The 57,671-nt window shown below is 38.6% G+C and carries 51 protein-coding genes and 1 pseudogene (2 of these 52 cut by a window edge); 34 read left to right on the plus strand and 18 right to left on the minus strand.

Features of this window, described 5'->3' with window-relative positions; all coding sequences use genetic code 11:
* The 16 genes and pseudogenes from frr to tilS form a co-directional block, all read left to right on the plus strand.
* A protein-coding gene (frr, locus tag ABXG98_RS13735; protein ID WP_353539259.1) for a ribosome recycling factor crosses the window boundary here: on the plus strand, window positions 1-254 show its 3' portion. 304 nt of this gene lie to the left of the window's left edge; 254 of the gene's 558 nt are visible here — the last part of the coding sequence; the start codon falls outside the window, past its left edge; its stop codon occupies window positions 252-254.
* A gap of 85 nt (window positions 255-339) precedes the next feature.
* On the plus strand, window positions 340-1,086 hold the full coding sequence (gene uppS / locus ABXG98_RS13740) for a polyprenyl diphosphate synthase (RefSeq protein WP_353539260.1): 747 nt from the start codon (window positions 340-342) through the stop codon (window positions 1,084-1,086).
* An 80-nt stretch (window positions 1,087-1,166) separates the two neighbouring features.
* The gene (locus tag ABXG98_RS13745) at window positions 1,167-2,033 is read left to right on the plus strand and encodes a phosphatidate cytidylyltransferase (RefSeq protein WP_353539261.1); all 867 of its coding nucleotides are present in this window, start codon (window positions 1,167-1,169) and stop codon (window positions 2,031-2,033) included.
* 5 nt (window positions 2,034-2,038) lie between these two features.
* Window positions 2,039-3,259 carry a 1-deoxy-D-xylulose-5-phosphate reductoisomerase gene (gene ispC / locus ABXG98_RS13750; RefSeq protein ID WP_353539262.1) on the plus strand — a complete coding sequence of 407 codons (1,221 nt, stop codon included), beginning with the start codon at window positions 2,039-2,041 and terminating at the stop codon, window positions 3,257-3,259.
* 39 nt (window positions 3,260-3,298) lie between these two features.
* Window positions 3,299-4,660 carry a sigma E protease regulator RseP gene (gene rseP / locus ABXG98_RS13755; RefSeq protein WP_353539263.1) on the plus strand — a complete coding sequence of 454 codons (1,362 nt, stop codon included), beginning with the start codon at window positions 3,299-3,301 and terminating at the stop codon, window positions 4,658-4,660.
* Window positions 4,661-4,707: 47 nt separating this feature from the next.
* Window positions 4,708-4,872 (plus strand): annotated as a pseudogene (locus tag ABXG98_RS13760) (zinc metallopeptidase RseP); the annotation flags it as partial.
* Window positions 4,873-5,016: 144 nt separating this feature from the next.
* Window positions 5,017-7,491 (plus strand): outer membrane protein assembly factor BamA, encoded by a 2,475-nt coding sequence (bamA, locus tag ABXG98_RS13765; protein WP_353539264.1) that lies wholly within the window; start codon window positions 5,017-5,019, stop codon window positions 7,489-7,491.
* 117 nt (window positions 7,492-7,608) lie between these two features.
* Entirely contained in the window at window positions 7,609-8,127 is a 519-nt protein-coding gene (locus tag ABXG98_RS13770) for an OmpH/Skp family outer membrane protein (protein ID WP_353539265.1), read from the plus strand.
* A 2-nt stretch (window positions 8,128-8,129) separates the two neighbouring features.
* A complete protein-coding gene (gene lpxD / locus ABXG98_RS13775) occupies window positions 8,130-9,173 on the plus strand; it encodes a UDP-3-O-(3-hydroxymyristoyl)glucosamine N-acyltransferase (RefSeq protein ID WP_353539266.1) in 1,044 nt (347 codons plus the stop codon).
* A gap of 162 nt (window positions 9,174-9,335) precedes the next feature.
* Entirely contained in the window at window positions 9,336-9,767 is a 432-nt protein-coding gene (fabZ, locus tag ABXG98_RS13780; RefSeq protein ID WP_353539399.1) for a 3-hydroxyacyl-ACP dehydratase FabZ, read from the plus strand.
* Window positions 9,768-9,883: 116 nt separating this feature from the next.
* Window positions 9,884-10,654 carry an acyl-ACP--UDP-N-acetylglucosamine O-acyltransferase gene (lpxA, locus tag ABXG98_RS13785; protein ID WP_353539267.1) on the plus strand — a complete coding sequence of 257 codons (771 nt, stop codon included), beginning with the start codon at window positions 9,884-9,886 and terminating at the stop codon, window positions 10,652-10,654.
* Between the two features lie 19 nt (window positions 10,655-10,673).
* Entirely contained in the window at window positions 10,674-11,864 is a 1,191-nt protein-coding gene (gene lpxB / locus ABXG98_RS13790; protein WP_353539268.1) for a lipid-A-disaccharide synthase, read from the plus strand.
* A gap of 25 nt (window positions 11,865-11,889) precedes the next feature.
* Window positions 11,890-12,534, plus strand: a complete 645-nt coding sequence (gene rnhB / locus ABXG98_RS13795) for a ribonuclease HII (protein WP_502901563.1) — start codon at window positions 11,890-11,892, stop codon at window positions 12,532-12,534.
* A 4-nt stretch (window positions 12,535-12,538) separates the two neighbouring features.
* On the plus strand, window positions 12,539-16,111 hold the full coding sequence (dnaE, locus tag ABXG98_RS13800; RefSeq protein WP_353539401.1) for a DNA polymerase III subunit alpha: 3,573 nt from the start codon (window positions 12,539-12,541) through the stop codon (window positions 16,109-16,111).
* Between the two features lie 148 nt (window positions 16,112-16,259).
* Entirely contained in the window at window positions 16,260-17,216 is a 957-nt protein-coding gene (gene accA / locus ABXG98_RS13805) for an acetyl-CoA carboxylase carboxyl transferase subunit alpha (RefSeq protein WP_353539269.1), read from the plus strand.
* 24 nt (window positions 17,217-17,240) lie between these two features.
* Entirely contained in the window at window positions 17,241-18,632 is a 1,392-nt protein-coding gene (gene tilS, locus ABXG98_RS13810; RefSeq protein WP_353539270.1) for a tRNA lysidine(34) synthetase TilS, read from the plus strand.
* A gap of 31 nt (window positions 18,633-18,663) precedes the next feature.
* Here tilS and sstT read toward each other — a convergent pair whose 3' ends face one another.
* Entirely contained in the window at window positions 18,664-19,893 is a 1,230-nt protein-coding gene (sstT, locus tag ABXG98_RS13815; RefSeq protein ID WP_353539272.1) for a serine/threonine transporter SstT, read from the minus strand.
* 520 nt (window positions 19,894-20,413) lie between these two features.
* On the opposite strand from sstT, the gene ABXG98_RS13820 reads away from it, so the two are divergent.
* The 3 genes from ABXG98_RS13820 (at window position 20,414) to ABXG98_RS13830 (ending at window position 24,376) form a co-directional block, all read left to right on the plus strand.
* Entirely contained in the window at window positions 20,414-20,833 is a 420-nt protein-coding gene (locus ABXG98_RS13820; RefSeq protein WP_353539273.1) for a PaaI family thioesterase, read from the plus strand.
* Between the two features lie 676 nt (window positions 20,834-21,509).
* Window positions 21,510-22,394: a type 2 periplasmic-binding domain-containing protein gene (locus tag ABXG98_RS13825; protein WP_353539274.1), complete on the plus strand. Its 885-nt coding sequence runs from the start codon at window positions 21,510-21,512 to the stop codon at window positions 22,392-22,394.
* Window positions 22,391-24,376 carry a putative bifunctional diguanylate cyclase/phosphodiesterase gene (locus ABXG98_RS13830; RefSeq protein WP_353539275.1) on the plus strand — a complete coding sequence of 662 codons (1,986 nt, stop codon included), beginning with the start codon at window positions 22,391-22,393 and terminating at the stop codon, window positions 24,374-24,376. Before ABXG98_RS13825 ends, ABXG98_RS13830 begins: the two co-directional genes overlap by 4 nt.
* A 287-nt stretch (window positions 24,377-24,663) precedes the next feature.
* On the opposite strand, the gene kynU is transcribed toward ABXG98_RS13830, so the two are convergent.
* Both kynU and ABXG98_RS13840 read right to left on the minus strand, forming a co-directional pair.
* Complete coding sequence (gene kynU, locus ABXG98_RS13835) at window positions 24,664-25,899, minus strand: kynureninase (protein ID WP_353539276.1); 1,236 nt, start codon at window positions 25,897-25,899, stop codon at window positions 24,664-24,666.
* Complete coding sequence (locus ABXG98_RS13840; protein ID WP_353539277.1) at window positions 25,896-26,738, minus strand: alpha/beta hydrolase; 843 nt, start codon at window positions 26,736-26,738, stop codon at window positions 25,896-25,898. The genes kynU and ABXG98_RS13840 overlap by 4 nt, the downstream gene beginning before the upstream one ends.
* A 283-nt stretch (window positions 26,739-27,021) precedes the next feature.
* Between ABXG98_RS13840 and ABXG98_RS13845 the strand changes: the two genes are divergently transcribed.
* The gene (locus ABXG98_RS13845) at window positions 27,022-27,102 is read left to right on the plus strand and encodes a DUF3465 domain-containing protein (protein WP_353539402.1); all 81 of its coding nucleotides are present in this window, start codon (window positions 27,022-27,024) and stop codon (window positions 27,100-27,102) included.
* A 16-nt stretch (window positions 27,103-27,118) separates the two neighbouring features.
* On the opposite strand, the gene ABXG98_RS13850 is transcribed toward ABXG98_RS13845, so the two are convergent.
* Window positions 27,119-28,015: a sensor domain-containing diguanylate cyclase gene (locus tag ABXG98_RS13850; protein WP_353539278.1), complete on the minus strand. Its 897-nt coding sequence runs from the start codon at window positions 28,013-28,015 to the stop codon at window positions 27,119-27,121.
* A 204-nt stretch (window positions 28,016-28,219) separates the two neighbouring features.
* Between ABXG98_RS13850 and ABXG98_RS13855 the strand changes: the two genes are divergently transcribed.
* Window positions 28,220-28,789, plus strand: a complete 570-nt coding sequence (locus tag ABXG98_RS13855) for a PhnA domain-containing protein (RefSeq protein ID WP_353539279.1) — start codon at window positions 28,220-28,222, stop codon at window positions 28,787-28,789.
* 40 nt (window positions 28,790-28,829) lie between these two features.
* Here the strand turns inward: ABXG98_RS13855 and ABXG98_RS13860 are convergent, their stop codons facing one another.
* From ABXG98_RS13860 to ABXG98_RS13885, 6 genes are all read right to left on the minus strand, one after another.
* Complete coding sequence (locus tag ABXG98_RS13860; protein ID WP_353539280.1) at window positions 28,830-29,288, minus strand: methyltransferase family protein; 459 nt, start codon at window positions 29,286-29,288, stop codon at window positions 28,830-28,832.
* A 64-nt stretch (window positions 29,289-29,352) separates the two neighbouring features.
* On the minus strand, window positions 29,353-29,796 hold the full coding sequence (fur, locus tag ABXG98_RS13865; RefSeq protein ID WP_353539281.1) for a ferric iron uptake transcriptional regulator: 444 nt from the start codon (window positions 29,794-29,796) through the stop codon (window positions 29,353-29,355).
* Window positions 29,797-29,969: 173 nt separating this feature from the next.
* Window positions 29,970-30,494 carry a flavodoxin FldA gene (fldA, locus tag ABXG98_RS13870; protein WP_353539282.1) on the minus strand — a complete coding sequence of 175 codons (525 nt, stop codon included), beginning with the start codon at window positions 30,492-30,494 and terminating at the stop codon, window positions 29,970-29,972.
* Between the two features lie 35 nt (window positions 30,495-30,529).
* Window positions 30,530-30,811 (minus strand): LexA regulated protein, encoded by a 282-nt coding sequence (gene ybfE / locus ABXG98_RS13875; protein ID WP_353539283.1) that lies wholly within the window; start codon window positions 30,809-30,811, stop codon window positions 30,530-30,532.
* On the minus strand, window positions 30,811-31,032 hold the full coding sequence (locus tag ABXG98_RS13880) for a DUF2788 domain-containing protein (RefSeq protein ID WP_353539284.1): 222 nt from the start codon (window positions 31,030-31,032) through the stop codon (window positions 30,811-30,813). Before ABXG98_RS13880 ends, ybfE begins: the two co-directional genes overlap by 1 nt.
* Before the next feature lie 147 nt (window positions 31,033-31,179).
* Window positions 31,180-31,983, minus strand: coding sequence for an alpha/beta fold hydrolase (locus ABXG98_RS13885; RefSeq protein ID WP_353539285.1), 804 nt, complete (start codon window positions 31,981-31,983; stop codon window positions 31,180-31,182).
* A gap of 171 nt (window positions 31,984-32,154) precedes the next feature.
* On the opposite strand from ABXG98_RS13885, the gene seqA reads away from it, so the two are divergent.
* From seqA to ABXG98_RS13935, 10 genes are all read left to right on the plus strand, one after another.
* On the plus strand, window positions 32,155-32,742 hold the full coding sequence (gene seqA, locus ABXG98_RS13890; protein WP_353539286.1) for a replication initiation negative regulator SeqA: 588 nt from the start codon (window positions 32,155-32,157) through the stop codon (window positions 32,740-32,742).
* 125 nt (window positions 32,743-32,867) lie between these two features.
* The gene (astE, locus tag ABXG98_RS13895) at window positions 32,868-33,956 is read left to right on the plus strand and encodes a succinylglutamate desuccinylase (protein WP_353539287.1); all 1,089 of its coding nucleotides are present in this window, start codon (window positions 32,868-32,870) and stop codon (window positions 33,954-33,956) included.
* Between the two features lie 209 nt (window positions 33,957-34,165).
* Entirely contained in the window at window positions 34,166-35,218 is a 1,053-nt protein-coding gene (locus ABXG98_RS13900) for an aldo/keto reductase (protein WP_353539288.1), read from the plus strand.
* 42 nt (window positions 35,219-35,260) lie between these two features.
* On the plus strand, window positions 35,261-36,280 hold the full coding sequence (gene ltaE, locus ABXG98_RS13905) for a low-specificity L-threonine aldolase (RefSeq protein WP_353539289.1): 1,020 nt from the start codon (window positions 35,261-35,263) through the stop codon (window positions 36,278-36,280).
* A 441-nt stretch (window positions 36,281-36,721) separates the two neighbouring features.
* Window positions 36,722-37,903: a thiamine pyrophosphate-dependent dehydrogenase E1 component subunit alpha gene (locus tag ABXG98_RS13910; protein WP_353539290.1), complete on the plus strand. Its 1,182-nt coding sequence runs from the start codon at window positions 36,722-36,724 to the stop codon at window positions 37,901-37,903.
* Window positions 37,904-37,905: 2 nt separating this feature from the next.
* Window positions 37,906-38,883, plus strand: coding sequence for an alpha-ketoacid dehydrogenase subunit beta (locus ABXG98_RS13915; RefSeq protein WP_353539291.1), 978 nt, complete (start codon window positions 37,906-37,908; stop codon window positions 38,881-38,883).
* 22 nt (window positions 38,884-38,905) lie between these two features.
* Entirely contained in the window at window positions 38,906-40,519 is a 1,614-nt protein-coding gene (locus ABXG98_RS13920) for a dihydrolipoyllysine-residue acetyltransferase (RefSeq protein ID WP_353539292.1), read from the plus strand.
* 186 nt (window positions 40,520-40,705) lie between these two features.
* A complete protein-coding gene (locus ABXG98_RS13925; protein ID WP_353539293.1) occupies window positions 40,706-42,121 on the plus strand; it encodes a M20/M25/M40 family metallo-hydrolase in 1,416 nt (471 codons plus the stop codon).
* Window positions 42,122-42,280: 159 nt separating this feature from the next.
* Entirely contained in the window at window positions 42,281-44,158 is a 1,878-nt protein-coding gene (locus ABXG98_RS13930) for a protein kinase domain-containing protein (RefSeq protein WP_353539294.1), read from the plus strand.
* A gap of 180 nt (window positions 44,159-44,338) precedes the next feature.
* The gene (locus ABXG98_RS13935) at window positions 44,339-44,776 is read left to right on the plus strand and encodes a VOC family protein (protein ID WP_353539295.1); all 438 of its coding nucleotides are present in this window, start codon (window positions 44,339-44,341) and stop codon (window positions 44,774-44,776) included.
* A 94-nt stretch (window positions 44,777-44,870) separates the two neighbouring features.
* Here ABXG98_RS13935 and ABXG98_RS13940 read toward each other — a convergent pair whose 3' ends face one another.
* On the minus strand, window positions 44,871-46,925 hold the full coding sequence (locus tag ABXG98_RS13940; protein WP_353539296.1) for a TonB-dependent receptor: 2,055 nt from the start codon (window positions 46,923-46,925) through the stop codon (window positions 44,871-44,873).
* A gap of 448 nt (window positions 46,926-47,373) precedes the next feature.
* On the opposite strand from ABXG98_RS13940, the gene ABXG98_RS13945 reads away from it, so the two are divergent.
* Entirely contained in the window at window positions 47,374-47,673 is a 300-nt protein-coding gene (locus ABXG98_RS13945; RefSeq protein WP_353539297.1) for a hypothetical protein, read from the plus strand.
* Window positions 47,670-49,289 (plus strand): PepSY-associated TM helix domain-containing protein, encoded by a 1,620-nt coding sequence (locus ABXG98_RS13950; RefSeq protein WP_353539298.1) that lies wholly within the window; start codon window positions 47,670-47,672, stop codon window positions 49,287-49,289. The genes ABXG98_RS13945 and ABXG98_RS13950 overlap by 4 nt, the downstream gene beginning before the upstream one ends.
* A 65-nt stretch (window positions 49,290-49,354) precedes the next feature.
* Here the strand turns inward: ABXG98_RS13950 and ABXG98_RS13955 are convergent, their stop codons facing one another.
* The 7 genes from ABXG98_RS13955 to ABXG98_RS13985 all read right to left on the minus strand — a co-directional run bounded on the left by ABXG98_RS13955 (window position 49,355) and on the right by ABXG98_RS13985 (window position 57,411).
* Window positions 49,355-49,660 carry a DUF3325 domain-containing protein gene (locus ABXG98_RS13955; RefSeq protein ID WP_353539299.1) on the minus strand — a complete coding sequence of 102 codons (306 nt, stop codon included), beginning with the start codon at window positions 49,658-49,660 and terminating at the stop codon, window positions 49,355-49,357.
* On the minus strand, window positions 49,660-51,201 hold the full coding sequence (locus ABXG98_RS13960) for a PepSY-associated TM helix domain-containing protein (protein WP_353539300.1): 1,542 nt from the start codon (window positions 51,199-51,201) through the stop codon (window positions 49,660-49,662). The genes ABXG98_RS13955 and ABXG98_RS13960 overlap by 1 nt, the downstream gene beginning before the upstream one ends.
* Window positions 51,198-51,494: a hypothetical protein gene (locus ABXG98_RS13965; RefSeq protein WP_353539301.1), complete on the minus strand. Its 297-nt coding sequence runs from the start codon at window positions 51,492-51,494 to the stop codon at window positions 51,198-51,200. The genes ABXG98_RS13960 and ABXG98_RS13965 overlap by 4 nt, the downstream gene beginning before the upstream one ends.
* An 81-nt stretch (window positions 51,495-51,575) precedes the next feature.
* Window positions 51,576-53,735, minus strand: coding sequence for a TonB-dependent receptor (locus tag ABXG98_RS13970; RefSeq protein ID WP_353539302.1), 2,160 nt, complete (start codon window positions 53,733-53,735; stop codon window positions 51,576-51,578).
* A 76-nt stretch (window positions 53,736-53,811) separates the two neighbouring features.
* A complete protein-coding gene (locus ABXG98_RS13975; protein WP_353539303.1) occupies window positions 53,812-55,155 on the minus strand; it encodes a histidine kinase sensor domain-containing protein in 1,344 nt (447 codons plus the stop codon).
* Window positions 55,152-55,838, minus strand: coding sequence for a response regulator transcription factor (locus tag ABXG98_RS13980; RefSeq protein WP_353539304.1), 687 nt, complete (start codon window positions 55,836-55,838; stop codon window positions 55,152-55,154). Before ABXG98_RS13980 ends, ABXG98_RS13975 begins: the two co-directional genes overlap by 4 nt.
* 229 nt (window positions 55,839-56,067) lie before the next feature.
* The gene (locus ABXG98_RS13985) at window positions 56,068-57,411 is read right to left on the minus strand and encodes an anti-phage deoxyguanosine triphosphatase (protein ID WP_353539305.1); all 1,344 of its coding nucleotides are present in this window, start codon (window positions 57,409-57,411) and stop codon (window positions 56,068-56,070) included.
* Between the two features lie 96 nt (window positions 57,412-57,507).
* Between ABXG98_RS13985 and ABXG98_RS13990 the strand changes: the two genes are divergently transcribed.
* Window positions 57,508-57,671 carry the 5' portion of a substrate-binding periplasmic protein gene (locus ABXG98_RS13990; protein ID WP_353539306.1) on the plus strand. 607 nt of this gene lie beyond the right edge of the window, so the window shows 164 of its 771 coding nt (coding positions 1-164); its start codon is at window positions 57,508-57,510; its stop codon lies beyond the right edge, outside the window.

The raw sequence follows: 57,671 nt of genomic DNA on the forward strand, positions 1-57,671 counted from the left end.
TACCGCCATTAACAGAAGAGCGCCGTAAAGATTTAGTGAAAGTTGTACGTGGTGAAGCTGAAGGTGGAAAAATTGCCATCCGCAATATTCGCCGCGATGCAAACTCTGATTTTAAAAGTTTATTAAAAGACAAAGAAATTAGTGAAGATGAACACCATCAAGCAGAAGATGAAATTCAAAAAGTAACAGATACCTATGTGAAAAAAGTTGATGAGTTACTGGCAAAAAAAGAAGCCGAGTTAATGGAAATTTAATTCTCAAGCTTGCAGATAAGCACTTAAATGCAGAAAATCATTAGGTGCTTTTGCCCATTTAAAACCTTTCACATAAGGAATGTCAGTGCCTACTAACATAGCATCAGTAGATGACAAGTTAAAAATTCCTGAACACATTGCTATTATTATGGACGGTAATGGTCGTTGGGCACAAGCTCAAGGCAAAGGCCGAGTTGCTGGTCATAAAGCAGGTGTTAATTCGGTGCGTGCGGTTGTTAAGGGTGCCCGTAAAGCAGGCGTGAAAGCATTAACCTTATTTGCTTTTAGTAGCGAAAACTGGCAACGACCCGAACAAGAAGTTAGTGTGCTGATGGACTTGTTTATGTATGTGTTAACGAAAGAAGTTAAACGCTTACATAAAAATAATATTTGCTTTAAAGTGATTGGTGATTTAAGTCGTTTTTCAGATAAACTGCAAAAAAGCATAAGAAAATCAGAGCAATTAACGGCAGATAATACCGAGTTGGTTTTATCTGTTGCGGCAAATTATGGTGGCCGTTGGGATATTACTAATGCAGCAAAGCAGTTAGCTACTCAAGTGCAGGATAATGAAATATCGTTAGACGATATTACTGAAAACTCACTTAATGAGCACACTTGCTTAGCTAAACTACCCCCACTGGATTTATTAATTCGAACTGGGGGTGATTATCGTATTAGTAACTTTTTATTGTGGCAAGCCGCGTATGCAGAGTTTTATTTTACTGAAGTTTTATGGCCTGATTTTGATGAAAAAGCGTTTGAAAAAGCGATAGAAGTGTTCGATCAAAGAGAACGTCGTTTTGGAAAAACCGGCGAACAAGTTAAATAAAATAATAAAGAATAAGTAATTAAGTCAAAAAAAAATAATAACTAATGACATAGTAATTACAGATATAAAAAGGAAATAACTTGCTTATAACACGAATTATTACCGCGTTAATTTTAGCCCCTGCTGCAATAGCAGCAATTTTTTACTTACCCTTGATCTATTTTGCTGTTTTATTGCTAGCAGTTATTGGTATCGGTGCGTGGGAATGGGGACCATTAATGGGGTTTGATACTAAAGCCCGACGTAGTGGCTTTGTTGTTACTACCTTAATATTAATTGCCTGTATTTGGGGGCTAGTGTCGCCTAATGAGTTATGGGTTAATACCACTGTGCTTAACGAATATGCACTCATGCTGTTATGGCTAGCAATAGCTTGGTGGATATTGTCAGCTTTCTTAATGTTTTCTTATCCTAGCGCCAGTGCCTTTTGGGCCAAACATCGCTCCATTCGCGGTGTTTTTGGTTGGTTAACGCTTGTACCAACGTGGCTTGCTTTTATGGTGATACGCACACATGCTTATCCTGAAGATAGTTATCAGGGGGCACAATTATTGATGTTGTTATTTTTGATGGTGTGGAGTGCTGATATCGGTGCCTACTTTGTTGGTAAAGCCTTTGGTAAGCATAAATTAATGCCAAATGTAAGCCCAGGCAAAACATTTGAAGGGTTTCTGGGGGGCATGGCATTTGCGTGTATGTTGATGTCAATTGTGGCTTATCAACTTAGTTGGAACAGTGATCAAGTCACTACTGTGTTATTAGTAACGGTATTAATTACTACTGTGTCTGTGTTGGGCGATCTTAATGAAAGTATGTTCAAACGCCAAGCTGGGGTTAAAGACAGTGGTACAATTTTACCGGGCCATGGTGGTGTTTTAGATCGAATTGACAGTTTAACGGCCACCGCACCAGTATTTGCTCTTTGTTATGTCATGTTCGGTTGGTAAAGGCAGTGATAAAAACTAAAGTAGATACGCCTGCAAAGAATATTTGCGTTCTAGGGTCAACAGGATCTATTGGTGAAAGTACCTTAGATGTAGTTCGATTACACCCTGATAAATTTAATATTGTTAGTTTATCAGCCTATGCTAGTGTCGATAAGCTCGTTGAACAATGCATTGAATTTAATCCTAAAACCGTGGTGATGGTATCGACAAAGCATGCCCAGCAGCTAGCGGTGCGTTTAGCTGAGCAACACCTTAGTGCAATTCAGATAAAATCAGGCACAGATGCGCTGATAGAACTTGCCAAAGCTGATGATTCCGATACAGTCATGGCGGCTATTGTCGGAGCAGCAGGCTTAATGCCAACATTAGCAGCGGTAGAAGCAGGCAAGCGAGTGTTGCTTGCAAATAAAGAGGCATTAGTTACCTCGGGTGCTATTTTTATTGAGGCTGTGAAACAATCAGGGGCCCAGCTGCTTCCTATTGACAGCGAACATAATGCGATATTTCAAAGCTTGCCTTGGCAAGAACAGGGCAGAGTAGGGCATTGTCAGTTAGCTCAAAGTGGCATTAGTAAAGTTTTGTTAACAGGCTCAGGAGGTCCGTTTAGAACCTTGGCTTATGATGAGCTTGAGCATGTGACACCTGCTCAAGCTTGTGCTCACCCAAATTGGGAGATGGGGCGAAAAATATCGGTCGACTCAGCTACCATGATGAACAAAGGCTTAGAGTTTATCGAAGCTAAATGGTTATTTAATGTACGTGCAGATGATATTACCGTGGTGTTGCATCCACAAAGTACTATTCATTCAATGGTACAATATCAAGATGGCTCTGTGATAGCGCAAATGGGTAATCCAGATATGCGCACACCCATTGCCCATGCGTTATCTTACCCTGAAAGAATTACTTCAGGTGTTGCCCCGTTAGATTTTTTTAGTACCCCTGCTTTTGAATTCCAAGCGGTTGACTTTAAAAGATATCCAAATTTAAAGTTGGCGATAGATGCCTGTGAAAAGGGACAGGCGGCCTGTACCGCACTTAATGCCGCTAATGAAATTGCTGTTGCTGCATTTTTAACCGAAAAAATAAAATTCACTGATATTTACAAAATAAATGAAACTTCTGTGAAAAAATTTGTCTCAGAACAGGTAAGTAATATTAATGAGGTGATTTCCTTAGATACACGCGCTCGAGAATTTGCTCAACAATTGTTAGCGAATTATTAGTCAGTTTTTTGTTGGTTTATTTAAGGGTTAGAAATAAGCATGTTTGAATTTTTGTGGAATACCGCCTCTTTTGTTATCGCACTCGGTATTCTTGTTACTGTACATGAATATGGTCATTTTTGGGTCGCGCGTAAAAATGGGGTTAAAGTCGAGCGCTTTTCCGTTGGTTTTGGTAAGGCTCTTTGGCGTAAAACAGCAGCTGATGGTACTGAATATGTGGTTGCTATGATCCCGCTTGGCGGCTATGTTAAAATGCTTGATGAACGTGTTGATGATGTGCCAGCACAGGACAAAGATAAAACCTTTAATGCTAAGTCTGTTTATCAACGTATTGCTATTATTGCCGCAGGGCCTTTTGCTAATTTTGCTTTTGCAATTTTTGCTTTTTATTTGATGTTTTTAATTGGTGTGCCAAGCATCAAGCCCATTATTGGTGATATTGAACCGGGCTCTATTGCTGGTTTAGCTCAATTACCTAGCCATGCTGAAATTGTTGAAGTGGCAGGTAAACAAACACAGAACTGGCAAGATGTTAATCTAGCCCTAGTTGGAGAGATTGGCTCAACATCAATCACACTAAAAGCTAAAGATAATGGCAGCCAATATGCTAAGAGTTACACCTTAGCGACTAAAGATTGGCAATTTTCGCCCGAAAAGCAATCCTCGTTGACAAGCTTGGGGATTACGCCTTATCGCCCTAAGGTTTATAATGAATTGGCTCAAATAGGTAAAGAAAGCCCCGCAGAGAAGGCTGGCTTGCAAGTGGGTGATACAATTATTGCGCTCAATGCTGAACCATTAGATGACGGATGGCTAGATTTTTCTCAAAAAATAAGGCAATACCCAAACCAAACTGTCGATATTACAATTGAACGAGCAGGACGTTCACAAGTTGTTGCAGTAACGCCTAAAAGTGTTGAACAGCAAGGTAAAACAATAGGTTATTTAGGTGTTTCACCCAAGTCTGACCAATGGCCAGCAGCATATCAAATTGAAATTAGCTATGGCTTCTTCGCAGCCATAGGGGAAAGCATTCACCGTACGTGGAACTTAGTCACCTTAAGCTTTGATATGATCGGTAAATTGATTACGGGTGATGTATCAGTTAAAAATTTGAGTGGTCCTATTGCTATTGCCCAAGGTGCAGGTGATAGTGCAGGGTATGGTTTTGTTTATTTTTTGGGCTTTTTAGCATTAATTAGCATAAATTTAGGGATAATTAACCTTTTACCCTTACCAATACTTGATGGCGGACACTTACTCTATTATCTTATAGAGCTTTTGACAGGAAAACCTGTACCTGAACACATTCAAGAAGCAGGGTTTAAGTTTGGTGCTTTAGCGTTATTGCTATTAATGGGCATCGCACTGTTTAATGATTTTAGTCGGGTATTAGGGTAACTGTGTTAGCAAAGTAAAAAATAACCTTTTACGCTTTATCTAAGTGACCAATACTTGATGACGGACACTTACTCTATTATCTTATAGAGCTTTTGACAGGAAAACCTGTACCTGAACACATTCAAGAAGCAGGGTTTAAGGTTGGTGCTTTGGCGTTAATGCTATTAATGGGCATCGCACTGTTTAATGATTTTAGCCGGGTACTGGGGTAATAAAGAATAGTCGTTTTGAATACGGGCTTTGTTAAATGAAGCTATTTGAATTTAAAATTAAAAATTGTGGGTTAATTGTAGGCTTTAGGTTTTAAATCTAGCTCCTAAGTTTAGAAACTAAAAGAAGTAATAGAATAAACATTTATGATAATTAAAAAATTAGCCTTTGCCGTGTTATTAGGCGCTTTAGGTACAACAGCACAAGCAGCTGAAGAATTTCAGGTTGAAGATATTGAAGTCAAAGGCTTGCAACGCGTTGCTTTGGGCGCGGCATTAACTCATATTCCGTTTAATGTTGGTGATAATCTAAATAAGTTTAGAATTTCCCAATCAATAAAACTCTTGTATAAGTCTGGGCACTTCAATGATATTCGGGTCTATCGTGACGGTAATCGTGTTATTTATCGGGTAAAAGAGCGTGAAACGATCAGTGGTATTACCTTTGATGGTAATAGCGATCTAAAAGATGAGCAATTAACTGAAAGCCTTGATGGTAGCAATATTCGTGTCGGTGAAACTTTAGATCGTACAGTTATTTCAGGCATTGAAATCGGTTTGGAAGATTTTTATCACAGTGTGGGTAAATACAATGCAGATGTAACGGCTACTATTACTCATTTACCCAGAAACCGCGTTAACCTTGAGTTCAAATTTACTGAGGGTGATGCAGCCGCAATTAAGCAAATTAACTTGATTGGTAATGAAGTTTTTACTGATGCGCAAGTACTGGATAAAACAGAGCTTACTTTTGATTCGCCATGGTGGAATTTTATGGCGCAAGATAGATATCAAAAGCAGACTTTACAAGGTGACATGGAAACCATTAATAGCTATTACCTTGACCGTGGCTACCTTCGCTTTAATGTTGATTCTACCCAAGTATCTATGACACCAGATAAAGAATCTGTTTATATTGCGTTAAATGTTACTGAAGGTGAAACTTATACAATCAGTGATGTAGAATTTATTGGTGATATGGCAGGATTTGAACAAACTATTCGTGCCATTAACCCACTACAAGTCGATAAACTTTATAATGGCGCAGAAATTACTTATACCGAAGAAGTTATTAGTAAGTTTCTTGGCCGTTTTGGCTACGCTTATCCTAAAGTAACTACTATTCCTGATATTAATGATGAAGACCATACCGTTAAGTTGTCAATTTCAATTGACCCAGGTAAGCGTGTTTATGTAAACCGTATTAATTTTTCCGGTAATCACGTTACTGCTGATAACGTGTTGAGACGTGAAATGAGACAAATGGAAGGCGCTTGGTTATCAAACAGTGTGGTTGAGTCTTCTAAGGCATGGTTACAACGCTTGCCGTATATGGAAACCGTTGAAGTTGACACCAAACAGATACCCGGTGAAGATGATTTAGTCGATGTTAATTTTACCGTAAAAGAGCAACCATCGGGTTCATTTACCGCAGGTATTGGTTTTGGTGATAGAACGGGCCTTAGCTTAAATGCAGGTATACAGCAAAATAACTTTTTAGGTACGGGTAATCGTGTTGGCTTCAGTATTAACACCAATAAGTACTCAAAAAGTGCCAGTATCTCTTATACTGATCCCTACTTTACTACCGACGCGGTGTCATTAGGTGGTCAAATCTTTTATCAAGCATTCGATGCAGGTAGTGCTAATTTAGAAGATTATAATAATAAAACCTATGGTATTGGCCTTAACTGGGGTTTTCCTATTAATGAATATGTGCGAGTTGGCTTTGGTCTAGGCTTTAAAAGTAACAGTATTTCATCGTTAAACTCTTATGAGCAGATACAGCAATTCTATGATCTGCATGCTGATCCAAACAACCCTGATTCATTAGAAGAATTTAACAATTTTGATGTTAATGCTAATATATCCCGAACAACGTTAAACCGTGGTACTTTCCCCTCAGCCGGGTCATCGCAACAGCTATCGTTAAAAATGACAACGCCGAATAGCTCTGATGTGCAGTACTTCAAAGTGAATTTTGATAGTAAGTTTTATTTTCCTCTGACCCGTAATCAGCGTTGGACGGTATTAACCCGTTTGCAATTAGGTTATGGTAATGGCTATGGTAAGATTTATGGTAATGATCAATTGTTACCATTTTGGGAAAATTTTAGAGCCGGTGGCTCTGACACACTGCGCGGTTTTGAAAACAATACTGTTGGGCCGAGAGCAATTTATCGTGGGCCAACGTCAATCGGTGGTACACCTGATCCAACAGGTGGTACGGCCTGTTGTTTAGGGCCAGATCATGACACTATTAATGTGTCATCTCGCAGTGTTGGTGGTAACGCTATTGCCGTTGGTGGTATAGAGTTAATAGTACCTACGCCATTTTTAGATGAAAGTTATGCTAATAGCGTCCGAACCAGCTTTTTTGTTGATATCGGTAACGTTTGGGATACTGAGTTTAATATTGCAGATTATCAAGAATTAGCGCCAGTGGAGTTTGACAAACTGGCAGATTTTTCTAGAGAAGATCGTTATCGTGCTTCTGGTGGTTTATCGATTCAGTGGCTATCACCTATGGGGCCGATGATATTTAACTTTGCGAAAACAATCAAAGAAGAGAAAGATGATGATACTGCATTCTTTAGCTTCAATATTGGCAAAACGTTTTAATGCTCATTAGGTATTTTATCTAGCCAAAAGTCGCTAGTAATTTTATCTAGTAAATATTACCGCTTAGCTAATCAATTAAAGCAAGCAATAAATAAAATAAACAAAGAGGAATTTACATTGAAAAAATTTATTAAATCTATGGCTATTACCGCAACGGCTTCTACCCTTTTATTAGCTGGCAGTGCCATGGCATTAGAGCAAAAAATTGCTGTAGTTAATGTGCAGGAAGCGATTAGCCAAATCCCTCAAGCCGCAACATTGATGCAAACGTTAGAAGCCGAATTTAAAGATGAAAAAGCCGTTATTGAGCAGCTGCAAAAAGATTTAACCTTTGAAGATGAAAACTTGAAACGTAATGGTTCTTTAATGAGCGAAAAAGAAAAGACGGAACTACAAACTAAAATGGCTGGTTTATATCAACAGTATCAAGTTAAAGTGAAAGAGTTTCAGCAAAAGGTTTCTATGCGTAAAAATGAAGAAACCAATAAATTATTAGCACTTGTTACTCAAGCAGTAGATAATATCGCAGCTAAAAATGGTTATGACTTAGTGATTTCAAAGCAAGCAGTTGTTTTCTCAAAGCCAAAAACTAACATTACTAGTAAAGTTGTTGAACAAGTAAGTAAGCTTAAGTAATTATGATGTATACACTTGCTGAAATAGCAACACATATTGATGCTAAACTGGTACTTGCTGATGAACAACAATGTTCACCCGATATCAACATACATAGTTTGGCAACACTTGCAAATGCACAATCTGGGCAAGTTGCGTTTTTAGCAAACAAGAAATACCTATCACAACTTAGTACAACTCAGGCAAGCGCTGTTATTGTGTCTCCAGATATGTTGGCACAGTGTACTGTCAATGCGTTGGTTATGGATAACCCTTATATGGGTTATGCTTTATTAGCTAATTTACTTGATACAACACCTAAGGTTTCCGAAGGTGTTCATGCCAGTGCGGTTATTGATGCTAGTGCGCAATTGGGTAACAATGTTAGTATTGGCGCAAATACTGTTGTTGAGTCAGGTGTTATACTTGCTGATAATGTCAGTATAGGTGCCGGTTGCTTTATAGGTAAAAATGCCGTAATAGGTCAAAGCAGCAAGCTGTGGTCTAACATTAGTATTTATCACAATGTTATTATTGGTGAACATTGTTTGATTCAAGCCAACACGGTTATTGGCTCTGATGGTTTTGGTTACGCCCCTGTATCTGGACAGTATAAGTGGCATAAAATCCCTCAACTTGGCAGTGTGGTAATTGGTAATCGTGTTGAAATCGGTGCTAGCACTACTATTGATAGAGGCGCGCTTGAAGATACAATAATTGAAGACGGTGTAATTCTCGATAATCAAATTCAAATTGCGCATAATGTAGTTGTCGGTGAAAATAGCGCGATGGCTGCCTGTAGTGTGATTGCCGGTAGTACTAAGTTAGGAAAAAACTGTACTATAGCCGGCCTAGTTGGCATTAATGGTCATATTAATATAACCGATAATTGTGTGTTTACTGGCATGGCAATGGTAACTAAAGATATTACTGCTTCTGGTGTATACTCGTCTGGTATGCCTGCTGCGCCAAATAAAGAATGGAATAAAACCAATGCCCGGGTTAAACGTTTGGATAGTTTGACCAAACGCATAAAAACATTAGAACAACAGAACGAAAACAAATAGAATTCAGTCAAAATTGATTTCTTCAAAACAATAATAAGCTGTAAAAAGCAGCATTACATAACGCAACCCCTTGTGTTGACTTCTTTGACATACTTATCAACACAACCTAATGAAAGGATAAATCATTTGGACACTGTTAATTTAGAGAAAAAACTAAAACCAATCTCACTTAATGAAATCAAAGCGTTAATTCCTCACAGATACCCTATGCTGCTGGTTGATAAAGTGGTTGATTATGAACCATTAAAAAGTTTACATGCCATAAAAAATGTGACTATCAATGAACCTATTTTTACCGGTCATTTTCCTGATGCGGCCATTTTTCCTGGGGTATTAATTTTAGAAGCGTTAGCACAAGCAACCGGCATATTAGGTTTTAAAAGTAGCGAAGGTCGTGAAGATAATGAAATGTATCTTTTTGCCTCTATAGATAAAGCACGCTTTAAACAGCCCGTGTTACCCGGCGATACTATGCATCTTCACGTTGAATTTATTAAAGAGCGTCGTGGTATGTGGAAGTTTTATGGTGAAGCGCGAGTGGATGGTAAAGTAGTTTGTTCAGCTGACCTTATGTGTGCTCGAAGAAAACTTTAACATTCGTTTTGTTGTTGTATTGCGGTAATTTGAGCGTCAAAAGTACTCATTGACTAAGGTCAACTCCGTGCTTTTTTTCTTCAAATTCAACTGAAATTTTACCTAAGGTATTTGTGATGATCCATCCACAAGCGATTATTGAACCGGGAGCTATCATTGGCCAGAACGTTACGATTGGCCCATGGACTTATATAGCAAGTAATGTTGTTATTGGCGATGACTGCCATATTAGCTCACATGTAGTCATTAATGGTCCAACGAGGGTAGGCAAAGGCAATCGAATTTTTCAATTTGCCAGCATTGGTGAAGATTGCCAAGATTTGAAATATGCCGGTGAACCAACAGAGTTAATTATTGGCGACAATAATATCTTTAGAGAGTGCTGCACTATTCATCGCGGTACGATTCAAGATAACAGCTTAACGCAAATAGGCAGTAATAATTTATTTATGGCCTACACTCATGTAGCCCATGATTGCATGGTAGGTAATCATTGTATCATGGCAAACAATGCGTCTATTGCTGGCCATGTTCATGTGGGCGATCACGTTATTATTGGCGGAATGTCAGGCGTACATCAGTTTTGTCATATTGGTGATCATAGCTTTGTTGCTGCTAATGCACTGGTACTAAAAGATATTCCAGCCTATGTCATGGCTTCAGGTCATCCAGCTAAACCTTTCGGCTTAAATAGTGAAGGTCTTAAGCGTCGTGGGTTTTCAAGCGATATCATCATGTCTATTAAACGTGCTTATAAAGAAGTCTACAGAAAAAAACAGTCAGTTGAAGAGGCCTTATCAGTCATTGCAGCATCAGATGATTCATCGCCAGCACTTGACCTATTTACCAACTCGATAAGCCAATCTACCCGTGGCATAATACGTTAACACCTTAGGATCTCGCACAGTGACATTTTCTACGGTAGCTGACAATAACCAAACAGACTCTAATCCGAAAGCCCCAGTGTTTGCCATAGTAGTGGGTGAACATTCGGGTGACACCTTGGGTGCTGGTTTAATACAAGCTATACAAAAGCAATACCCCAATGCACAGTTTGTTGGCATTGGCGGTGTTAAAATGGAGAAACTAGGCTTTAATAGCTTATTTGCAATGGAAGAGCTAGCTGTGATGGGTATTGTTGAAGTACTTGGCCGCATCCGACGTTTACTTTTTGTTAGAAAGTCTTTAGTTGAGTATTTTACTACCCATAAACCTGATGTTTTCATCGGAATTGATGCGCCAGACTTTAATATTGGCTTAGAACTACGTTTAAAAAAGCAAAAGATCAAAACAGTTCACTATGTTAGTCCTTCGGTGTGGGCATGGCGAGAAAAACGAATTTTTACCATTGCCAAAGCCACCAATATGGTACTTTCGTTGCTTCCCTTTGAAAAAAGCTTCTATGACAAGCACCAAGTACCTTGTACCTTTGTTGGCCACCCGCTAGCAGACGATATTCCTATGTTCAGTGATAAAAAACAGGCTAGAATTGCTCTGAATTTACCTGTTGAAAACAAAATTTTAGCGTTAATGCCAGGCAGTCGAGGGGGAGAATTGTCACGTTTGCTTGAACCTTTTTTTGATAGTGCGCTGCAATTGCAAGCACAAGATCCAAATTTGCATTTGGTAGCACCTATGGTGAGTGAAAAACGTGCAACACAATTCAATGAGCTAAAAAGCACTTACGCGCCAACGTTAAAGGTTGATGTAATTATTGATGAAACTCAAGCGGTAATGGCAGCCAGCGATTGTTTATTAACTGCCTCTGGCACGGTCACCCTAGAAGCGGCATTGATAAAACGCCCGATGGTGATTTGTTATAAGTTTAATACCTTCACATACCTATTGGCTAAATGGTTAGTCAAATTGAAATGGTTTTCACTGCCTAATTTATTAGCCAATGAAGCGTTAGTTCCTGAGTTATTGCAAGATGAGGTTTGTCCTGAGCAAATTATTCCTTTGATAAAAGCGCGATTATATCAAGATCAAAGCCAGCTAAATGCTAGTTTTGAACGTATCCACCAACAGTTACAATGTAATGCTAGTGAAAAAGCAGCTAAGGCTGTTATTGCATTGTATCATTCTCAACCTTGCTAATTAGCGTAAACTAACTCGAGTTCTTATGGCTAAAACCACCTCTAAAAAGCACGTTTTTCCCGATTTTGAATACCCCATTGCTTATTGTATTGCTGGTGTAGATGAAGTAGGGCGAGGCCCGTTGGTAGGAGATGTAGTCACTGCAGCCGTGATCTTAGACCCCGACAATCCTATTGAAGGCTTAATGGACTCCAAAAAGTTATCGGAAAAAAAACGCGCACTATTAAGTGACGAAATTAAAGATAAAGCCATTGCGTGGTCAATAGGACGCGCTAGCCCAGAAGAAATTGATACCTTAAATATTCTTCATGCTACTATGCTTGCCATGCAACGAGCTGTTCAAGATTTACCCGTGATGCCAGATTATGTGTTAGTTGATGGTAATCGCACGCCAAGTTTTGCGACAGAGCAAGGTAATATTAATAGCCAAGCCGTAGTCAAAGGGGATGATCGTGTTGCTGAAATAAGTGCTGCGTCAATCTTGGCAAAAGTTGCCCGCGACAATGAAATGATCGCTTTAGATAAGTTATATCCACACTATGGCTTTGCCCAACATAAGGGCTATCCAACCAAAGCTCACCTAGAAAAAATTATTGAACATGGCGTGTTAGATTGTTATCGTCAAAGCTTTAAACCTGTTGCCAGAGTGTTAGGTTTAACCCATGAGTGAACAGATGAACCACGAACCGTTTCCTGAATTAACGCCCGCTACTGAGTTAGCCGATACTGCTTTAGAGCCGCGCTTTGTTCATCTGCGCGTGCATAGTGATTACTCAATGTGCGACGGTTTAAAAAAGGTTAAGCCAATTGTTGCTAAAGCGCTTGAGCTTAATATGCCAGCAATCGCCCTTACGGATCAAACTAACCTCTGCGGGCTAGTTAAGTATTATCATGCCGCTCACGGAGCGGGTATCAAACCCATTATCGGTTGTGATTTATGGGTGCAAAGTGAAGAGCTTGGCACTGAATTTTCAAGGCTGGTAGTGCTGGCTACCAATAATGTTGGTTATAAAAACCTCACGGAATTAATTTCTAAAGCATATATGCGAGGTCACCTACAAAATAAAGCGGTGATAGATAAAGACTGGTTAGTAGAGTTTAAAGCTGGGCTAATACTACTCTCGGGTGGGCGCGAAGGTGATATAGGCAAAGCACTCATCAAAGGCAACCAGGCGTTAGTCAGTTCCATGGTTAATTTTTATCAAACCCATTTTCCTGATTGTTTTTATCTTGAATTAATTCGTACCGGCCGCGAAGATGAAGAGAATTATCTGCACTTAGCGGTAGATTTAGCCAGCCGAGTTCAACTTCCTGTTGTCGCTACCAATGAAGTAATGTTCTTATCGCCAGATGATTTTGACGCGCATGAAATTCGCGTTGCTATTCATGATGGCTTTACTTTAGATGATAAACGTCGCCCCAAGCGCTATAGTTCTGAGCAATATTTACGCTCAGAGCAAGAAATGTGCGAGCTATTTAGTGATATACCCGAGGCATTACTAAACTCAGTAGAAATAGCAAAACGATGCAATGTTACCGTGACCCTAGGTGAATATGTATTGCCAGATTTCCCAACTGATGGATTAGAAATTAATGATTACTTTATTAAAGTATCAGAAAAAGGCTTAGAAAAGCGTTTAGATAAACTGTTTGATCGCGATGCTGACAACTTTGCTGAAATAAGAAAACCCTACGATGAACGTTTGGCCATTGAACTTGAAGTGGTCAATAATATGGGGTTTCCGGGTTACTTCCTGATTGTTATGGAATTTATCCAATGGAGTAAAGATAATAACATTCCTGTTGGTCCAGGGCGTGGCTCTGGTGCGGGTTCATTAATTGCCTATGCGTTAGATATTACCGATCTTGATCCCCTTGAGTACGACTTACTGTTTGAACGCTTCTTAAACCCAGAACGTGTTTCTATGCCTGATTTTGATATCGATTTTTGCATGGACAGACGTGATGAAGTTATTGATCATGTTGCCGAGCTCTATGGCCGTGACGCCGTTTCACAAATCATTACCTTTGGTACCATGGCAGCAAAAGCCGTTATTCGTGATGTAGGTCGAGTATTGGGTCATCCTTATGGTTTTGTTGATCGTATTTCAAAGCTTATACCGCCTACCCCAGGCATGACTTTAGCGAAAGCGTTTGAAGAAGAGCCTAAATTGCCCGAGGTGTACGCACAAGACAGTGAAGTTAAAGATCTGATTGATATGTGTCGTATTCTTGAAGGTACCACACGAAATGCCGGTAAACATGCCGGTGGTGTTGTTATTTCACCGACCACCATTACTGATTTTGCCCCGCTTTATTGTGACGATGAAGGCAAAAATCCGGTGACTCAATTTGATAAAAATGACGTTGAAGATGCCGGGCTTGTTAAATTTGATTTCTTAGGACTGCGCACCCTTACTATTTTGCAATGGGCCATTGAAATGGCCGATGAAAAACTTATTAAAGCTGGCAAGCCACCGATTGATATTACCCGCATAGATCTTGAAGACAAAGCCAGCTTTAACTTGCTATTAGCCTCACAAACCACCGCGGTGTTTCAGTTAGAGTCAAGCGGAATGAAGTCGCTGATTGATAAATTAAAGCCAGACTGTTTTGAAGATATTATTGCCTTGGTTGCATTATTTCGTCCAGGGCCTTTGCAATCGGGCATGGTAGATAACTTTATTGAGCGTAAGCATGGGCGAGAAGAAATTAGCTACCCAGACGCAACGTGGCAACACATTGATTTGAAACCTGTTTTAGAGCCTACTTACGGTATTATTTTATACCAAGAACAAGTAATGCAAATCGCCCAAGTATTGGCAGGCTACTCGCTTGGTGGTGCTGATATGTTACGCCGGGCTATGGGTAAGAAAAAGCCAGAAGAAATGGCAAAACAACGAGCAGGTTTTGAGCAAGGGGCAAAAGATCGCGGTGTGGATGGCGAATTAGCCATTAAAATCTTTGATTTGGTAGAAAAATTTGCGGGCTACGGCTTTAATAAATCCCACTCTGCTGCTTATGCTTTAGTCTCGTATCAAACCTTGTGGATGAAAACCCATTTCCCTGCGCCATTTATGGCGGCTGTAATGTCAGCCGATATGGATAACACCGAGAAAATTGTTACTTTAGTTGATGAATGCAGCAATATGGGCATCGATTTATTACCACCTGATGTTAATGCTGGACAATACAAATTTACCGTCAATGATAGCAATCAAATTGTATATGGCATTGGCGCAGTTAAGGGGGTTGGTGAAGGTCCTATTGAAGCGATTATTGCAGCTCGTCAAGCGGGCGGTCCATTTACTGATTTATTTGATTTTTGTGCGCGTTTAGATCTTAAGAAAACCAATAAACGAGTGTTAGAAAAGTTGATTAAATCTGGTGCCATGGATGCACTCGGACCAACCTATAAATTAACCAGTGATGGCAAAGACTTACCACATAGAGCTGCGTTATTTGAAACCTTACCTGAAGCAATAAAAGCTGCTGAGCAACACGCTAAAGCGGAATTGTTAGGGCAGAATGACTTGTTTGGTCTGATCAACGATGAACAAACAGACTCGCGTCAAACATTTAAAACAGTAAAGAAATGGCCAGAAGAGGTTTGGCTTGAAGGTGAAAAAGAAACCTTAGGCTTATACCTTACAGGCCACCCAATTAATCGTTATTTAACGGAAATTAAAAAGTATGCAACTGGGCGCTTAGTCAGTATGCAGCCAACCGGGCGGGATAAGCAAGCAGTTGCTGTTGGATTAGTGATTGGCGTGCGCGTTATGGTTAACAAACGTGGGCGCCGCTGGGCATTAGTGACACTTGATGATAAAAGTGCACGCATGGATGTGCGGTTATTTCCCGATGATTATGACCGGTTTGCTGAAATACTAACAACTGATGCTATTTTAGTGTGCAGTGGACAGGTCAGCTTTGATGATTACTCAGGAGGTAATACAATGACCGCCCGAGATATCATGACCATAGCTGATGCGCGGGAAAACTATGTTACGTCTTTAGATATCAAAGTGGATAAAAACAAGTTGAGTGATTGTTTTATCGAGCAATTTACCGAGGTGCTTACTCCACATAAAGAAGGCACGTGTCCAGTACGCGTGTTTTATCAACGAGAAGAAGCTCGCGGCATGTTAGAACTTGGCGTACAATGGCGAGTATCGCCAGCAGATATGTTATTATATGATTTAAAAGAACTATTAGGTGAAGATAGCGTTACCTTACAGTTCAAGTAACTAAGAACAGTTAAACATAATAAATAATCTTAACAATTAAGTGTTATCGATTGCAGTCAACTTGCTATAATATCGGTAATAAGCACACATTAACTACACATTTTAAGGTCACTTTTTAGGTGCACTTATATTAGGTACAGAGCAGCATATGTCATTAAATTTTTTAGACTTCGAACAACCCATTGCCGAACTTGACGCAAAAATTGAAGAGTTACAACTCGTTAATAATGGTCAAGAGCTTGATCTTGATTTAGAAGAGCAAATTACCCAGTTGCGTGAAAAAAATAAAGAGCAAACTAAGAAGATTTTTGCCAACCTAGATCCTTGGCAAACTGCGCGTGTTGCTCGCCACCCTCAACGTCCTTATACCCTAGATTATATTCCACGTATTTTTACTGAGTTTGACGAATTAGCTGGCGACAGAGCCTATGCTGATGATAAGGCTATTATTGGTGGTACTGCCCGTTTAGATGGTCAGGCTGTGATGATAATAGGCCATCAAAAGGGCCGTTCAACCTCAGAAAAAGTTAAGCGTAATTTTGGTATGCCTCGTCCTGAAGGTTATCGTAAAGCATTGCGCTTAATGAAGATGGCAGAGCGTTTTAATATGCCAATTATTACCTTTATTGATACTCCTGGTGCTTATCCGGGCATCGGCGCTGAAGAGCGAGGTCAAAGTGAAGCCATAGCAACTAATTTAAAAGTGATGGCACGTTTGTCTGTACCTATCATTTGCACTGTTATCGGTGAAGGTGGCTCGGGTGGTGCACTTGCTATAGGTGTTGGCGATAAAGTTAACATGTTGCAATATTCAACTTATTCGGTTATTTCACCAGAAGGCTGTGCATCTATTTTATGGAAAACTGCGGAAAAAGCCTCGACTGCTGCTGAAGCTATGGGGATTACCGCACAGCGTATTAAAGAGCTTGAGTTAATTGATAGCATTGTTGAAGAGCCATTAGGTGGCGCACATCGAGATATGGATCAAATGGCAGCGATGTTAAAACAAGCGATTAAAACCGACTTAGCTGATTTAGCCCCGCTAGAGAAAGACGCTCTGATTGATAAGCGATACGATAAATTGATGTCGTTTGGTTACTGTTAACCCTAGCGCTAGCTCTTTTAGCGAATGAACAAAATTGAGTCCGCACTGCTTAGTGCCCTTAGTCACTATTCCAACATGCCACTGGTTATTGCCTACAGTGGCGGTGTTGACTCACAAGTATTGCTGCATGCCATTGCTACCTTAAAGCAACAATCTCCCACGCCTATAACTATATTGGATAACGTAACAGTTTGTCATGTCAATCATGGCTTAAGCGTCAATGCGCAAGCTTGGCAGTTATTTGCTCAACAAACCTGTGATAAATTTGGCCTAACGTTGAAGGTTTGCCAAGTTAATGTGCAAGCCCAAGCTCAGCAATCATTAGAAGCATTAGCTCGAGATGCACGATATCAGGCATTGCATTCCATTTATGCTCAACCCTCATTAATCATTACAGGTCACCATAGTGATGATCAAGCTGAAACCTTGCTATTAGCTCTTAAACGCGGTTCAGGTTTAAAAGGCTTATCTGCAATGGCAGCTGAAACAAAAAAAGCGAAAGACTTGTTAGTTAGACCTCTGCTCGAGATAACGCGCACTGAGATTATTGATTATGCAAAAACACATGCATTAACTTGGATTGAAGATGAGTCAAACACTGATACGCGTTTTGATCGTAACTTTATACGTAACGAAATCATGCCGTTATTGAACAAGCGCTGGCCGAGTATTACCCGTACTATTAATCGCAGTAGTGAGCATTGTCTCGAAGGGCAGCTATTGCTTGATGAACTGGCAAACGAAGATTTGAGTCGTTGCCAACAAGCTGTTGATTGTTTATCAGTCACAGCATTAGCGGAATTATCTCAAGCTCGGTTTAATAATCTTATTCGTTATTTTTTAGAACAAAATCATTGTATTATGCCAAGTTCAGAGCAGTTATCACAATTGCATTTACAATTAGCGGCAGCTGATGATAAAAACCCAGCGGTAAAAGTGGGTCAATACTATCTTCGTCGCTTTAAAGGGCGTTTATTTTTAACAGCAGACTTTGAAGATGTTAGTGAGTGGCAAACTGATTTATTGTTAGCTAAAACATCGAGCAAGGTTGTATTGCCGAATAAGTTAGGCAAGGTAAACTGTGTGATCACAACGGCTAATGAGGTTGATGAAAACAGCCAGTATCTTAAGTTACCCAAACCAGGGCAAAAGATTACTATAAGTTTTACTCATACTAATCCAAAATGTTTACCTGATTATCGACAGCATTCTCGAAGTTTAAAGAAGGTACTGCAAGAGTTAGCTATTCCCCCGTGGCAACGTAAACGCATACCCTTTTTATATTATGATGATACGCTAGTGGCTGCAGTAGGTTTGTTTGTGTGCCAAGCGTATATGGCCAATAGCAAAAAACACCCGCTATCTCAAAAAATTGAGACGACAGAGCCCAGTGTAAAAATAACTTGGGCTCAATAAACTCAATGTCTGTGCTTATGGTGTTGCTTAACTAAGACAACTCTTTAGTTATATGATGTGATGCAGCGGCAGAAAATACAACATCTGTAGAGCTATTAAGTGCTGTTTCAGCTGAGTCTTGAATAACGCCAATAATAAAGCCAATAGCGACAACCTGCATGGCAACATCGTTGTTAATACCAAACAATCCGCATGCCAGTGGAATTAATAGCAAAGAGCCACCGGCAACACCTGATGCTCCGCAAGCTGAAATTGATGCAACAATAGACAGCAAGATTGCGGTAGCAAAATCAACCTCAATGTTTAAGCTATGCGCTGCAGCAAGGGTTAAAACCGTGATTGTTATTGCTGCACCTGCCATATTTATGGTAGCACCTAACGGGATAGAAACCGAGTAAGTATCTTCATGAAGTTCCAGCTTTTTACATAACGCCATATTGACTGGAATGTTAGCAGCAGAGCTACGGGTGAAAAATGCGGTTATTCCTGAGCCACGCAGGCACATAAAAACTAGCGGGTAGGGGTTCTTTTTAGTGATTAAAAAAACAATCAATGGGTTAACTAGTAGCGCGATAATAAACATTGCACTTAGTAATACTAACACTAAGTGGCTATATTCCCATAAGGCAGAAAACCCTGTAGTAGCAATGGTATTAGCTACTAAACCAAATATGCCAACGGGTGCAAATCGTATAACAATACGCACAATACTTGAGATAGCCTCACTAAAGTCATGCAGTGTATTTTTTGTTTGGACACTTGCGTGTTTGAGTGAAAAACCTAAGCCTAGCCCCCAAGCAAGTAACGCAATAAAATTACCGTTAGCTATTGCACTGATTGGGTTTTCTACCACTTTAAAGGCTAACGTTGATAATACTTCTCCTAATCCTTGTGGAGGGTTAGCACTTGCACCGGCTAAATCTAAGGTTAGGCTAGTAGGAAATAAGAAACTTAATATGACAGCAACAAAGGCAGCACTTAGCGTACCAAGTAAATACAAGCCTACAATTGGTTTTAGCTGAGCATCACTATTAATCTTTTGATTTGCAATACTTGAAGCCACTAACACTAATACTAAAATAGGCGCAACGGCTTTTAATGCGCTAACAAATAAACTACCAAGCATAGCAAAAGATTGCGCTATTTCAGGGCTTGCAACAGCGAGCATAGTACCTAAAATAATGGCAATAATGATTTGTGATACCAAACCTAGCGAGGTTAATTTACCAGAAAATGAGTTAGATGGAGTGCGGGTTGTCATACTTGCGCCTAAATTATATTTGTTATAAGCAGGGTTTTTATCATTGCTGCTAGGTTTTGTCTATAGTTATACGTTCAGGCTATTTAAAATAGCGATAGTTTCAATATCAGTAAAGTCAAAGGCACGAATTTTGACTTTAGTGTCCCCTAGCGTGAAAATGTTATTTGTCTAGCAACAGGGGTTAAAAATATACAGTCACTACAGCAATCACATGCTTTTACTGTTGTGGTTTTAATCAAATCAATCACGGGTCAATCAGTGTGGATTTTGACTATTAAGCTAAATCAAGGTGTATTGAAAAATGTACTTGTTCAGGTACACTGGCTTAATAACATTATAATAGTGCGTAAAAAATGAGTAAGGAAGTTAGTGAAACTTCAATTGACAGTTTCACTAACTTCCTTCTTGATAAATAATTCAAAACAAACACCGTATAGGCTGTGCCTACCAGCTCAGTCTAATAAAGCATTTATCCTTTATGCTTCTATAATAGGAGTGCTTACTTATTAAGGAAAAGTTTGTGGCAACTAAAGAAGAGATAATTAACTTTCTAAAAACAGATTTCCCTCAAGCAAAATGTATTGTTGAAAAAGTTGGTGAGCAATCATCAATTGTTAAACAACAAATTGGCTTTGAGCAGATGAGACCTGGTGGCACTGTTGCTGGTCCGGTTTTAATGGCAGTTGCAGATTATGCTTTATACGTTGCTATATTAGGCGAAATAGGTATTGTTTCACTCACTGTTACCACAAATATGACCATTAACTTTATGCGAAAGCCTATATCTACAAAAGCTATTATCGGTGAATGTAATTTATTAAAAGTTGGTAAAACATTGGTTGTTGGTGAGGTATCTTTGTATTCAGAAGGGGATCCTAAACCTGTAGCACATGTTGTAGGCACTTATTCAATTCCCCCAAAAAAAAATCAGTTATGCTAGCCATAAAGTTATGACAAGGGGCGATCAGAAATTAACTCTAGCTGAGATCTCTTACTACCTTTGGCGAGCAAGAGTTCATTGTTTTATCCGCAAAATATTGAGAGAAAACAATCGTTCGAAGTTTCACGTTAGGTTTTCATCGTGTATATTCATTACGCTACGAAATTGATATTGTATTTAATCGTCAGAGGTAAATGATTAGGCCATTCTAGAACAGGGGGACCTTTTTACCATCAATAACATTGATAAAAGCTGGCATAGTCATAAAGGTTTTGTAAAGGGTATTAATAAAATTGAATTGAACAGGTGCTAAATAAACTTTGAATGCTGGGAAACGAAGGACGAGTTTAGAGTAAGAAATTGGTCAAGATTAATGCCAGTGATTTTGGGCAAATGCATGGAATTTGCAAAAGTAACGATGGGATGCTTCAATTAAAACAGGCAATCATAGGATTTTAGTGTCAAGAGGAGATAACGAGCACAGGTAGAGTATTTCATTTAACGACGTCTCCTGATACTGTATCAATCAGCATTTTTAGTTAATTAATCAGTGCTTCGACATGACTCAGGCGTAAGATAGAATCAAAGGTGATGGCTCTAATGACCCTCATTTAGCGGTAAATAAATATGCCAATCATGATGTAGTTCTATAGTTTAAAGTAAAATAGGAGTTGAAATGAAAGCTGGCTTAGCACTTGGAGTCCTGTTTTTATTGTTGATTAGCTCATGTCAGCCAAATATACACGATCACACGCTTAGAGTGTCTGTTACCAATTGGATAGGCTATACACCACTTTTTTATGCTAAAGAGAAAGGGCTACTCGATCCTATCGACATCAAACTGATTAACGTGGTTTCATTGAATGAGAATGTGCATCTTTATAAGGCGGGTAATTCTGATGCTTTTGGTGGTACACAGTACGAGCATTCAGTGTTAACTTCCAAGATACCGGACTTAGTCCCTATTATGTTATTTGACCTTTCCAATGGTGGCGATATGATTATGAGTAATCAATCGATTTCAGCACTTCAAAGTAGTACTCGTCAAATTGACGCCTACCTTGAGATGGATTCAATAAACATTATCGTTTTGAATGATTTTATTCGTAAGTTTAACATTGACGAAAGCCGAATTAATTATATAGACCGAGATCAAAATGATATATCGGCCATGCAAAATAATAGCCCCAATAAACTCGTCATTATTGTGACCTATATGCCGTATGACATTCAGCTGAAAAATAATGGTTTTAAAGAGATAATATCGACTAAAAATGAGTTAGATCTAGTTGTTCTAGGTGCAGTTTTTACCCAAAAAGAAGAGCTAGATGCCCATAGAGAACAATTTATCGCGTTGAAGACAATAGTTGACCAAGCCATACTCTCGTTACATACTAATCCTAAAGAATACTATGACACCATCACCCCGTATTTTGTAGGCGTGAGTTATGAAGAATTCCTTAAAGGGTTAGACAATATAGTATGGATCCACAAAGACCTTGATCATGCGCTAAAAACGCGCTTACAGGGGGCATCATTTCCACTGATAGATCTCTTATGAAGTTTACGGTTAAACAAGTTACTTTTAGTCTGATCTTTTTCTTAGTAGCCATTATGTTCACTGTGTTCGCTCATTACTATTTTACTCAGCGGGATATAACGGCAGAGGTGATTGTTGGCAGAATTAATAATGACCTTTCTGAGCTTTCTTATGTATTATCAAAACAGATCAAGCAAAGTCCTATTACAAGCGCCAGACCTCTATTGGATAGAAAGGCCGCTAATAATAAATACCTAAGTGCTATTGCTATATTTAATGGCGACCAAATGGTCATGACAACCGATCCAAACCATACAAAAATATCTAATGTAGGTGAGCTAGTTGCAAACTCTGATACCAGTTACTATACGCTGTTACATGAAAAAACAGCATTAACAGAGAATATTTATTATTATCAAGGTAAGTCAAAGAAATACTACACACTGGTTTTCTATCTTGATAAGGCTTACATCACCCATCATTTCATCCAAGTAAAGCGGGATTATGTTGTATTATTCTTACTGATCCCACTTGTTGCCATTGTAATTATTTGGCTAGTTATTGGTCGCCTTATTGCCGTGCCATTAGAAATTTTGCGGCAATACGCATACTATAACTCAACAATTCCTAAACCGTTTAGAGTTAAAGAAATCGAGTATATACGTGCCTCTATGGTGCAAACTTTTAAACGGTTAGAGCAAGAAAGGCAAGAGCTATATAATCAATCAAGAACTGATTCACTAAGTGGGCTTGCCAACAGAAATCATTTACAAGAAAGGGTAGAGCAAATTATTGATATTAGTAAAAGAGATAACAGAGAATTTGCTCTGTTGTTTCTGGACTTAGATCACTTCAAGTCGGTTAATGATTCGCTGGGTCATGATATAGGTGATGAACTATTAATAAATGTTGCACACCTCATCAAAGATATCTTGCGGATTAATGATGTGGTTGCTCGCATTGGTGGTGATGAGTTTGTGATTGTATTGACCCATTACAATGATGTACTGGAATTGTCTGAAATTATAGAGCGCATACAACAGAAGTTGATGGAGCCTTGGCTGATTAACACCTATCCTATACAGGTTTCAAGTAGTATCGGGATTACGCTTTATCCCAAAGATGGTGAAGACCTCCTATCATTGATGAAAAATGCTGACATCGCCATGTACGAAGCAAAGGCACGTGGCAGAAAAGGCTATCATTTCTTTACCGAAGAACTTAATGCCAAAACTCAGGAATATATTGAGTTAACTAATACTATGCGTGAAGCACTTAACAATGATCAATATCAACTATATTATCAACCGCAAAATGATGTCAAAACTGGAAAAATAATTGGTGCTGAAGCACTTATTCGCTGGAAGCGTGCCGACAATAAATTTATCCCTCCTGATGTTTTTATCCCTATTGCTGAGCACAATGGTTTTATAGTTGAATTAGGGAAGTGGGTACTAGAAACAGCCATTAAGCAACTTAAAAAATGGCAATCTAACAACATTGAGATAAAGCTATCGATTAATGTTGCAGCCGAACAAATAAAGCAGGAAGATTTTGTTTCAGATCTTAAGTTTTTACTTGATACCCATGAAGTCAATGCTGAGAATGTTTTTCTAGAAATTACAGAGTATATATTTCTCAATGATAGTGATGCTGTACATGAAACTTTTAACGCAATCAAAGCACTTGGTGTACAAATATCATTAGACGATTTTGGTACGGGTTACTCTTCTTTGTCTTACCTTAAATCATTCCCAATAGACACTCTGAAAATTGATAAGGCGTTTTTGGATGATTACAATACAGAAGAAGGCTCGGTATTTATTGAGACCATTATTAATATGGCACAGACACTGAAATTAAGCGTGGTGGCAGAAGGTGTTGAAACCTCCACCCAGGTTGATTACTTACGGGCATTAAACTGTAAATATTATCAAGGATACGTTTGTAGTCCTCCAGTTGAGATCAATGCTTTTGAATCTTTACTTCGTTTACAAAGCTAACCAATTTAGCTAGGTTATTATTGACCAGGTCACAGCCTGTATTAGAGCTAAAAACCCGAACCTTTGGCCAATAAACACCATCAGCCTACATTGTTGCGGTGAACCAGCGATAATTAATTTGGCGAAAACGTAAAGGTTTTTAATTGTTAAAAGAAATAAAGTAATTTCATTAAAATTAGGGTCTTATATGGCATCAGCCGAAACATCCGTCACTTCGCTATCAATTACATAATATTTGGTAAAATGAAATTTAGTATCACTGATAGATTAAAAAGCTCATTTCCATACTAGGTAACCTTTTGTGCTTGCATAAAACGCGCTTGTTTATAAACCTTACTTTGGACTGTTTTGGTTAAAATTGATACAGCTCTTTCTACCTCTTGAAATGATGTATACAGAGGCGTTAAACCAAAACGTAGAATATTAGGCGCTCTAAAATCAGCTATGACATTTTCAGCAATCAATGCTTGGCAAATAGCATAGGCGTCTGGATGAGTAAAGCCAACTTGACTACCGCGCTGATGTTTCGATGTAGGTGACGCTAAACTAAAATCCTTTAAGCTAGGTTGCTGCTGTACCAACGAAACAAGTAACTCACCAAGAGCCAGTGATTTTTCCCGTATTTGATGTAAATCAACATCATGCCACAGGTCTAAAGCAGCGTCTAAGGCACTCATTGCGATCACACTTGGGGTACCGGTTAAATATTGATGGATGGTATTTGCTGGTTGGTAAATAGCATTAAACGTAAAGGGTTGTGCATGCCCCATCCAGCCTAATAGAGGCTGTTGTGTTTTGCCAAGGTGCCGTTTTGCAACGTATAAAAAAGCAGGGGCGCCAGGGCCACCATTCAAATACTTATAGCCGCAGCCTACCGCAAAATCCACCTCGCACTGATCCAACTCAACCGGCAAGGCACCAGCACTGTGGGCTAAATCCCAAATAACTAGAATCCCAAGCTCATGGGCTTGGCGAGTTAGCTTGTGCATATCAAGCACTTTACCACTTCTAAAATTTACATGAGTCAGCATTAAAACGGCTACAGACTCATCTAGGTGTTGGGTTATTTCAGCTTCTTGTACCATGTCTAATTGGCACAAGTCTTCCCCAAGCAATGCCTGTAGTCCTTGAACCATATACAAATCGGTAGGAAAGTTGTCGATTGTAGAGAGCACTTTATGCCGTGTTGAATTCATTTTTAATGCCGCAGACAACACTTTAAATAAATTAACAGAGGTTGAATCACAACAAATAACCTGACCTGTTTCGGCGCCAATTAGTGGTGCAATTTTATTACCTACTTGAATAGGAAGATCTATCCAATGATGTCGGTTCCAACTGGTAATCAGATCCTCACCCCATTGCTGAGACAATACGTCATCAACCCGTGTTTTTACTGCCTTAGGTAGTACTCCTAAAGAATTACCATCTAAGTATATGGTATCTTTAGGTAGGGCAAACGCCTGTTTCTTCGCTGCAAGTGGATCAATACTATCTAGCTGTTTAATTTGTTCTAGTTTCATGATTTATTGTTGCTTTTTATTTTTTTGACTAAGAGTGTAAAGGCTTCTGAGCCCGGGTGTAACCAATCAAAATGACCCGCGCCTGGCAATGTTGTTTTTAAGTGTTTGGTATTTTGTAACTCACTATTAGGCACTATGGTGTCTTTATTACCATGCAGTAAATAGCTAAATGGATGTAACGGCTGTTTGGCTGGGTTAGCATTATCATATAATGCGGGGTTGTCAGCTAAAGACGAACCCATAAATTTTTCGGTCACTTTTTGACAACTATTATTACCCTGAGAGTATGCTGCTATGTCTGTAATAGCTGCCAAGCCAATTACAGCCTGTAGTTGTGGTAACTTACTACCGGCTAATAAAGCTAAATGCCCACCTGCTGAATGTCCAACTAAAACCGCTTTGCTAAGGTCGAACTCAGCAGAGTTATAAGCAGCTATCCGTTTAATTGCCAATAATATATCGTCAAAAGTGGTAGGCCAGCCACCACCGGTATCGCCAGTACGTCGGTATTCTATGGACCACACATCCATTCCCGCTTGAGCTAAGCCAGATGTTAAAGCATAACTGTGGGATATATCGTAAGCACTTAACCAACAGCCACCATGTATGAAAACCACAAAAGGTTGTGATGTGCGAAGGGTATCATTACCGCGCCACAGCAGCGCATATTGAGAGTCATCTGTGCCGTATTTTAGTCTTTCATCAGCTTCACTGTAGGGTAAACTGCTAACCTTTGAATAAGGCACATCATTATCGATATTGGGAAATACCAAAGTATTAGCTCTAGTAAAACTGCTATAATTAAATACAATAATTATCAAAATAAACCATTTGGCCACAGGCCTTACTCCTTACAAACACAAAAAAGCAGTGCTAAAACACTGTTTATTACCACTAATATAATGATCTAAGTTACAGCACTTCTACTGCTATTGCCCGAAGCACTTATGAGATATCCTAACGCATGTGAGCTTTGTGACCGCTAATTTTTCAGATTATTTAAAATATCATCTACCTCGCTCTGTCGGTGAGTTATTAAACAATCGTTTACTGCACACACCTATTGAGGCTCTTTTAGTCAATAATTTTTAATTGTTGTAATAAATCTATATAAAAGATGATATTGTTCATTGGACTCATAAAGATCCGAACGGGTTTCATGTGGCACGGTGGTTAAAGCATAAAAGTAAAACCTACCAATAGTTATCACTATGTTTGTTTAGTTAATTACAATTTTATTGCGACCACTTTCTTTTGCCTGATATAAAGCTTTATCGGCGTCTGCGATCGACTCTTTTATTGATTTATTCTCATTAAATTCAGCAATACCAAATGAGCAGGTTAACGAAATAAACTGATTGTTAGCAACTGCAATTGTCTGTTGTTGAATCAAATTACGCAGTTTTTCAGCTACTTCGAAAGAGTCTGTACAATCAGTTTCAGAAAAATAGATAATAAACTCTTCACCACCATAACGGGCAAGAAAATCACAATCTCTAATATTAGTAGCTAATAAATTAGAGAATTTTTGTAATACAGCATCACCGACACTGTGGCCATGTTTATCATTAATTGCTTTAAAGTAATCTATATCTAACATGGCGATACTGCTGTGATAATTTTGACGCTTAATTCGTTTAAGTTCTTGTTTTAAAAATATATCTAAAGCATGGCGATTGGGTAACTCGGTTAAATGATCTGTATTTACACCTGCCTCAATATTGTTATGTAAAAAACGTTTTATATCATTTAAAAAAAGCTCTTCAATGCGCTTAAAATCTAGGTAGGTTGTTTGTTTTGGTTTTCCGTATTCAGTAAACTCGTCAATCAAGTTGCACACACTAAGGTGCAAGGTTTTGTGTGTTTTGCCTAAGTTGATAAAAGAAGAGTGGTTTAACAGCGCACTATTTTCGACACTGTAATACCACTGTCCAAATTTACAGTCACGATGTGGCTCTGCGCTCTTGCAAAACTGAATCAATTGTTCGGGCTGGCAAATCATGGCGAAATTTAAATCACTAAGCCATTGCAAATGGTTATCAAACGCTAATTTAAGCGCTTCAGTTAGGTTTTCAAAATCCTTTTTCTTCAGTGTTAATTGTAATTCAGTTTCCACAATACCTCAGAAAAATATAATTATGAGTCATTAGTTATGATCATTATAACGGATAATTAACTTTCTACTATGTCTATACTATCTCGGTTTGGTTTATTTTTTTAAATATCAACTTTATTTGGGTATGATTTTATAATTATCATCTTTATTTGGGTATAATAGTACAGTTAATTTTTATTCATCTTATTGATATTAGGAAAAACCATGCCTTGCGAACAAGCTTTAAAACAACGCAGTAATAACAGCTGTGAACTTTGTGCCTCAACCAGCAACCTAAGTCTATACCCCGTTCCGCCTAAAAGTGATTTAAGTGCACAGAAATGTGTTTATATCTGTTCAACCTGCCAAAGCCAAATTGATGGTGACAGTGAATTAGATCATAACCACTGGCGCTGTTTAAATGACAGCATGTGGAATCAAGAGCCTGCGGTACAAGTTGTGTCTTATCGGATGTTGCATAAACTATCAACAGAGAGTTGGGCGCAAGATGCGTTAGATATGATTTACTTAGAAGATGCTGTTAGAACTTGGGCTGAGCAGGGGATTGCTGCAGAGCAACGTGAAGGCCCTACCAGAGATAGTAATGGTGCAGAGTTACAAGATGGCGATGATGTGACTTTGATTAAAGACTTAAAAGTTAAAGGTGCTAATTTTACCGCCAAGCAAGGGACGTTAGTCCGTGGCATAACTTTAACTGACAACCCCGAGCATATTGAAGGTAAAGTAAACGGTACACGTATTGTGTTAGTGGCGGCCTATTTGAAAAAAGCGTGATTGTATCAGCGGAGGAATTGAAGGACATTAAAGTTGCCTCCTAGAGCCAGCGCCTTACTTTTTGACAGTATGCTGGGTAATCATTAGGAAAAAGCTTTTCTAGCATTCGCTCTTCAGGAATGATCTGAAAGCGGGTTATATACCAAATAAATACAGGAATAATAATAAAGCTAGTGTAATTTTGTATGTACACACCCAATGCGATTAAGGTTAAAACCAAAGCGATGTACATTGGATTTCTAGAGTAGCCAAATACCCCTGTATTGACCACTTTACTGGTTTTTTCTGGGGTATGTGGATGAAATGTGGTTTTATGTTTATGAAAATCATAAAGTGCCAAAATACCGATAATACTTGCGATCAGTATTATGGGAGTAACTAAGTATAAGCGGGCTGATAACTCAAAGTAATTTTGAGGGAATAATTTAGCCAAGCCAAACATTAATAACGCGGAAATAATAAGTTGTACAGGGGGGATAACCTTTAATTCTAGCGTCATAACTGTTCCCCCTTTTAGCTCACGTTTGTTAGCTCTCTAAAGTTCTTTTAGTACTAGAGCTGTGCTAAAGGTTTGCCTTTCGGTAAGCTTCACATGCTGTTTTATCTTCACACTCACCATAAAGGTACAAGCTGTGATTAGTTAAGGTGATATTGTGCGATTGAGCAATATCGGTTTGTCTTTGTTCAATAACATCATCTTCAAACTCGACAACTTTGCCACATTTTAGACAAACTAAATGGTCGTGATGTTTTTTGTGGGCAAGTTCAAATACTGATTTGCCACCTTCAAAATGATGACGGGTAACAATGCCAGCATCATCAAATTGGTTAAGTACACGATACACCGTAGCTAAACCAATCTCTTCGTTTTGCTCAAGCAAAATTTTATAAACGTCTTCAGCACTAATATGTTGATTTTTCGGCTGTTGAAGCATAGATAAAATTTTAATACGCGGCAGGGTTATTTTTAAGCCAGCTCTTTTTAATTCTTCGTTTTGCTCTGCCATGTAAATATATTCTCTTTAAGGTAAAAAATAATAATAAAAGTATAGGGGCTTAAGCGGTTTGATTAAAGCCTTAGTTTCATTATTTATAAAAAATTTATTGTAGAAAGAAGAAAAGCCCAATTAATGGGCTTTTTTGAGACATTATAGACTTAATAACCTTGATTAAGGTAGGGTTAAGCAAGCTCTGCTAAACACATTTCATCATTAAGTTGGTTAACCCATTTAGTCACACGTTCTTCGGTTAGCTCAGGTTGTCTATCTTCATCGATACACAAACCAATAAAGGTATTTTCGTCAACCAAACCTTTCGATGCTTCAAATTCATAACCTTCAGTTGGCCAATTTCCAACTACAATTGCGCCTTTACTTTCAACAATATCGCGAAGGGGCTCCATTGCGTCACAAAAGTATTCTGCGTAATCTTCTTGATCGCCTAAACCAAAAATAGCAACCAATTTGTCAGTGAAGTCTATTTCTTCAAGTTCAGGTAAAAAATCATCCCAATCACACTGGTTCTCACCATAATACCAAGTGGGAATACCTAAAATAAGTAAATCAAATTCAGCGATTTCTTCTTTAGTGCTTTTGGCGATGTCTTTGACATCAATCATTTTTTTACCCAGTTTTTTCTGGATCATTTTACTTACAGCTTCTGTATTACCGGTATCACTACCGAAGAATAAACCTACGATTGCCATGGGTATTTACCTTATTACTTCAATTTACTATTAATTTAAATACTTTCTTTCGCTAAAGACTCGATCAATAGCGACTCTATTAACTCACTTCGGCTAATCTCTTTTGTTTTAGCCAAAGCTTCTAATTGTTCAAATACGCTGTGATGAATTTTAAACTCGACACGCTTTAAACCCTTGTTTTTATCTCGTTTAACCTGATTACGCTTATTTATTTTAATTTGAACACTGCGTGGGTGTGGGCTCGTTTTGGGACGCCCAGGACGCTTTTCATCATTAAATAAATCAAGGGTGGTTAAATCTGCTATCTCTTTTGCCATTAGCCAACTCCCTGACTTTCCCAGATGAATTGAATAATTCCTTTAGCAATAAAACCGGCACAGCCTAAAAATAGAACAAAATAAACCACAAAACGTCCCATTTTTGGAACATCATTTTTGTTCATCACATCATGAATAGATAAACCAATAAAACCAAAAATAAAAAGAAAAAATAAATTAAGACCTATGGCCTCTATTAGCTCTATATGTTCCGCTAGCATGCAAGTTTATATGTCAACCTAAAAATTTGCCGCACTATAGCATAGTGTGAAGACAAACTCATTATTTTCATGGTGATTGAGCTAGAAATTCTAGCTTATTTTACTATTATTGTTGTTGATCTTTATCAAAGCCATGGGTCAATCCAGTTAGCTTGCTAAAAAGTCTGTTACCACTTTATTAAATGCTACAGTTTTCTCTGCATGCAACCAATGGCCGGTACCTTGAATTACTTTTGCCTTTGCTGTTGGAAACAGTTTAGCAATACTAGATTGGTGTTCAGGTAGAATGTAATCTGAATTCCCCCCCTTAATAAACAAAGTTGCGCCAGTGAATGGTTGCCCGTTATCAGCCTGATTAGCTTGCATTATTTGCTGATATCCCTGTTCTATATTGTTTAAACTACACTTGAACTGAAATTGTCCTTGAGCATTACTAACAATGTTACGTAATAAAAACTGTCTTACGCCAACATCATCAACATAGTGAGCTAATTGAGCATCCGCATCTTTGCGTTTTTTTACTTTAGTTAAATCTATTGCTTGTAAACCGGCAATAATGGGTTGGTGATGAGCAGGGTATTGAATGGGAGCAATATCTGCTACTAGTAACTTTTTGACTTTTGCAGGGGTGTTAAGTGCTATTTGCATTGCAATTTTACCTCCCATTGAATGTCCTAACAGGTGGCAACGGTTAATGGCTAGATGATCAAGTAAGTTGATAACATCCAAAGCTAACTCGTTATAACTCATGCCAGTTTTATGAAAGGAGTTTCCATGATTTCTCACGTCTACACTTGTCACACAGTAATATTGACTTAAGTGCTTAGCTACCATATTGAGGTTTTCTAAACTGCCAAATAGACCATGAATTAAAACGATGTGTTCGCCATTGCCTAGCTGTTGATAGTTTAAGTGTTGGTCGTGTTGTTGTGCCGAGCTTTCTGTTGTCATAGGGGTATAGACCTATTAATTATTAACTGAGATGATTTTACCATGGAAAAAACTAATGCTAAATATGTGTGGCTAATTGGCAACTTAATAATTGTTATTCAATGGTGTACCCTTAATTCATTTAATTGTTATAATCTCGTCGCAATTAAAAATTACAGAAGTCAGTGATAAATGAAAAACATTGAAATAGACGATGAACTATATCTTCATATTGTTTCCAATACCCAGTCAATTGGCGAAAGCGCGTCCAGCATTTTACGTCGTTTACTGCACCTTGATAATACTAATAGTGACACGGTTTCATCTAGCAACGCTACTACTGAAGCTGAAGCGTCAGTAACTGCAACGCAATCACCCTTAGTTGCTGAATCCACTGAAAGTCATGATACTGTGCCCGAAACCACACCTAAGCAACTTTCTTCAGAAACCGTGTTTAACTTTATTAATAAAGAAGAGCTGGCAATGCAACGCGGGGCTGTGGGGCGCTTTTTGCTAATTCTTGCTGCTTTATATCGTGCTCATCCACAGCAATTTAACGTGGTCACGGAAATATGCGGACGCGATCGTTTGTATTTTGCCCGTACCGAGGCAGAACTCGCGGAAAGTGGCAGTAGCACTAAACCTAAACAAATACCGCAAAGCCCGTTTTGGGTAATGACTAACTCAAATACTACTCGTAAAAAAATGATGTTAACTAAGGCGGCAACGTCTTTAGGTTATGGTCAAGCCGAGGTGGAAAAAATTAGAGAGTTACTCTAGAGTACCTCATTGTTTATAAAAACGACTCGCTTTGCTCAGCTTGGTTTGCTGGTTGATAGAGCTATAGCCTTAAATATGCTGATGCAAGTGAAGTTAGTACACATTACATTCGTTAAAGGTTAAACATGGCTTACCCACAAGCGCAATTAACAGCACAACAATTACAAACACAATTGTCACAAAATGGTGATTTTTTACATTTAACCCGTAGCCATGAAGTTTCAATGCCTGCATTTAGTTTTGATGTGGTATGTCACTCGACTCAAGCAAACACTAAAGTGTCGGTGCTTGATACGGGTATTATACTTTTTGAACCGTTAAGTCATACATCTAAAAAGGATATTGTGTTATCAAGTGCTGTACACGGCAATGAAACTGCACCCATTGAAATTTGTAGTCAATTAATTAAACAGTTAGTGCTAGGTGAGTTACACCTTGAGCATAGAACGTTATTCTTATTTGGTAATCCGGCATCAATTAATATCGGTAAACGCTTTGTCGAAGAAAACTTAAACCGGCTATTTTCTGGTGGTCATTCTCAAGATCAAGGTCAAGGCGTGGGGTTGATAAACTCAGAGCGTCACCGCGCATTGCTGTTAGAACAAACTGTTGCTAATTTCTTTAATCAAGGCCAAGGGCAGCGTTTTCATTATGACTTGCATACCGCAATTCGTGGTTCTAAAAATGATAAATTTGCGGTTTACCCTTTTAGACACAATAAGCCTTGGGTGAAAGAGCAATTACAATTTATGCTGGCATGTGGTGTTAATACCATTTTGTTTTCTAACTCGCCAACCACCACCTTTAGTTACTTTTCATCTAATGAGTTTGCTGCTCATGCCTTTACGGTAGAGCTAGGTAAAGTTAAACCTTTTGGCGAAAATGATATGAACAACTTTGCAGGAGTAACTGCTAGTTTAACAGCGTTAGTTTCAGGGCAAGCGCTAGCATTACCTGAATACAATAGCGATGATTTTAGTTTTTTTGAAATAGACCAAATTATTGATAGAAATCATCAAAAATTCACTCTGAACTTTAGTGACGATGTTGAAAATTTCACTGATTTTCCTGTAGGTACAGTGATTGCTATTGATGGCGAGCAAGAAATTAAGACCCAGAAAGAGGGCGAAGCTATTATTTTCCCCAATGCGAATGTCGCTATTGGCCAACGTGCGCTCTTAACCGTGGTGCCAGTAGAAATAAACCCTCAATAAATATGATGAATGAAACAGCCTCAGTGGTTGTTTCACTTAATTTATTAGTTAGTAGTTTGATTTCCTTTTAAGTTTTCAGTCGAATCCCCACGCCATAAACTTTACTTTTTGATTTGTACCTTTTTAAATGAACAAGATTGTGTGAAAAGACTAACGCTTTTGTTAGTCTACTTTTACCGTGTGATTTTTTACCTTGGACTATAAATAATATGAAATATGTACCATTAGGCAGTAGCCCATTAAATGTGTCTCGAGTGTGTTTAGGTAGTATGACTTGGGGAGTTCAAAACAACCAACAACAGGCAAATGAGCAAATTGATTTTGCTTTATCTCAAGGGGTTAATTTTATAGATACTGCTGAAATGTATGCAGTTCCTCCTTCTGAGCAAACCTATGGCAAAACAGAGACTATTATAGGTAATTGGCTGGCGGCAAACCCAGACAAACGACAAGACATTGTTTTGGCATCAAAAATTGCCGGCCCTGGGTTGGCTTATATCCGTGAAGGTAGCCCTATTTCAGGTAAAACAGTGAAACAGGCTATTGATGCATCATTAATGCGTTTACAAACTGATTATATCGATTTATATCAGTTACATTGGCCCAATCGCCAATCCCCTCACTTTGGTAAGCATTGGCCCAACAGTGATGGCTTTTTAGTCGAAGATAGTACAATTGAAACAGAGCAAATGCTCGATATATTACAAGGTTTAGCAGACAGTGTTAATGCCGGAAAAATTCGCTATTGTGGGCTTTCTGATGATACACCTTGGGGCATCAACCAATATTTACGCTTAAGTGAACAATATGATTTGCCTCGCATTGTCTCTATTCAAAATGAGTTTAGCCTACTGCACACAAAAGATTGGCCGTACTTAATTGAAAACTGTGTACATGAAAACATTGCCTACTTACCTTGGTCTCCATTGGCAAGTGGTTTACTTACCGGGAAATATATTGATGGCGCTCGCCCGGCAGGCAGCCGATGGACTTACATGCAAAGACAGGGGCTTTTTAGGGATACCAATACGAGTAATGCTGCTGTTAAAGCATATGTTGATTTAGCTAAGCAACATCATATAACGCCAGCTCAACTGGCGCTTGCTTGGTGTGATCAAGTAAATGGTGTTACTTCTACTATCATTGGTGCGACAACAATGGCACAGCTGGAAGAAAATATCACGGCTTATGATCGCTTTTTATCCAAAGAAGTAATTATTGAAATAAACAAGATATTAAAACAATATCCCGTTCCTTTTTAATGGGGATGTTTATGAATCAAATAATAAAAAATAGGAGTTATCATGATAGATTTTCGATCTGATACTGTTACCCGTCCAAGCGAAAAAATGCGTCAAGCGATGAGTGCCGCTGAGTTAGGCGATGACGTTTATGGTGATGATCCAACCGTAAATGAACTTGAATCGTGGTCAGCTAAAAACCACGGCTTTGAAGATGCTCTGTTTTGTAGTTCAGGCACACAAGCTAATTTATTGGCTTTGATGTCGCATTGTGAACGAGGTGATGAATATTTGTGTGGTCAACAAGCGCATAATTATAAATTTGAAGGTGGCGGTGCCGCCGTTTTGGGATCTATTCAACCTCAGCCGGTTGAAAATGAAAAAGATGGTACCTTGTGCTTATCTAAACTTGGAGGTTACATAAAGCCAATAGATCCTCATTATGCTAGGACTAGGCTATTGAGTTTAGAAAATACCATTAATGGCAAAGTGCTGCCATTGAATTATTTAGCTCAAGCAAGAGAGTTTGCAGATAAACATAAGCTGAGTTTACATTTAGACGGGGCTAGAGTATACAATGCAGCTGTAGCACTTGATGTGGATATTAAAAAAATATCAGAACACTTTGACTCTATAACTGTTTGCTTATCTAAAGGCTTAGGTGCCCCCATAGGTTCATTACTCTTCGGCTCAACGGAATTCATTGCCAAAGCAAGAAGGTGGAGAAAAGTACTTGGCGGTGGTATGAGGCAAGTTGGCCTTTTAGCGGCGGCTGCAAAAGTTGCATTGACTGATAATATTACTAAATTAAAAGTCGATCACCAAAATGCGATGTATTTAGCGACTGCTTTGAAAAATATTAAGGGTATTAGCGTTGATACCAATCAAGTACAAACTAATATGGTTTTCGCAAAACTGCCATCAACAATAGATGCTAAGTTAATTGCAAACGAGTTAAAGCAAAAGAATATATTGATAACGCCCAGTCAATATTTGCGTTTAGTCACTCATCTTGATATTAGCACCAATGATATTGATATATTCGTAAAAGAATTTGAACGAATCATGTTTAAATATTGTTAGATAACTTGAACCGCCTGAAACCGACAGCATAACACCTTATATGGTATAAGCTTTTTAGTCATATTTTAATTAATGTTATTAGGAAGCTTTCATTAATCTCAAATTCAACAATTAATTGACTTAGCGCTATAGCTAAATAAAGTCGATTTAACCTCAGTGTAAACATTTTTGCTCACTTATCGCAAAAACCTCTCAAGATCATTGTGCAACAATCTTGTGTATCAGTTTACGTAAAGGTAAAGTTTTACACAGTTATTACGTATTATTGACTATACTGCTAGAGCATTAAAATTAAATGTATAACTCAATGAGTTGTTAGTAATAGCAAGTACATACATTAAGTGTTGGATAAAAATACTAAATATTAAAGATACGTATCCACTTCGTGAAGTTTTTCGTTAGCTAACGGGTCAAACTTGCACAATAGAATAAGAGAATGTTATGAGTAGTGAACTTTATAATGACAGCCCGGTAGTGCACAAGCCTACCTTTATTGACGGCACCAGTGTTGAAATTCCCGAGTTAAAAATTTTAAAACAAGATGGTACTGTTTATGAAGGCAGTGACATGCCTGATATGGATGAAGCACTTGCGGTTAAAGTATATAAAACGCTTGCTTTTCATCGTGTACTCGATGAACGAATGGTGGCATCACAACGTCAAGGCCGCTTGAGTTTTTATATGGCAGCATTAGGTGAGGAAGCTGCTAGTGTTGGTGGTGCTGCAGGGTTAAAACCCCAAGATATGATCATGAGTCAGTACCGTGAACAAGGCGCACTAATGTTTCGAGGCTTTAGTCTTGAAAACTTTATGAACCAAATGTTCTCCAATAAAAAAGACTTAGGTAAAGGGCGTCAAATGCCCATTCATTATGGTTCAAATGAGTTGAACTATATGACGGTTTCATCACCACTAGGTACGCAAATCCCTCAAGCTACAGGCTATGCATATGGTCAAAAAATGCAAGGCTTAGATGAAGTCACTCTTTGCTACTTTGGTGAAGGTGCAGCATCAGAAGGTGATTTTCATGCGGGTTTAAACATGGCAGCGGTGCAAGAAGCGCCAGTGATATTTTTCTGTCGTAATAATGGCTACGCAATTTCAACGCCATCAGACGAACAATTTAAAGGTAATGGCATTGCCTCACGTGGTGTCGGTTATGGTATTAAAACCATAAGAGTTGATGGTAATGATATTCTCGCAGTGATTAAAGCAACACAAATTGCACGGGCTTATGCACTGAAAGAAAATGCACCCGTATTAATTGAAGCTATGTCATATCGTTTGGGCGCACATTCTACTTCAGATGATCCCTCAGGTTACCGAACCCGCGAAGAAGAAGAAAAGTGGCAAGCCAATGATCCTATTCTACGGATGAAAAACTGGATGTTAGCGCAAAGTTGGTGGGATGAAGCACAAGAAATAGCACTATTTGAAAGCCTACGAGAAGAAGTACTTGCCGCGGTTAAAACATCAGAAAAAATTGATAAACCGCATATCGACACTTTAATTACCGATGTTTATGATGAGCCTACTGCACAATTAGAAGCACAGTTAGCGCAAGTTAAAGCACACGTGAAAAAACATCCACAAGCCTATCCATTTACCGCGGAGAAATTTTAATCATGGCACAAATGAATATGTTACACGCCATCAATAATGCACTTGATATCGCGATGGGTGAAGACGAAAAAACCTTATGTTTTGGTGAGGATGTCGGACATTTTGGTGGGGTTTTCCGTGCAACTTCAGGTTTGCAAGAAAAGTATGGCAAGCTGCGTTGTTTTAATACACCACTCGTTGAGCAAGGCATTATTGGCTTTGCCAATGGTTTGGCTGCCCAAGGCTCACGTCCAATCGCAGAAATTCAATTTGCAGATTATATTTTTCCAGCCTTTGATCAAATTGTAAATGAAGCTGCTAAGTTTCGTTATCGTAGTGGTAATGAGTTTGATGTGGGTAAATTAACTATTAGAGCACCTTATGGCGGTGGTATTGCTGGTGGTTTATACCATAGCCAATCACCTGAAGCTTATTTTGCTCATACTCCCGGTTTAAAAGTGGTTATTCCACGTAATCCTTATCAAGCGAAAGGTTTGCTACTAGCATCAATTCGTGACGATAACCCGGTGATATTTTTTGAACCTAAGCGTTTATATCGGGCATCAGTTGGCGAAGTACCTGAAGAAGATTATCAATTACCTATTGGTAAAGCTGAGGTTGTACAAACAGGTAGCGATGTGACCTTGTTAGCTTGGGGAGCACAAATGGAAATTTTACAAAAAGCGGCAGAGCTAGCTGCTAATGATGGTATTTCTTGTGAAGTTATCGATTTGCGCAGTATTTTACCTTGGGATGTTGACACTATTGCCAATTCCGTGATGAAAACAGGCCGTTTAGTGATCAGTCAAGAGGCCCCATTAACCGCTGGTTTTGCCAGTGAAATTGCCGCAACCATACAGCAAGAATGTTTCTTACATTTAGAGTCGCCTGTTGAGCGAGTCTGTGGTTTAGATACGCCGTACCCATTAGCACTTGAAAAAGAATATGTTGCTGATGATTTGAAGATTTATGAAGCCATTAAACGTAGCGTACATTACTAAAACGAAAGATTAGGAAAAGAATATGAGTATTGATTTTATTTTACCTGATATTGGTGAAGGTATTGTTGAATGTGAGCTTGTTGAATGGCTTGTTAAAGAAGGTGATAGCATCGTTGAAGATCAGCCTATTGCTGATGTTATGACGGATAAAGCACTGGTACAAATTCCCGCTATGCACTCAGGCGTGATAGAAAAGCTGTATTACAAACAAGGTGAAATAGCTAAAGTACATGCACCACTTTTTTCGATGAACCCAGACAGTGCTCTTAGCGCTAGCACAGAATCAAATGACGTTGTGATCAATGATAGCCCTGCACAGGACATACCAGCAGCAACAAGCCAAACACAATCAGCTGTAAGTGCTCAAAGCCTTGATTTTATATTACCAGATATTGGTGAAGGTATTGTTGAATGTGAGTTGGTGGAGTGGCTTATTAAAGAAGGCGATAGCGTAGTGGAAGATCAACCTATTGCTGATGTAATGACAGATAAAGCTTTGGTGCAAATTCCGGCGATGCACTCAGGGGTGATAGACAAACTGTATTACAAGCAAGGTGAAATTGCTAAAGTGCACGCGCCGCTGTTTTCAATGAAAACAGATCAGGCTGTGGCAACCGTTGCAACACAGAGCGTTAGTGATGATAAGGCTACTTCTACTACTGTTGAAACTAAAGTACCTGATGCGGGAAATGCCGCCAAGTCCTTAGTTAATGACCCAAAAAGTGTTGAAACTAAACAAGGCGCGGTGAAAGGTAAAGCCATTGCTAGCCCCGCAGTGCGTCGCGTTGCTCGTGAGTTAAACGTTAATATTAGTGATGTTGTTGGCTCAGGCAAAAAAGGCCGCGTATATAAAGAAGATGTACTTGCGTTTGAACAAGGTGGCAGCACTGTTGCTGATAGTGTTCAAGTTTCAACCACAACTTCAAGCCCATCGAGTTATGTTGAAAAAATCAAAGGGATCAAAGCGGTCATGGCCAAAGCCATGGTTAATTCGGTTAGTACTATTCCTCACTTTACCTATTGTGAAGAAATCGACATGACCGAGCTAATTAAGCTGCGCTTAGAATTGAAAGAGGTTTATGCCAAGCAAGATATTAAGCTAACTATGATGCCGTTTTTTATGAAAGCTATCTCGCTAGCATTAAAAGAGTTCCCGGTGATCAATAGTCAAGTTAATGATGACTGCACCGAGTTAACATATTTTAATGATCACAATATTGGTATGGCCGTTGACTCAAAAGTGGGTTTGTTAGTGCCTAATGTTAAGCAGGTGCAAACTAAGTCTATTTTAGATTTAGCTGCAGATATTACGCGCTTAACTAATGATGCACGCAGTGGTCGGGTGCAAGGTGCTGATTTAAAAGGTGGCACTATCACTATTTCTAATATTGGCGCTATTGGTGGTACGGTGGCAACACCTATTATTAATAAGCCTGAAGCCGCTATTGTTGCCTTAGGTAAGTTACAAACCTTGCCAAGATTTAATGACCAAGGTGAGGTAGAAGCACGAAGTATTATGCAAGTTAGCTGGTCGGGCGATCATCGAATTATTGATGGCGGTAGTATTGCAAGGTTCTGTAATCTATGGAAGTCGTTCTTAGAAAAACCAAGTAATATGATAGTGCATATGAGCTAGTGATGAACTAGCGCAATATTCAATTAAATGATACTAATAATACAGTAATGCGAAAGCGTTACTGTATTTTTTTATGAATCAACTTGGTATTAAACCACCTCTTTTTCGCGTTAAGTCTATTTGAATATTCAAGTTAAGCAAGCGATAGTAGAGGATTATAATAACAAAACTACATTAGGTATGTGTATGAGATTTTCTTTTGGTAAATGTTTTCCCTTGATAGTTATTTTGGCAACAAGTATTAATGCGGTTACCTCACTGACTTGGGCAAAAACGCTCAATGAAGCAGAAATTAAAACGATTGAGCAACTAAAGCAAACCGCGTTAAATACCGATTTGTCTTACCAAATTTTAGAGTCATTAACCACTGAAGTGGGTCACCGACGTCTAGGAACTGAGGGCGACAAAAAAGCGATAAAATGGGCTGTAGCTAAAATGAAATCGTTGGGCTTTGATAAGGTTTGGACTGAAGAAGTGGAATCACCCCAATGGTTAAGAGGCGATATTGAAGCGCAAATTAAAGCGCCTTATCCTCACGACATGGCTGCTATTGGTTTAGGTGGAACAGTCGGAACACCTGCTGAGGGCATTACTGCGCCAGTGATTGAATTTAAAACCTTTGATGATTTAAAGGCCGCTGAAAAAGGAAGCTTAGCAGGTAAAATAGCCTTTGTTTCTTATCGAATGCAGGCGGCTATTGATGGCAGCGGTTATGGCCGTGCCGTTAGTGCTCGAGGCAATGGCGCATCAGTTGCTGCTGAAAAAGGCGCGTTAGCATTTATTATGCGCTCTGTTGGTACAGACAATAACCGTAGTGCGCACACAGGAATGATGCGTTATAAAGATAATATTCATAAAATACCAGCAGCAGCACTGGCTAACCCTGACGCTGACATTTTGGTTAATGCATTAAAACGCGACCAGCCGGTAGATTTTTATTTAAAAATAACCGCGCAGCATTATCCTAAAAATATGATTAAGTCTGCGAGTGTTATTGGCGAAATTACCGGTAGTGAGCGCCCTGATGAAATTGTCGCTTTAGGCGCACATTTAGATAGTTGGGATGTTGGCACTGGTGCTATGGATGATGGTATGGGTATTGGTATTGTGCTCGCCACAGGAGCTGAAATAGCTAAACTACCAACTCAACCCAAACGCACTATCCGAGTGATATTATATGCCGGTGAAGAAGTTGGGTTTTATGGCACAAAAAAGTATATGGAACTCCATAAAAATGAAATTGACAAACATGTTATTGGCGCAGAATGGGATTTTGGTTTAGGTAAAATTTATCAGATCACTCCTGGTGTTGGTGCTAAAGCTTTAAATAACATTCACGAATTGGCCCAATTGCTAACGCCATTAGGCGTGGCAATGTCAGATAAAAATGACGCAATAGCACAATCAGATATGAGCCTGTTAAGTAAAGCGGGCATGCCGAGTGTTAATTTTGGTGCTGACGGCATGCGCTATTTTGACTATCACCATACGGCTAATGATACTTTAGATAAAATAGATCCTGAAGATTATCAACAAAATACGGCGGTCTATATGATGTTTGCTTATTTTGCTGCGCAGTCTGATGTTGACTTTAGAAAATAAGTGTTAAGCGAATAGTGCTTGTTATAACATTAATTTTATCCTTTGGTAAATACGCTCTAGTTGAGCGTATTTTTTTGGCTAAATATTATTTTTTCCTCGCTAGAACAGGTAATATGGTTAATGAACTAACCACTTATCTCTAAAAACAGGACAGCGTTTGTGAGCGTAAATTTATCTGAGCCTAGTGCCGTGCAGCACAAAGAAAAAAAACTACAGCATTTCTATATTGCTGAAGAACAATCTATTTACCTGCTCAATCATAAAGATGCCACCAAACTAAAAAAATGGGTAGAGCTTTGTCAGCAACAGTTAAAACAACTGGGTTATCGAGATATCGCTTTGTTAGGCAAAGGCGCTTATGGTTTTGTTTTTTGTGCAGTTAATCATCTTGATGAAGAAGTGGTATTTAAGTTTTCCCGCTCTAACTTACCTCAGCATGTGCAAGATCGTCTTAGCGAAGAAGCCGATATTCAAGCGCAGTTAAACCACCCTAAAATACCGCGTGTAATTGATTATCAAAAAATTAAGCGACAATCTATTTTGCAAATGAGCCGAGCACCGGGGGTTGATCTAGAAAAGCTTTCGCATCAACAAGGGCCGTTGGCGCCAGAGTTAGTGGTCAGTATAGCCATTCAACTTGCTGAAATACTATTGTATTTACGCGATAGCACTGCTCACTCGCAAAATAAGCCATATGTGCATGGCGACATCAAACCGTCAAATGTCGTCTTCGATGAACAAACAGGTTTGGTGCAACTGATTGACTGGGGCTCTTCTGTAATTGCACAACTTGATGTTCATGGACAAAGCACCAGCAACAATGTGATGGACTTAATGAGCAGTGATTTACAACATACTAATGCCAGATTAGGTGATGTGTATTTTATTGGTCCCGAGCAAATCAATGGCGGCCTATCATCACCACGCTTTGATGAGCAAGGATTAGCAGCTACTTTATATGCAATTGCCTCGGGGCAGTCATGTCGATATGGCACTAGAATTATTTCGCCCAATTCATTGGGGTTGCCAAAAATGTTAGCCAATGTTTTAACCGCTATGCTCAGCGATGATAAAAACAAACGCAGTACTGCAGGGGATTATTTTTTTAGCCACCTGCATTATTTAAAACAAATAGTGCTCGCAATTAAACCAACAGCTACGCGAACTGAGCCGCTAATTCCTATTTGGGTTAAAGCCAAGTCATCAGCTAAAGGTGGTGAAATTGATACGGTGGTTTATGGCTCACGTAAATCATTTCTTAGAGAAGAGTCCAGCGCAGAACACTTAAATGATATTGATGATGTGCAGTTAGAAAAATACTACAAAAACTATTTAATGGGCATGGGCGATAACGAAAAAGCCTTTATTGCAGCCTTAAGTCGTTTAGGTAATTTTCCTGTGGTGGGCGGTTTAGCAATTCGATGGGCGAAGGAAGGGGTATATATTGATTCTAATTTAACCCTGTTTGATCTTAGCCTAAAAGCGTCATTTGAAAGTGCGGTCAATAATATGATCCACTTAGCACAGGGCATTTTTCGAATCGGTATGTTCAAAAGCTGCTTATTTAATGCCCGCAATACCCTGCATGTAGAGCGAGACGATCAAAATCAACCTTTTATCGCTCAGCCGGAGCAACAAATAGCGTTTGAGGTCAGCGATATTGCCGATATTGATGATATAACTCGTTTACATTCTTATTTTGAAGACGGTAAAGATCCCGATGAATACTTGTATTTACCGGATGAAATGATGGCAGTGTTGGCTCGTCTTAACTTAATTCATCATACCGGGTGTATTATTTTTGAAGTGTTACCTACTCACCTAAAAATACACAGTTACTTAATGTTATTAAATCATGATAAAGAACAAGAGTTTCGTCAATGCTTAGCTGAAATTATCGCGCTGTTACCCAGTATTGACGGTATTGGAATATCAGGTTTTATGAAACTACCGTATAAAGACACCCGATTCTTCGAGCATATCAGCAGTCTACCTGAGCGTTTTTACCCGAAAAACCCGAAATTGTTGGAAGAATAACAAAAGTAGTTTGTTACTAGACTAAAAAATAAAGGCTAACCCAAGCAGGCACTTTCTTGTTGTTGGCCTAGACTTAAAGCAAACCCTTTTTTATTTTTACTCAGCGCACTGATTTACCTTAAGCATTGAAGTCATATGGAGGTAAGCGTTGTATTTAATCGCTATGATCAGGAGATAACAATGTACGGTAATAATTTAGGAGAAATGGCATGGATGGATTTGTCAGTGCCCGATGCGAATCACATTAAAGATTTTTATCAGCAAGTACTTGGCTGGCAAAGTGAAGCTATTGCTATGACAGCTCAAGATGAAAAATATAATGATTTTGTTATGAGTACGCCGGCCAACAACGAACAAATAGCAAATGCAGGTGATGGTGATTCAAGTGCTGGTTTTGCTACCGGCATTTGCCATGCTAAAGGAACGAATGCAAATATACCCGCTACTTGGTTACCCTATTTTTTAGTCGCGGATATTGAACATGCGGCTATAAAAGTAAAAGAGCATGGAGGCAAGTTGGTGACCGAAATAAAATCAATGGGGGCTGATCAATATGTGATCATTGAAGATCCCGCTGGCGCACATTGTGCGCTTTATCACAAAGGAGATAAAATATGACAGCCACTTTCTACAATACTTTCACCTAAATAAATGAGAAAGCTTTAACTTATATTTACTATTTTATCTCTGGTATTTTTTAGAGCATGGTTGATTAGAATGAGTAAGTCACAGAGGCTCCAATATTTCGTTGATCTACAATGGCTGAATAACCGTTGGGGTATGATCTGCCAACAGGTTCATTGCTCACAAATTCTTGTTCACTAAGCGCATTATTAACAAAGGCTGTTATTAACCAGTTGTCTGTTGTGTAGTTCACATTAAGGCGCGTTAAGGTATAGCCGCCAGCAACTCGCTCTTCAGTATTAGCAAAATCACCAAAATATTCACCAACATAATTGACTGATAAACCAATGTTCAATTCATCAGTTAACCAATATTTACCGCCTATTTTAGCGGTGATTTCTGGTGCTGAGTTTAACTCATTACCGGTTGCATCTGCGTAATTTTCGCCTGCATCGGTAATTTCTGTTTTTAATAAGCCTAAGCCAGCATTTAATTGAAAATCTTCGGTGATCATTGCAGATATGTCGAACTCTGCACCATAGGTTTGTGCTTTATCCATATTAACTATGGCACGTGTTGAACTGAGCGCCTGATAACCATTAAAATTATTATAAAAAGCGTTTGCAGTAAAATTAATATCCTTAGTTATATTACTGCGTGCGGTAAATTCGTAGGTATCTACCGTCTCTTCATCATAGTAATAGTAGGCTTGCGTTGCCCAATTTAGTGCGCCGCCTGCTGCGTTATAACCTCTACGTCCACTTAACGATAAAGTGGTGTCGTCTGAAAATTGATATTGCAGCACTAACTTAGGTAAGGCAATGGTTTTACTTTTATCTAATAAAGCGTGATTTATGTTATTGCTAGGCATATCAAAATCACGGTGTTGGGTTTCTCGTTCAATTCGCCCACCTGCAATGATTGACCAAACATCTGAAAATGTGTAGCTAATTTCACCATAAAGAGCATTTGAGTCGCTACTGTCGTCACCATTGTATACAGTTGAGCCGCTGCTATTAAAGTCTTGCTCACGCTCAAAATAGGCTAAGCCAACGAAGCCATCAACAACGGAACTGCTATTGCCAAAGTTAATTTTAGCATCAATAGTGGTGTTGCTTTCCTCCATGATGACCCGTTGTTCGCCTGCTTCGGTTTCAGCGTAGGCATTCATTGCCCAGTCATAATCCATAACAGCGGCTAAAAAATCGATGGAAATAGATTCATTAATTACATAATCAAGTTTTATGCTGATAGTTTCTGATTCGGTATCCATATAAACAGGGTTGATGGGCTGATAAGCATAAGGATCGTTGCCAGCATAATACTTGCGGCCAGCGTTACCTTTTTCATCATTGGTTGAATACATCAACATCGCTGAGAAGTCTTCATTGGCTTTAGGCTGCCATAATAATTTGGTTTTGAGTCGATTGGTGGTGATGGCGTTTAAATCATGGTCACTCGGGTTAGAGTCATATATAACCGGGTTATCGATAGTGTCACCGTCAAGGCGTTGGTAAGATGCTCTAAAGGCTAGCTCGTCTTCCACAATTGGCCCAGAAAGTACAAAAGAAGAATCAATATAACTGTCTTGGTTTCTATAACCCAAGCGGGCAGCACCTTCCCAGTCAAATGAAGGATCTTTAGTTTTGACATAGACAGCACCACCGATACTATTTCTGCCATTGCTGGTTGATTGTGGCCCACGAAAAACTTCAACTTGTTCAACATCCCAAATTCCAGAGTCAGCCGTAACAAAGGCCACAAAGGGCTCAACTACACCATCAATTAAGGTTGATACCCTTGCTTTGGCACCCCCACTAAAGGCATTAAATCCAGACGCGCCACCATTCCCTGATACACCACGAATATCTGGCGTTGCACCTGACAATACAACCACATTTGGAATGTCTGAAATTGCATTACTCATGGTTAAGCTTTGCATCGTTTTTAATGTTTCTTCTGTAATAACTGAAACAGAAGAGCTAGTGTCTTTTAAGCTACGCTCTGTTTTTTCTCCTAATATCGTAATTTTTTCCATTGATTGTAGTTGTTGGCCGTCACCTTCTGCAATAGCATAGGGCGCAGTAAGCGCTGCTAACAAAGCGGTTGTCAGCGCACTGATTTTAAATTGTGAGTATTTCATATGAACCTTTGATTTTATTAGTAGTATTGAATCTTCGAACTTTAGTGGGCGACAATCTAACGTAACAACACCGTTAATGCAAATGAAAACTATTGTTATTTGCATTGGTGGTGATAGAATACACCACTGACGTTTGGGGATGTGTGGTAAAAAATTTATATTATGGAAGTGATTGATATGTGGCAATTTATAGCATTAATAATAACGATTATTGGGGTAACCTTTATTTATCTATCGAACCGGCACCAAACTATGTTCAGCAAACCTTTAGCTAAGTTATGGCGATGGATTGGTTTAATATTCTGTTTCTTAGCTTTATTTATCTGGTTACAGTTGCTCGTAGTCAGTTCAGCCGTTTTTACTTGGCTATTTACCTTTAGTGTTGCACTAGTTTGTGTTCCGCTATTGTCATTAACGCCACTTTTTTCAAAATTCAAGAGATAAAGCAATGGCTAGATTAGCAGCACACGAAAAAATTCAGCCGCACTGGTGGGTAAAAACTTTTGCAGGGCTAATATTGGGCTTAACACTGAGCTTTGCATTGGTTATCACCTTTGCTTGGTATGGACCCGGTGGTATTGATGCGCCTGTTAAGGTGCAATTTAATATGTGGATGATTAGTCCCATTTGGTTACTCATTTTAAGTTTTACTTATTTGTTTAAAACAGGTTTAAAAGCAGTGAGTTATTTATTAGTAGCAAATATTCTTGCTTATGGTGTGTTTTTCTTATTAGGAGGACGCGCATGAAAATTCGCGGGGATATATTACGTACCTATCAATCTATTCATACATGGACAGGCATAATAGCAGGATTAGTGCTGTTTATTGGCTTTTATGCCGGATCTTTAAGTATGTTTGAAGAAGAGATATCATACTGGGCGACTCCTTCAAGCCAGCATTTACCACAAATTTCAGTGGAAAAATTTGATGAATTAATTACTAAAGCCTCTGCTGATTTTGAGAAAGCTCAACAAGGTTTTGTTCTTAATTTTGATGAAGCTGTATCGCCTTTAACATGGACAGAAGAGGGCGGTGGCCGTGGTTTACAACTAAGTCATATAGTTAGGCATGCTACATTGTCACCCCAAGGTGACCTAATTACACAGGCTAATTTAAGTAACGAATTAGGCGATTTAATTGATAATTTGCATCGCACAGCAGGTATAGCCGGTAAAGTAGGCCATGAAGATCTAGGTGTACTCGTTTTAGGAGGGGCTGCAGTACTTTATTTTTTAGCGTTAGTTTCTGGCATTATATTTTTATTGCCAACACTGGTGAAAAGTTTTTTTGCTTTACGTAAGAATAAAGGCGCTAATCGATTTTGGCTTGATAGCCATAATCTTATTGGTGTGATCAGCTTACCATTTCATATTATTATTGCTATTACTGTGGTTGTATTTGCTTTTCATGATGCCTTTTATGGTGGGCTTAGTGTTGGTTATGGTGATAAGCCGCTCTTTGAGCAACCTAAAAAATCTGCTGTAACTTACACTATAGATAAATTGCCGACTATTAATACTTATCTTAATAAAGTGAATGAGTTAACTGACGGCTACGAAGTAGAATCTATGGCATTTTCAGGTTTAAATTCAGCGCGGCCTTCAGTAGGTATTACAATCATCAATAAGCAAGAAATGATGCGTCATAGTTCGGGCGACTTTATTTATATGAACCCCTACAATTTTGATGTGAGTTTTAGCAGTATACCCATGAATGATGTGGACGTTTATACTCCCCTTGTTGCCAGCTTTTTCTCTTTACACTTTGGTGGCTATGGTGGCGACTTAGGCCGTTGGTTATATTTTATTATGGGTTTATTGGGCGCATTTTTATTTTACAGTGGCAATTTACTCTGGTTAGAAAAACGCAGACAAAAACAAGTAGTACAAACCAAGCCTAACCGTTTTATGGCGTCGTTAACCATTGGCGTATGTTTAGGTTCAATACTTGCGGTTGCTGTGACTTTGCTGGCAAGTAAGTGGTTATATTTAATGGGTGTGCAAACCAATAGCTATTACACAAGCTGTTATTACTTGGTGTTCTTTGTTGCGCTTATTTATGCATTTTATTTTGGTGCTGCCAAAAGTGCTATACATTTATTGTATGCAATGAGTTTAGCTTGTTTATTGATACCAATAACCACCTTGTTTACGCTTGTTATACCCAGTATTAGCTTGTGGGAAACAAAGCAAGTTTCGTCAATTATGGTTGAGCTTGTTGCTTTGGTGTTTTCAGGGACTTTTTATTATGCGGCAGTTAAAACACAACGCAGGGCTTATTATGGTGAACGTAATAGTATTTGGGCATTATCCTGTAAAGAACAGTTTGAAGTTTTAGCGAATACCAAGCCAAGGTGTACTTAATAGACTGTACTATTGCTAATGATGGGTATAAGCACTAATTTAAGTGTTTATACCCATTTAAAAATTTAACGCTTGAAAAGTAGAAGAAAAGATAAGTAATTAGGCTTAAAAGCTAAAATTAATGAGAGTAAGAATGTTACCAGTGTTGCATAAGCTAACCAATAGACTAACCCTAATATTATTCCCCAAACGTATATTGCCAAGACAACTCCTGCTAATAACAAAACATAACCACTAAGCCTATATACCCATAAAAGTCGTGTTGATAGTTGCTTACGTTTTTTATTAACTTGGCCGTAGTGTCGTGCTAATGACAGGCTTATTAACGTGAACCCAAAGACAAGCAGCAGTGTTTCAATAAATATAATCATTACGCCTTGATCTCCTTAACAGTTATTGCAGCTAGCGCAAAACAGGCGCCAAAAAAGAGCATGCTTAAATCGAACCCTAACATTAACCAATCACTACTTTGTAAGCTAAGCAAAATGTTATGTTGAGTTGTTACAGCGTTCAGTAGCGGTATAAGTAGGTAGATAAATGCCGTAAACCAAAGTAAATTTGACCATGATTTTTTGATAGAACGACACACAGCAAAAGCGATACTTACTAACATTGCAATAAAAAAGCAGTGTACCTCCCAATCTGGCCTATTGATTATGGATATTGGCAAGAGCCTATTTGCCCAAAAATAACACGCTATGGCAATAGGTACTCCAACAAGTACACCGATATTAATACGTTCAATAATTGAAATAACTGACGTCATTCTTTGGCTCTTAACATTAGTTTGACGTTTTTTTACCCATAAAATCATACCTGTTGCTACCATAGCAGCACCAAGTAAGCCGAAGGAAAAATATAACCAACGAAGATAAATATTAGCAAAAAGTCCTTCGTGTAAATGTTCAAATACATCGTAGACTTCAGCGGCACTGCCAGCCTTGCCGGTTGATATTTCAATTTCTACTTTATCATTCTTAACGCGATAGGCTACTTTAGATACAAGATGAATACCTTCAAATTTATCAAACCAAATTTCATAATGTTCATTTGAACTATCTTGGTCAATTAAACCAATATAACTTACCTTTTGATTTTTATAACGTGTTTGAGCATCGTTTAGTACACCTTGTAACGATAGCGTTTCGGGGGGTAAATCGATAAACTTCTGTGTTTTTATGTCTAGTTGAGCTTCATTGTAAAAATTTCTATGATTCTCACGCCCTTCACCGTAGCGGAAGTCGATAACCGATGACATGGTAATACCCATCAGCAGTAATAAACCACTGTAGGTGATCATTAAGTGAAAAGGCAAAGGTAATACGCTAAAAATATTATGAATATCTAACCATGAGCGAATGCCTTTTTTGGGACGAAACGTAAAAAATTCAAAAAATATTTTTTTGTGTATTACAATCCCCGTTATTAGTGCAATCAGCATTAACATTGTTGCTAAACTCGTTAAAATATAGCCTACAAGTTTGGGAACATAATGCAAATTGTAATGCATTCTGTATAAGGTTTCTCCACCCGCAGTCGCTCTTATATCTTTTGCCTGCTTTGTTTTAATATCAATAAACTTTTCATGCCAATCCCTTGGGGTATTGGTTTTTTCATTGGCTAATTGTAACCATTGAATTTGTACATAGGGCGTGCGTGAGGCTGGTAAACTGATGTACCATTGTGGTGATTCAGGGGCAGCTATTTGTAATTCTTTCTCTGCGATAGCAAGTAATTCATTTTGATTCACAACATGATTTTCCACAACGATTTCAGGCTTCATCCATCGATCAATTTCGCTGTCAAAGTAACCGACAGTGCCAGTAATAAATATAAAATACAGTAACCAACCGAAGGAAAAACCAACCCAAGTGTGTAACCAATTCATTGCTTGTCTAAAACGAGGTTTCATGAGTTAACCACCATTTCAATATAGGTAATTAAACCGGTGGTAGCTAAACAACAGCTTCCTAGTGTCATGAATGCTCTCATAGCTGTTTTTGTGGAAAAAACAGCCATAACAGCAAGGGTATAAACTAGAAAACTCACCATCATGCCTGTCACAATTCCATCAACATTATTATCTGCTGGCAAATAGGAGATTAGTATTGCAATTAAGTTAGCTAAAATATATCCGCCAATTAGAGCGATAAGTACTCTTGCTGTGATGTCTATTGAGTTTGCGTGATCTTTAAAAAATTTCATTACGTCGTTTCTGTTAGTGGTCAAATATCAAAGCACGACTTCATTGTCGTGCTTTGATATGCCCAAAATACTATTGGTAAATTAGAATTGATAAGAAGCCGTTAGGCGTATATCTCTGCCAGCTTCTTTGATGCCAACAACACTTTCGTAGCCCGCTATGTGTCCATAGTCAGCAACGCTGCCATGGCTCCGGTATGATTCATCAAACAGGTTTTGTATTGCTAAATCTATGGTGAAGTGTTCTGAAGGTGCGTATTTAATATAAGCATCAATTAAGGAATAACTCGGTTTATCAATAGTTTCTAACTCGGTAAGCCAGCCCAGTTCAATTGATCGATGAAATACTTCAATATTGTTCAAGCTCGCCACATAATTGACGTTTACTCCCATTTCGATACGGTCGTTCATTTCATAATTAAAATTAACATTTAATGAGTCACCAACAGCATTACCTAAGCCGCCATATTCATAAGCAGCTAACTCGATGCCGTTTAAAACAACGGTACTAAACCCTGACTCAGCATTGGCGTCAGGCCATACAAAAGGAGCGTTATTTAGTTCAACGGTATTGCTATTGTAACTAATAACCACATCAAAGTTATCAGCTTGATAGCCTGCAACTAATTCGTAGCCAGTGGACTCTAAATTACCGATGTTTTCATAAAAAACACCTTCTCTACCTTTAAATTTATCAAACACCACCTTATTTATTTCACTTTGGTAGGCGGATACTTCAAAAATAAATGTGCCATCGTTGTATTGTAAACCAAGCTCTTTATTGTCAACTTCTTCAGGTGCTAAGTTTTCATTGTGGCTTAATTCCCCCACAGTAAAGGCATCGGCTACTTGTCTGCCTCGTAAGGCCTGAGCATAACTTGCTGAAAATTTAAGATGTTCGGTTATATTGTAAATAACACCAGCGTTAGCACTAAAGCCGTCTTGTTTATCAGTTGAAAAGGCTTCACTTTCTGTTACAGGTGCACCATTGCTATCGGTTTCAACAATCCATGAGCCGTCTACCTTTACCCATTTAGCTGATTCACCCGTATGATCTAATTCATAACTATCATGACGTAGGCCAAAACTAACCAGTAAATCATCCGTTAATTGCCAATGATCTTGCACATACAGGCCTGTTACAGTCCCTTTTTCATCGTAAATACCACCAAAGTCTTCATACGACTGTGCGTGCACTTTATCTACTTTTTGCTCAAAGCCGTATGTCAGAGTGTGAGCGCCTAAATCGCTGGTATTTCGTAGATCAAACCCTGTGGTTTTAATTGAGGCATCCCAAGTATAAAGCTCCCGTTTAAATGATGACTCGGTTTGATATAGCGTAGTTTCTAAATTAACTAGCTCATTTAAATACCAATTATGATTTAGGACAACCGTTTCGCGATCACCCCAAGATTGAAATAAAGGATCATCTGCTAATGGTGCCCAGTTAGTCTGTTTGCCGAATTTGCCTTCTTCTTTGCGTTTTTCGTAACTCACCGTAATATCTTGATTTTCTGTTAATTCGGCATTTACTTTGATAAAAGCAAGGGTTTGATCTGCTGCGGTGCCTGGAATTTCTTCACCGTCACCATCATCCATATTGTCTTTGCTAACGTTAACAAAAGAAGCCAGTATGCCTATTTTGTCAGTAGCTTTACCATATAGTGAAAGACTTTCTTTATGCCCACTGTTTGAAAAGTAGCTAACTTTGGCAAGGCCACCAAATTGCTCATCTTTATTCAACAAATCGTCAGCAGCTTTTGTTTTAAAACGAATAGCGCCGCCAACAGCGCCTGTACCTGCGGTAGCTTCACCTGCACCCGCTTGCACTTCAATACTTTGTAATAATTCAGGTTCAATAGACACCCGACCAATATGATGAAATAAGGTACTGGTTTGTGGAGCACCATCTACCGTTACATTGACCATAGAATCTTCTAAGCCACGCACATACATTTTTTGGGCTACGCCTAATGAGCCACCTACTGTGACCGATGGTGTTTGACGAAAGATGTCTGCTAGGTCATTTGCTTGGTATTTGTCAAGTTGCTCTGGGGTTATTTCTGTGTTGGTAGTTGCGCCCACCACCACAATTTTCTCAATTGCCTTTGGTTTTTTTTCATTCGCTTCATCAAAAGCGTATGCGTTAGTATTTGCTATGGCCATGAATATACTGGCAGATAACAATGCCGTTCGAAAGGGAATGTTTTTATTAGCTTTTAGTAACTTATATCTTAGTGGCATGATTAAATTCTCTATTAGTTTTGTTAATGAGAATTATTACCATTTAATCTGAGTATTTATACTAGTTTTACATTTGTTACATTTTCGTAATGGGAATTGTTATCAATACGGTTAGGCCGCCATTAGCATGATTATCTGCTGATATTGTAGCTCTAACACTGTTTAATAACCGTTTAGCGAGTGCAAGACCAAGCCCAAAACTATTATTATTTGCTTCACGGGAGTTCTCGACACGAAAAAAAGGCAGGAATATTTTGTTTAAGTATTGTTCAGGAATACCAGGGCCCTGATCTGTTACCTCAATGCAATAACTTTCAGGCTTTTCATAAAGTTTAACTATGACTTTTTTACCCACAGGCGTGTACCTTAACGCATTACGAATGATATTCTCTAATGCTGGGCAAAGTGCTTGATGGCTACTATTGCTAATAATGGCATTGTTTGGCGTTTCTAGTATTAGCTTTTTATCTGAAAATTCAAATTTAGCATCATCAATAACAACATCTAATAAATCGACTAAATCAACGTCTTCATGTTGAATTATTGGTTTTTCATTGTCGAGCCACGCTAATGTTAAGGTATCTTCAACTAATTTTCGAATATTAATAGATTCTCTTGAAATACGTTCAAGGTGCTGGCGACTGTTGTTCGTTTCAAAATTATTAACGGCAATGTCTAAACGGGTTATTGGTGTGCGTAGTTCATGGGACAAATCAGAAATCAGTTGCCGTTGACTCGCAATTAATTCCCCTATTTGACTAGCCATTTGATCAAAAGTAGCGGCTAAATGGGCAAGTTCGTCATTTCTATTGCCTAATAATTTTTTTACTCTAACGTCAAAATTGCCTTTACTAAAGGCTGATGTCGCTTTTTCAAGTTGATGAATAGGTGTAATAATGTGCCTGTAGAGCCATATTGATAGTATGATTAATATGGCCATGGGTAATAGTATTTGTAAGACTATTTTGGTGGTTAGCCAATAAGCTCCTGGCCTCATACGATCAGGTAGCTTGATTAAAAAACTCCCTTTAGTTTGAAAAAATGGAATTTCCATCACAGGGTTACGTTCAAAATATAGGTGAATTTTCCAATCAATGCTTCTGCCAAAATGATAACCTCCAATGGTGGCAGTATTAATTTCGTCACCGGCTATCGGCTTAATTTGAAAGCTTGCAATGGCAAGCCAAGTATTTTCTTGCTGTTTTAAATCTTCGAGCCATTGGTTTAGTGCAACTTTATCACCCGATAAATATAATGCTTCGGCCTTTGTAGCCCAGCGTTTTAATTCTATACGTTCAGGCTCTGCAATTAGGCTCATGCCATCTTCTGTTTTAGACGTTACGACACTTAAGATGTAAAAGAAGGCTACTAAACCGGTGGCAACCACTAAGCAAGTGCGCCACAAAAATTGACGTTTCATTTAAAACAATAGCCTTTTCCATGTACTGTTTGTAAGCGTTCACCTAACCAGTTAGCCTCATTGAGCTTTCTGCGTACACGGCTTAAATGCATATCTAAACTGCGATCATAAGCTCCCAGTTTTTTATTTAAAACTGCTTGGTATAAATCTGCTTTGCTGACGGTTTTATTCGGTTGTGACATTAACTCCCATAGCAACTTAAACTGAATAGTAGTAAATTCAACATTCTGATTATTGACTGAAATTTTTTGTTTAGCAGAGTTAAGGGTTAAGCCATCAATAGAAATTTCGATTTGTTTATTTACTTGTGTATGAGCTTGGCTTCTTCTCAGTAATCCTTCAATTCTAAGTAATAGCTCTTGGCTATTAAACGGTTTAGCTATGTAGTCATCAGCACCGTGAGTTAACCCTATGATCCTTTCTTCTTCAGCGCCTTTTGCTGAAATCATAATTACGGGTTGTTGACTCGTTTCTCTTAGAGTTTTTAAAAGAGAAACACCGTCTAATTTAGGGAGCATTTTATCGAGTAAAATAAGTTGATGTTGCTGAGTTTGCGCCAATGCTAACCCGTTAATACCATCAAAACATTGTTCAACAAGGTACCCCGAACTTTTTAACAAATCACTCAGGTAATAATTTAATGTCGTGTCATCTTCGATCAATAGTATTTTTGTTATAAACACAGTTTTGACTTTTATATTTGTTAATGATAATTATTATCATTATATCAGTAGTGTTAAAATTAACAAAAAGAAATAGTTGAGAATTTAGGGCGTTGTTCTCAGCTCAATGACGCTTTAGATTTAGCTTTTTTAAGGCATTAAATCTATTTTTGGTAGCATATTAGTATTGATGACGCCTTATTAATAGACGATTTTGAAGTTTTACAATTAGTGCGGCTTTGCAAACAGGTTAAGTTAAATGATAGGTTCCCGTTGAATTAGCTACAAACAAGGTTTGGTGTAGGCGGCCAGCATATTCATCGGTCATGCCGGCGACATAATCGGCAATCACTCGATATGAATTTTCACCTTTATCTACTGCGTGTTGCCACCTTTTTGCACTATTACTAGGTAAAAGCCTTAACGGATCAGATGAAAGTGCTTCAAATAATTCCATCACAATCTGTTGTCCTCTATATTCAAGTCGTTGAATGCTTGTTTGTTTAATTACAAAATTATAAACAAAGTCTTTAAATATTTGCAGGACTTGCATGGTGGTGTTAGGCAAGGTGGCATTGTACCTTAATAGGGGGTCTTCAAAGTTTATCGCCGGGTCGTTCAAGTTTATGTCGGTGAGCTCAATGGCGGTAATCAAGTAATTGACTAAACCGCCTATGGCATCTTTTTGTAAATGATGTTGCTCACTAAATAATTTAGTGGTTAACGTTAGGCTGTACTGACGCAGCCAAGTATCATCAAGTTGGCTAAGTTTATCAATCACTTCCGTTTCAAAATCCTGTTGATTAACAACACCAGTGACAATGGCATCTTCAAGGTCGTGAATGCCATAAGCAATATCATCAGCAAGCTCCATAATTGAGCAATCAAGTGATTTAAATCGTGTTTTGCTATGGGCATTATCTCGGAGAATGATTGTTTGAAACAAAGTGCGATCAGCGGTGGTTAAAGGAGTGAGTAACCATTCGATAATATCCTTATCATCAAGGTATAAGCCTTTGGGTGGGTGCCATTCACTTGCTTTAAGTTGTCTAAAGTTATCAATGGGGGTGCTGTTAGTTGGGCGAGTCAGTTGCTCTAGTATCTGTGGATATTTCAACAGGCCTAACAAGGTTCTGCGGCTTAAGTTCATCCCGTGATGTTCACTAAAAGGCTCTAAACGCGTGACAATTCTAAAGGTTTGCCCGTTACCTTCAAAGCCGCCATGATCTCGCATCATATAATGCAATGCGATTTCACCACCATGACCAAAGGGAGGGTGTCCAATATCGTGTGCTAAACAAATGGCTTCAATTAAACTGTCAGAGTTTGGGAATAACGCTTGGCAAAGTTCTGGATATTTACACCTTAGTTGGGCAATGATTCCTGAGCCAATTTGAGCTGCTTCAAGTGAATGTGTTAAACGTGTACGGTAAAAATCACTTTGTCCACTCCCCATTACTTGGGTTTTAGATTGTAAGCGTCTAAAGGCGGCAGAATGTAAGATTCGCGCGCGATCACGCTGAAAAGGATCTCGATGATCGTGTTGTCTTTTCGATACTTTTTTCAACCGTCTTTCAAGCCACACTTCATGCATTTATGATAAATTCCTAATGAATAACCCTTGATAAATTGATAGTATAGTTATTGTTCGATAGTAGCAAATAGTCTTTATTTAATAGAAGGAACTTTCTTGAAAGTTTTAGTTAAAACAGTTGTTTTTGCTATCACATTTGTTCTCTTGGCATTTATACAAACAAAAGTGTTTGCAAAACAAGATAATACGATAGAAATGTTGGCGGGTATATCAAAACCGCCATTTATTGTTGCGGGTGAAGATAAAGGGATGCAGCTTGA

It is taken from the genome of Colwellia sp. KU-HH00111, assembly GCF_040362745.1.
GTDB lineage: Bacteria > Pseudomonadota > Gammaproteobacteria > Enterobacterales > Alteromonadaceae > Colwellia.

What these genes read in the sequence shown, in the direction of transcription:
- rseP (WP_353539263.1), top strand. Translation starts at nt 3,299, where the DNA reads ATGTTTGAATTTTTGTGGAATACCGCCTCTTTTGTTATCGCACTCGGT.
- bamA (WP_353539264.1), top strand. Translation starts at nt 5,017, where the DNA reads ATGATAATTAAAAAATTAGCCTTTGCCGTGTTATTAGGCGCTTTAGGT.
- lpxD (WP_353539266.1), top strand. Translation starts at nt 8,130, where the DNA reads ATGATGTATACACTTGCTGAAATAGCAACACATATTGATGCTAAACTG.
- lpxA (WP_353539267.1), top strand. Translation starts at nt 9,884, where the DNA reads ATGATCCATCCACAAGCGATTATTGAACCGGGAGCTATCATTGGCCAG.
- rnhB (WP_502901563.1), top strand. Translation starts at nt 11,890, where the DNA reads ATGGCTAAAACCACCTCTAAAAAGCACGTTTTTCCCGATTTTGAATAC.
- dnaE (WP_353539401.1), top strand. Translation starts at nt 12,539, where the DNA reads ATGAACCACGAACCGTTTCCTGAATTAACGCCCGCTACTGAGTTAGCC.
- accA (WP_353539269.1), top strand. Translation starts at nt 16,260, where the DNA reads ATGTCATTAAATTTTTTAGACTTCGAACAACCCATTGCCGAACTTGAC.
- tilS (WP_353539270.1), top strand. Translation starts at nt 17,241, where the DNA reads ATGAACAAAATTGAGTCCGCACTGCTTAGTGCCCTTAGTCACTATTCC.
- sstT (WP_353539272.1), bottom strand. Translation starts at nt 19,893, where the DNA reads ATGACAACCCGCACTCCATCTAACTCATTTTCTGGTAAATTAACCTCG.
- ABXG98_RS13825 (WP_353539274.1), top strand. Translation starts at nt 21,510, where the DNA reads ATGAAAGCTGGCTTAGCACTTGGAGTCCTGTTTTTATTGTTGATTAGC.
- ABXG98_RS13830 (WP_353539275.1), top strand. Translation starts at nt 22,391, where the DNA reads ATGAAGTTTACGGTTAAACAAGTTACTTTTAGTCTGATCTTTTTCTTA.
- kynU (WP_353539276.1), bottom strand. Translation starts at nt 25,899, where the DNA reads ATGAAACTAGAACAAATTAAACAGCTAGATAGTATTGATCCACTTGCA.
- ABXG98_RS13855 (WP_353539279.1), top strand. Translation starts at nt 28,220, where the DNA reads ATGCCTTGCGAACAAGCTTTAAAACAACGCAGTAATAACAGCTGTGAA.
- ABXG98_RS13860 (WP_353539280.1), bottom strand. Translation starts at nt 29,288, where the DNA reads ATGACGCTAGAATTAAAGGTTATCCCCCCTGTACAACTTATTATTTCC.
- fur (WP_353539281.1), bottom strand. Translation starts at nt 29,796, where the DNA reads ATGGCAGAGCAAAACGAAGAATTAAAAAGAGCTGGCTTAAAAATAACC.
- fldA (WP_353539282.1), bottom strand. Translation starts at nt 30,494, where the DNA reads ATGGCAATCGTAGGTTTATTCTTCGGTAGTGATACCGGTAATACAGAA.
- ybfE (WP_353539283.1), bottom strand. Translation starts at nt 30,811, where the DNA reads ATGGCAAAAGAGATAGCAGATTTAACCACCCTTGATTTATTTAATGAT.
- ABXG98_RS13880 (WP_353539284.1), bottom strand. Translation starts at nt 31,032, where the DNA reads ATGCTAGCGGAACATATAGAGCTAATAGAGGCCATAGGTCTTAATTTA.
- ABXG98_RS13885 (WP_353539285.1), bottom strand. Translation starts at nt 31,983, where the DNA reads ATGACAACAGAAAGCTCGGCACAACAACACGACCAACACTTAAACTAT.
- seqA (WP_353539286.1), top strand. Translation starts at nt 32,155, where the DNA reads ATGAAAAACATTGAAATAGACGATGAACTATATCTTCATATTGTTTCC.
- astE (WP_353539287.1), top strand. Translation starts at nt 32,868, where the DNA reads ATGGCTTACCCACAAGCGCAATTAACAGCACAACAATTACAAACACAA.
- ABXG98_RS13900 (WP_353539288.1), top strand. Translation starts at nt 34,166, where the DNA reads ATGAAATATGTACCATTAGGCAGTAGCCCATTAAATGTGTCTCGAGTG.
- ltaE (WP_353539289.1), top strand. Translation starts at nt 35,261, where the DNA reads ATGATAGATTTTCGATCTGATACTGTTACCCGTCCAAGCGAAAAAATG.
- ABXG98_RS13910 (WP_353539290.1), top strand. Translation starts at nt 36,722, where the DNA reads ATGAGTAGTGAACTTTATAATGACAGCCCGGTAGTGCACAAGCCTACC.
- ABXG98_RS13915 (WP_353539291.1), top strand. Translation starts at nt 37,906, where the DNA reads ATGGCACAAATGAATATGTTACACGCCATCAATAATGCACTTGATATC.
- ABXG98_RS13920 (WP_353539292.1), top strand. Translation starts at nt 38,906, where the DNA reads ATGAGTATTGATTTTATTTTACCTGATATTGGTGAAGGTATTGTTGAA.
- ABXG98_RS13925 (WP_353539293.1), top strand. Translation starts at nt 40,706, where the DNA reads ATGAGATTTTCTTTTGGTAAATGTTTTCCCTTGATAGTTATTTTGGCA.
- ABXG98_RS13935 (WP_353539295.1), top strand. Translation starts at nt 44,339, where the DNA reads ATGTACGGTAATAATTTAGGAGAAATGGCATGGATGGATTTGTCAGTG.
- ABXG98_RS13940 (WP_353539296.1), bottom strand. Translation starts at nt 46,925, where the DNA reads ATGAAATACTCACAATTTAAAATCAGTGCGCTGACAACCGCTTTGTTA.
- ABXG98_RS13945 (WP_353539297.1), top strand. Translation starts at nt 47,374, where the DNA reads ATGGCTAGATTAGCAGCACACGAAAAAATTCAGCCGCACTGGTGGGTA.
- ABXG98_RS13950 (WP_353539298.1), top strand. Translation starts at nt 47,670, where the DNA reads ATGAAAATTCGCGGGGATATATTACGTACCTATCAATCTATTCATACA.
- ABXG98_RS13955 (WP_353539299.1), bottom strand. Translation starts at nt 49,660, where the DNA reads ATGATTATATTTATTGAAACACTGCTGCTTGTCTTTGGGTTCACGTTA.
- ABXG98_RS13960 (WP_353539300.1), bottom strand. Translation starts at nt 51,201, where the DNA reads ATGAAACCTCGTTTTAGACAAGCAATGAATTGGTTACACACTTGGGTT.
- ABXG98_RS13965 (WP_353539301.1), bottom strand. Translation starts at nt 51,494, where the DNA reads ATGAAATTTTTTAAAGATCACGCAAACTCAATAGACATCACAGCAAGA.
- ABXG98_RS13970 (WP_353539302.1), bottom strand. Translation starts at nt 53,735, where the DNA reads ATGCCACTAAGATATAAGTTACTAAAAGCTAATAAAAACATTCCCTTT.
- ABXG98_RS13975 (WP_353539303.1), bottom strand. Translation starts at nt 55,155, where the DNA reads ATGAAACGTCAATTTTTGTGGCGCACTTGCTTAGTGGTTGCCACCGGT.
- ABXG98_RS13985 (WP_353539305.1), bottom strand. Translation starts at nt 57,411, where the DNA reads ATGCATGAAGTGTGGCTTGAAAGACGGTTGAAAAAAGTATCGAAAAGA.